The following is a 57,671-nucleotide window of genomic DNA, read 5'->3' on the forward strand; positions in this document are numbered from 1 at the left end:
ACATAAAAATAAATTTAGTATTGTAACTATTTCGATTAGATAAAAAAAAATGAATTTATTCAAATTGATTTGAATTATTTTTTGATTGGATTTACATTTATATTTAAAATTTACATCAATAAAATTATAATTTTCTTTTTTTATATAAATTTTAATGGGTGTTTTCACGCATTTAATTTAACTATTTGTTAAAAGTATAAGATTTAAAGTAGTTTTACATAAACTTTTCTAATTGCCTGCCAAAAAGGGAAGTTGTCAAACTTACTGCGGATGAATGCCCTGCCGTTTGGTTTATGGTAATTTGTATTTTCGGATGGATCATCAAGAGAATCTCTAAGGAAAGAAATGTAAGCCTTACCTTCAAATTGAGCAAGGTTCCACTTTTTCAGCTTGCGCATTCGGGGATTGTTATGCAGGTTTTAATCATCCGTCAGTTTTACAGGGTGGTAGAGTTTGTTTTTCAATGTTCCGGTCTCCGCAAAAACCGGTCTCCAACGCATGGTGCCGTCGGAGAGTATGCCTCTATTGTTGGGGCTGTTGTCCAGGTAGAACCGGTTTTCAAAGCCCTCGGGCACAAATTCTCCCTTGCCTCCAAAGTCATGGATAGAAAGTCCGCTTTCGTAAAGCAGGGTAGGGATCAGTACCTCGTGATGCCCACACCACTTGCTGAGGAGTGCTTTGTGGATTAATTCCAGGGCTTGCCGCGAAATGCGGTAAATGGGGTTAAAGGAGCGGATCCGTTGCTCTTGTGGGATAACAGTATAGGGATGGGCCAGGGCAGGCCACCAGGGCCATTCCGGCTCCTCCTTGTAGCGGCGGATATGACTGCTGATAAAATCAGTGTCCAGGGAGGAAAAAGCCTCAAAAAAGGCTCCCCAATCTCCGGAGAACGCCACATCGTCCTCAATGCACCAATAGTAATCGTATTGTGGATGAGATAGATAAAATTTCAGCAAGGGGAAATGGTTGCTGCCCGGAACCAGAGTAAAGGCAAGGGGGAAATAGTTCAGGGAGCTTAAGACCTCATCCGTAAATGTAAAAGCATTAAGCCCTGAAGCATTAACACCAGGCTTCCCTTTATCCAGATGGTAAAGCAATACCGTATCTCCTGTATCCCGGGTTGCTTCAAATATTTCCCGGTATTTTTGAATCAAAGGAAGGGAAGTTTTATTGGATAGTATTAAAAAGGATTGACTATTTTTCACCACCATACTATAATAATTTTAGTTTGAATTAAGAGTGTTTTATATGATTTGGACCTATATAGCCTTCAAATTAGTTTTTTCCACCAACTGTATCATTTAAATATTCCAGTAGAAGTATTCCTATACCGCCTAATCCTGCTGTCAATCCACAATTACGCACCATGTCTTGATTATAACCATTCTCCTCCCAATATTTCGATCTGCTTATTTTTTGGATTATTTTTTCCATAGGTAATAATAGCTCCGAAGTCCCGGTAAGGGCTGACAATTTTCTACTGATCCATGCCAGACCTGTGATACCACCTTGTGCCAGGATATTCAGGTTTTTGCATTCCTCATCGATAATCGTATCCATGGAAATGCTTTCCTTTAGCAGATCCGCATGATCTTGCAACGCAGTCAATGGTAACTCTTTTAATATGCTTTCCAATCCCAACAGAAGGTACATTCTATTGCTATGCAATCTTGGATAAAGCGAAGTGATGATTGGGGTAAGGTAATCCAGCATACGGTCAATTTTATTGGAATTGACCTGTAGTTGTTTTGCCTTGGCAAGGAGGATCAATAGTAGAGGAAGATCCCAATACAGGATAAACAATTCCGGTTCCCGGTGCTGAAATTTTTCCTCCTCTACCAGCTGTCCTATCCGATTAATGATTTCGGAGACGACCCGGGTATGGATATTTTGGTTTATGGACTTAGCATGACCCTGTGAAATTTCGAGCCTACTGGTATAGTAAGCCAAATATCCCAACAATCCCTGCCGGAGATCTACAGGCAATGTTTCTTTGTTTGCATTCCAATAGCTAATGATTTGGTGGTCGACATCAATTAAAATTTCATCGGGATCACCTTCTACATAATCATTTTTGATCAGATGGCAAAGGCCCCAGGCAATGCCGGAAAGCCCGTTTTGAAAATTTGCAGGTATGATAAAATTCCCTAAAGTATTATAAACATCCATTAGAATATGCTCTGCAATGGATAGAATTTCACCATTTCTGGTACTCCTTCCCAACATAAAGAAATAAATACTCAATCCGATTTTTCCGTTTAATATTCCTACCTCATTTTTTGCTGGTTCATTTTTATTTATGAAGTCATTAAGTTTCTCAAGAATAGATAAAATCTGTTTTAGATTTTTTGTTATTAGGGGCTTGCTTTCTTCTCTGACCTTCGGAATACAATTTATTTCTAACTTATTTAAATTTATTGTTGGTGAATTTGAGGGATAAAAAACTGTAATTGCGGGGACTTTTTTTTCTTTGTTAAGCCAAGATGACTTTTTTCTTTTTACAAAATCTTCAAAAGGAAATGGGCCCAATTCTTTTCAATCAATCGACAAGCCCAGAAAATCTATTAGCTTTACCCATCCTTCACCTTTTGTGATATCTAAAATCAATAATCTACTGTTAGATTCAAGAAAATATTTCCTGACCCTTTCATTGTGTTTATAGTATGTTTCTTCAAATAGTTTAGCATCAAATTTTGCAGTACCAAAAATTTCTACACGATAATCAAGGAACCATTTTTCTTTAATTCGCTCGGGAGGTCTCTTATCGATAAAAAACGTTCTGCATGAACTAAGCCAGTCATTAACATTTCTTGTTGTCAATATAAATTTGGAACCGGGGTAAATTCTATCAAGATCAATAAACCTGGAAGGTACAGGGGAATCACAAACAAAATCAAAATGATCTATTTTGTTCCACTGATTAGGAGAGAGGCAATGACCGGAAACAAAGCCCAACTTTCTCATCGCCTGAGTTAGTGATTGTGTTCCCGTCCTGGGTAGTCCTATGCCAAATATTTTTGATTTCATTATTACCCTATCTAAAAATCCCGTAATGAAAATAGCATTATCTCCAGCTTTTAATTTCTCTTTTCAATTCCTTTTTCGACATCACCAGGGACTTTTGCAATTCCGTCATTTTTTTGTCATTTTGATTGGAACTGTGGAAGGAGCTATTGAGCCCCCTTTCGTGGGAAAGATGAAATAAGGGGCCGGGTACATGTTGGTGCCGGTACCCCAATATCTTCCAGCGGTTTGCCCGGTCTCCATCTTCCCTGCCCCAGCCGTAGAATTTCTCGTTTTCCATCCCCGCATCTACATAGGCCTGCCTATGGGCAAAGAATACCCCACCCACCGGATTGGGGGTATACAGTGCTTTCATTTTGCCCTGCTGCTTTTCCAATAGACCAATGTCCCCTGATTGGATATAAAGATCCCGCAAAATGTCAGAAGTGTCCAAAAACCGGTCCTGAAATGGGGTCACAAAATCGGCCTTTTCCTCCCTTAGCCTTTTCATGGTTGCTTCTATTTGGCTTGAGGGAATGATGACATCCGTATCCCAGAGGCTTATATAGGTAGTTTCACAGGTAGCTGCCAGGGTATTGATGTATTTCGTCCGGTGAAAGACAGCATCAAGGTCTTCCACAAACCGGTAATCCACCTCCCTGGGTAGCAATTGTTGTAATATTCCGGTATTGCGCCGGGAGGCTTCCAGAATTTTTATCCTGGTATGAAAACTTCCCAGGAGGAAATCCAGGATGACAAGGGTATTTTCTAGCCGGTCTACCGTATCTATCCGTAAAGGGATGATAAAGGTGACATCTCTAAGATCTGATTTTTCCATATGCTGCAAAAATTTATTTTTCCATTTCACCAGGGCTATCTTTTAGAATTTCCAGTAAGAGCATTCCTATTCCGGACAGACCTGTGGCCCATCCTGTATTTTTCTTCATTTCCTGATAATGGCTCTCCTCCAGCCAATACACCGATTTACTTATTTTCCGGATTAACGCTTCCCTGGCAAATAGCAGCTCTGAAGTTCCGGTAGCGGCTGACAATTTTCTGCTGATAAATGCCAGACCCGTGATACCATCCTGTGCCAGGATATTCAGGCTTTTGCATTCTTCTTCAATGATCCTGGTCAGGGAGATACTTTTCCTCAGGAGATCTGCATGGTCTTGCAAAACAGTCAGGGGTAATTGTTTGATCATGCTTTCCAGTCCCAACAAAAGGAACACTCTATTGCTATGCAATCTTGGATACAGGGAGGTGATGATTGGGGTAAGGTAGTCCAGTATACGGTCAATTTTATTGGAACTGACCTGTAGTTGTTTCGACTTGGCCAGGAGGATCAATAGTAGAGGAAGATCCCAAAACAGGGTAAACAAATCCGGTTCCCTTTGCTGAAAATTCTCCTCCTCTACCAGTTGTCCGATCCGGTTGATGATTTCGGACACCACCCGGGTGTGGATATAACGGTTTACGGGATCATGTGATAGTTCCAGCCTACAGGTGTAGTAAACCCAATACCCCAGCAAACCCTGCCTGATATCTACGGGCAATGTTTCTTTGTTTGCATTCCAATAGCGGTAGATGCGGTCGTCCACATCCTCCAGAATTTCATCCGGATCAGCAGCTACAAAATCATTTTTGATCAAATGGCACAGACCCCAGGCAATGCCCGCAAGCCCGTTTTCAAAATCAGCAGCAATGGAAATGTTTCCTGCTGCTTCATAAACTTCCCCTATACATTTTTCAGCCATGGTTTGATGTGCCGGGTCATTGGTCTCCCGGGCCAACATAAAATAATAAATACCCAGGCCCATTTTTCCCTGAAAGAGTCCGGGGGCTTCATTGGAGGGGGCATATTCGGCCAAAAGTCGGTTGATTGCTATGAGTTTGGACGGTAACTGTATGCTACTTTCGGTTTGTTGGGTTTTCATTATCTTCCGGTTTAATTGGCCATGATTGATTTAAATTTAAAGAAAAGCCTTTCTGCCACACTCAGGTCCCGGGTAATGATCTCGGCGTTTCCCAAAAGTTCCTGCGTAAAGGGGATCCTGGTATTAAAAGAGGTTTGCGTACCTTCCGGAAGGGAGGCGTAAACCAGATAATTGAATTCATCATCCGGGGAGACAGCCACCCTGGTAACACGACCCGTCAGGGCACCATACTGCTGAAAAGGGAAATTGTCCAGCTTAATCAACACTTTGAGGCCCATAGCCACTTTTCCGGCATTCTGTGCCGGTATTTTCATGGCACCTACCAGTTCCTCCTTGTTTTCCGGAAGTACGGTAAACACCGGCTCGCCGGCATTTACCTGTTGATTGGCACTCCAGATTTTCTGAAAGCTGACCAGACCTCCGGTAGAAGATTTCATCAGGTACGTATATTCCCAATCCCGCAGGGCACGCTGCAGCCCATGGTAGGACTGGATCAGGCTTTTCAGGGCGCGGGTCTCCTCTTCCTTTTTATTGATTTCCGTGATGCGCAGCGTTTGGTTTCCCACGCTCAGGGCCTCCTGCATTTGGGAAATGGCTATGGCCATGCTGTTGACCTGCTCCTGTATCTGTAGGTATTCCATTTCCCTGGCTTCAAAATCCTTGTCGGCAATTACCCCATCTTCATGCAGTGCCTTGTTGCGATCGTAGTCGAGCTGGACCAGTTCCATTCTACGTTCCAATAGCTCCTTTTGGGCGATCTGCCTTTCGATCCGGTTATTGATTTCCACCAATGCGGTACGGCTTCCGTCCAACTGCCCGATATAGGGTTGAAGTTCCAGAAGCAGCCGGTATTCCATGTAATTTCGTTCAAATTCAAGAAAGGCAGGTTCCACTTCTCCCAGTACCAGGCTGGTAAGTGAATCCATGGGGAAGGCATACCCATTTTCCTTTCCAAAGACCGCCTTTTCCAATTGTGCTTTCAGGATCAGGATATCCTCCAGGTTTGCGGTGCTTTTGATCCCGGCAAGTGGCTGGCCGGAGGAGACAAGTTCTCCGTTTTCCACAAAGAGCTTTTCTATCTGACCTGAGGTACGGGCCAGCACCCGCTCCGTCGGCTCCCGGGTGGTCACCAGCACCTTTGCCTGCACAAAATCCGGGTACCTTATCAGAAAAGAGAGCGTGATGATCAGACAGGTCATAACAAATACCAGGGTGATGCCCCAGCGGATCAGCCAGGCCGGCGGCCGGGTGATGATCTCCTGTACTTCTTCGGACCGGAGATGAAGGTTATCGGTATGGGTGGGCTGATCCGGCATGGTCAGTTTGTATTTATTTTTTCCAGCTCCAATTGATTTTTTACCAAATCAAAATAGGCCCCCTGTGCATACAGCAGTTGGTCATGGGACCCCAGTTCCACTATTTTTCCCTGATCGATAACGATGATCTGGTCTGCATTTTTTACCGTACTCAGGCGATGGGCAATGACCACTACCGTCTTGCCTTTCATAAAATGCTGCAGGTTTTCCATCACGATGCGTTCGTTTCGGGCATCGAGTGCCGAGGTTGCCTCGTCAAAAAAGAGAATTTCAGGATCCTTATACACCGCCCGTGCGATAAAAAGCCGCTGCTTTTGTCCGGTGCTGATCCCGGCTCCCTCATTGCCGATTTTGGTATTGAAGCCTAGCGGCAGGGATTGGATGTAATCGTAGATATTGGCGATCCGGGCGGCTTTGATCAACAGCTCCTGGTCGATGCGGTCCTGACCCACAGCAATATTGGCCGCTATGGTATCGTTAAACACGTATCCTTCCTGCATCACCACCCCGCAATGATCCCTCCAGCTTCTGGCAGCAATGATACTAAGGTCATGGAGGCCATACAGGATCTCTCCTTTGGTGGGTTCATAAAACTTGAGTAGCAACTTCATCAAGGTGGTCTTTCCGCTGCCGCTGGCACCTACCACCGCCGTCACTTTCTGTGGAGGTATGATCAGGTTGAGCCCTTTCAGAACGGGCTCAACGGCTCCTATATACCGAAAGGACAGGTTTTTCAGGGTCAACTCCTTAGCTACCTTGATTTTCCGGATATACTGCTTATCCCTGCTTTCCTCCTCTTGCTTGTCGTGAATCTCGTTTAGCCGCTCCAGGCTGATGCTGGCATCCTGATAGGCCCGGATAAAACCAACTACCTGGGTGATGGGGCTGTTTAGTTGCCCGATGATGTACTGGAGCGAAAGCATCATGCCCAGGGTAAGATTGCCTTCTATAACCAGCACGGCTGAGGTAAACGTGATGAGAATATTCTTCAGCTCATTGATCATGGAGGAACCTACGCCCTGGGTTTGTTCCAGGGAAAGGGTCTGAATAGACACATTGAACAGGCTGGCCTGTACAAATTCCCACCGCCATCGATTTTGCTTTTCCGCATTGTGCATTTTGATTTCCTGCATGCCGTTGATCAGTTCGATCACCGTGCTCTGTTCCTGGCTCAACTGGGCAAAACGCTTGTAGTCCAGCTCCCGCCTTCGCTTCATGAAATACAGTACCCAGAGAATGTAGAAAATGCTTCCCGCCAGAAAAATTAAAAAAATCGTGATGCTGTAGTAAATAAGTACCGCTCCGAAAACGAAGAAATTAAAAAAGGAAAATAGTGTGCTAAGGGTGGTTCCTGTCAACAGGTTTTCTATCCGGCGGTGGTCGCCGATGCGCTGCATGATGTCCCCGGTCATCCGGGTATCGAAATAGGCAATGGGCAGGTTCATCAGCTTGATAAAAAAGTCGGATACCAGGGAGATATTGATCCGGGTACTCAGGTGAAGCAAAATCCAGCTCCGGAACACTTCTACACTGGTGCGGCCTACAAACAGCATTATCTGCGCCAATAGTACCAGGTAGATAAAACCGATATCCTGGTTTTGAATGCCCACATCGACGATGCTCTGGGTCAGAAAGGGAAAAATAAGCTGCAAGAGACTGCCTACCAGCAGCCCGATACAAAGCTGAACCAAGAGATTTTTGTAATTGAACAAATACCGGAACAGAAAGCGTAGTGAGCGCTTGTCTTCCTCCTCCCATTTCATCCTTTTGAAGTCCGGAGTGACTTCCAGTAACAGGGTGACGCCTTCTTTGGTAGCATCACCCGCACCGTTTCCGATCCACCGGTCGATAAATTCCGTTTTGGACAGGCGGATCAGTCCATAGGCGGGATCGGAAAGGTAAACCTGATCTTTTTTGATCCGGTACACCACTACAAAGTGCCTTTTGTCCCAATGGACGATCAGGGGAAGCTGTGCCTGTTTCAGCCGGTTAAAGTCCAGCCTGGCCCCTATGGTTTTAAATCCGATGGATTCCGCTGCCTCGCTTAGCTTGAGCAGGTTGCTTCCGGAGCGGGTGGTTTCCGAATATTCCCGTATTTCCTGCAGTGAGACCAATTTGCCGTAATGTTTGGCAATGATGCGTAGGCAGGTGGGGCCGCAGTCTTTGGCATCGGGTTGTTTGTAGAAAGGGAAAGTGGTTTTCAAAAATTTTTAAATAATAGGTTAAATTCAATTATTTTAAAGAGCGGGTTGCCCGATTCACCAATTTATTAATCTTCGATTTTCAGCCCCACCCGAAACAGCCGAAAATAATCCTTTTCCACTACATCATCTGGTTTTTCCTGCATCCATAGCTCATTATTTCTGAGCAACATACTTTCCGGAACCAATCCTTCTGGGACAAAATCTTTAATATTATTGCCTAGAGTGTCTATAATTGCAATTCTGTGAGTATATTTTTTCAGCATTCTTTCCCTGAATAGTAAATTTTCTTGCTGAGTTTTATTCTCGTTTTCCGCTTCCTTATCTGTATCAGAATAACCAGAAAAATAGGCGATAACAAAATATCCATCTATTTTCTTGATGTTTAACACACTGCCTGATGTAAATTTCAAGGTAGGATCAACCGAATTATCGATTGAACCGCTAAAATACCGGTAATCTTCTAGATCAATAGGAATAGGCGAAAGCAAAGAATAGGGTTTGTTTAAGCCGTAAACATAAATCATTGGTTCGGCCCCAAACACGACATACATCCGGTCATCCTTTATGGTGAATATTGGCTCCCAGGCATTCATGTAAAAGTATTTTCCGTTTCGAAATAAACTGCTTTCGGGAAGCTGGATAAAGGGTTCTCTGTTGCCGGATTTTGGGTTAAGCCAAATCATCAAAGAGATCTCATCATAAAACCTTATATCAGATGGAAAAATGTCATCCGGCTCCTCTTGGTTGCTATAAAGATAACGATTACCCGATGTTTCCATCCCAAAGCCCATAGTTTTCCTCGTAAAATTGGGTATTTTAAAATTTTTGAACTTTACTCTACTTAGGAGCCTGCCAGAAAAATCATAAGTCATAAAACCGTTGTATCCATAGGCCAGAAAAGTTTTGTCATCAATTATCCTTAAAGTTGACATCAGTTTTCCATAACCATCGGGGACATCTCCCAATTTGGAGAAGGAGTCGAGAATTTCTCCTTCAAAATTGGCAACCATGATTTCTTCCGTAGCTTGCCTATGCTCCATGAAAAGAATTGTACCTGATTTAGGGTCAATGTCATGGATTGTGGGGTTTCCAAGGTAGTCAATTTGAATACTATCAAGTTTTTCGAAAGAAAAAACTTTATTTGCCTGAAAAATTTCAGTTTTTTCTTGTGCATCATTCTTTGATGCACAAGAAAAAAAAATTACCGATAGAATGATTGTAGGACAATAAAATCTCATTGAGAATTCCATTTATTTTAATTAAATACGATTAAATATTTAGTAAATGATTTAAATTAAATAAAATGTAAAGGGTTGGATGCTGTAAAAATTTGGGGCATGTAGCCCCAAATTAATGTATATCAACAGTAACCTGCCTCCGAACCACAACTGTCACAACAGTAATTCCCCCCATACTTTGCAACAAAGCACTTTACTGATTCCAAAGAATAACCACACGCTTCATAACCTGATGGGTCTCTATACCCGCAGGTCCCAGGGGCACTTGGACATGAGCCTCCAGAACCCCCATAAATACCCGCCATTTGGCTTCTTTGCAGCACATCCTCTGCTGCCAGCTTTAATTTTTCTAAATTCAACTTTTTCATTTTTCTTTTTATTAATGAAGTTTATTGTTTCCCCGGACCAGCTAAGGACACCCGGGAATTGCGCCCATTCATCGCGATAGAATTTCTTTATATACCTACTTATAGACATTTATTTCCTTGAGGTCTGCAATTCGGTATTCCTTTGGTAATTGATGTCCATTGATAAAAATAGTAGGTGTATGGGTGATTCCTTCCTTTTCACACCAATTCTTCATGGCCAGTAGTTTTTCCTGCTGTTGGTTCAGCTCTCCATTCATTGGGTAGCGCACGGCAAAAGCCGCATAGTCCTTTTTTTCGGCAGCATACCACTGATCCAATGCTTCCTGCGTTACCTTGGGGTCCCCTTTGCTGTTTATGGCCAGCAAATGGCTGATGGTTTTTACATGGAGATCGTCCGTACTTTTATTGGGAAAGAATATGATCTGTAAGTCAATGATTCCCTCTTCCACCAAGCGCTCCAATTCCGGATGTGCCTCTGAACAGGGTCCACAGTAGGGATTACACACCTTGATGACCTGATACCTGGGGGATTCGTTTTTTAATAGTATGCCCAGGTCCCGGGTCGGGTTGTTTATCTTTTTTGACCGGGAAAGCAGGCTTTCAAAAATTACCGGATCGCTTTTTAATTTTTTCAGGTTCCTTTGGTAAGTATAAAGCTTGTCTTTCGCATCCAGGATAGGTTTCAGGTATATCCATCCTAAAAGAATGCCTATAAAAATAAAGGCAAAGGCAGCAACTGTCGGCAAATCAATCGCATGCTGATAGACCTGCAGGGCCCAGGCCAATGCTATCTCCAGCACCAAGATACCTATCAGGAACAGGCATAGCCGGCACCAACTCTTTATTTTGAATGCCTGGTAATAAAAGGATATAACTACCACCGGAAGCGTTGCCAGACTTAGCCATGCTAATGTGGGAAGTACACTAAGCGAAGATATTTGGGTTAACAGCAACAATGAGCCGGCAAAGAAGTAAGCAAAAGCCAGGGATCCGGGGCTAATGGCCCCATCCGCAAACTTGAAAGCTGTACTGTCCAGTACCGTGTTGCAGTCCGCCTTCGCTCCTCCGGAGCAGAATTTTTGAACCAATGGATTGTCTTTGTCAATTACCCGCCATAAAATCAATCCCGAAACGCCCAATCCGATCAGCTTCAGCAGCAGTAAGCCTGCTGAAGCAAGTCCGTGCACGGTTCCCATCTGCTCAGGCCATCCGAAACCTACTGCAATCAAAGCGAACAGGACCAGGCCTGCCATCAGGAAGGTCTGTATTTTTTCTTTTTGAAGACGTTCTTCAATTCCCGGTTCGGCTGCGTGCTCGCTTTTTTCTACTGCCAAAACCACCCCGGTCCATGAATTCAAAAATTCCTCCCGGCTTACTTTGAATGCTTTTCCCGTTTCATCATATCCGGAAAAACTATCTCCAGCAATATGGGAAAGGGTTTGGAAATATTCCTTTCCTTGTACCTTGACCTGCACGATACAGGGCATGGGGATCTGATCCAGCTTCTCTTTCCCGATTTTAAGGGGAAGCGTGCTGATATGGTACTTTTCCATCACATCCGAAAGGGTCAGCAAACTGGGGAATTGTGGATGGGAAAGGATTTCTTCTTTCAGGTAGTTTTTGGTAAATGGAATCTTCAGCAATTCAAGGATTTTACCGGAGCTGTGGAAACAATTATTCATGCGGTTCAAACAGTTTAATAGTATGTAGATTACCAGAAAAGTAGGAATCTATATATGCTTTTGCTTTTATTACTTCCCAATCTAATGGATAAAATCAAAAAATATAAGTGAATAATTGTATTTCCCGTGAACTGACCTGTTTTTCCCGTGAACAGGCAGTTTTATCCCGTGAAGGAAATGACAAATATTGGTAACAGCCTGAGGATTAAGGAGGAGATATGCCATTTGACCTGTGGCTTTGGGATTTTTTTTGGTTCTGAAAAAGAAAGGAAGGTAAAATAATGTTTTGATCAAACCGTTAAAAAATTCAGCCTTAGTATATGGTCATTTTTGAACGCTGTTTATGAAGAAAGTCTGAAAAGTCATGGATCATGTTCTTTTTCGTAGCCTGAAAATCCAACCGTTCCGGCTTCCAATCTACCCTGCTGAATAGCCCGTCTAACGCTTTTTTGTAGGCATCTGCTCCGGAGTTATTCTTTGGAATCTCATATATTTTTATTCCGAGTTCCCCGATGATTGAAACCCGGTAATCCAGTGGGTTTCCAAAGAAGATGACCGGTATGCCCATGGCCATGCAGGGAAGGGCACAGTGGAGTCTGCTTGTCACCACCAGATTTGCATAGCGCTTATACAGGTACAACAGTTTTTTTGCCTGAAGTCGCTTATGATACGGTGTATTGTTTGGATTTACGGTATGTGTCATCCGCAGACCGTTTTTTTCAATAAAATCCGGCAAAAGAAACGGAACATCTACAATCATGATTGCGCCATCTTCAGGTTTTTTAGTCCTTTCGGGCAGGGTAAGCGTCAAACAGCGGCTGTAGAAGGCCTCAATGCCGGCAGCCTTTAATTTCTCTGCAGTAAAGCTGTCCCGGCATCCTATGGGCTCATGCTTTTTGAAAAATGCCAAAATCTCTTCCGATAAAAAATGCCGCCAGGAGTCATTCCAGTCGCTGATATGGAATCCCCAAAAAACCGGCAAAATGCTATTACTGATGGGAAGGCAATGCTCAGGCTGGTGTGAAAACCACCCGTTCATGATCAATAAATGGTTAGGGTTACAATGGGCGCTTGCCAGTGTATCCCTGTTAAGCCTCATGTTAATTTCCGGCAAAAATCTTTCAGTGGCAATAGATTGGATCTGATCCCCCAGGTTGTTCAATCCCTGGTAGTCAAATCCTGCATAGCGTATTTTCATAATCTTGAAGGTTTTCCGATAATTAATTCCATATTGAAGTAACCTAAGATTATTAGCGGGTGGTTTCCGAATATTCCCGTATCCCCTGCAGTGAGATCAGTTTGCCGTAATGTTTGGCAATAATGCGCAGGCAGGTGGGGCCGCAGTCTTTGGCATCGGGTTGTTTGTAGAAAGGGAAAGTGGTTTTCAAGAAAAGGGGTGTTTAAATCTATTTATTTTTTTTCCATCTTCAAACGGACAAACCCCATCTCATCATTTATATTTTCGTAAATCCAAATTTCCCCATCCTTCGCAAAATGCCTCCCGGGTTTTTTGGTCAATTGAGGAACTAAAGTTTCTCCCAGTATATTTAAGTCCTTGTCTAGTGCTGTTAAATATACTTTTGATCGGATTTTTTCACCGCCGATATTTTCGATCTCCTGATAAGAAAATCGATAAAAACACGCCCCTTGCTCTTCCCAAATCGGGGGCATAAAATTAATTTCTTGCCTTAATTTTCTTTTTGCAACTTCAAATTCCTCAGGCGTTTCGTATTCTTTTTCAAACTCATTCTCTTTATGGTTGGCAGTAAGTTGGCTATTATATGATTTCATAAATAGAGAATCCATCTCAGTATCATACCACATTAACGTATTCGTTATTAAATTCGATAAAATCACTTTCGTCCCGACCTTTTCTAGACTTACCGGTGGGGATTCAAATATTCGTATACCACCCGAGTTGAAAATAATATTATAATTGGACAACTTCCCAAAGCTTTCCAGCATCAATCTGCTAACCTTAAACGTGTCCAAATGGAGTATTCCCAAAGTATAACTTTCATCAATATAACTATGGATTATTACATATAACCTGTTGGCATTCGTGTCTAGAACCCGATCTAATTTTAATCGCTCTCCACCTTTTGTTGCCTTCTTACCAATAAAAAAATCTTCAAAATTTAATGTCATCAGTTTTTTCCCATCCATGGAAAATAGTGCGGTTTGACCATATCCCGTCATGGTTATTTGGTTTTCATTGTGAACGCTCATTGCCCCACTTGGCCCAGTTCCGTTCGGTCCTTCTCTTTCAAAAGGAAGTTTTTCCTCCAGCCGTAGCTCATCCAGGTTAATTTTTTCAAGGGTATGGTCATCGCTATTAAAATTATAAAAGTACTTTCCATCCTTACCTATGTCCGCATTCAATAGTTGATGCTTCAAAAAGATAATTTCATCTCCTGGGTCAATGATAACTGTATCTATCGAAAGATTTAAGTTGGAAAAAAAGTCTAAGTAATTTTTGTTGCTTTTCCCCTGACAGGAAATCAACACTATAAGTGTCAAGTAGGATAAATGCCGCATACTAATTTTTGTTTTTAATTCTAAATCGGCCATACTTGAAAAAGGTATGGCCGATTAAAATGATTACATTATCTATTGAGCACTACAACTGCCTTCTCCACTTGCACACCAAGTTATAATAGCAGCACGCAATTCATTAAGGGAACAGTAAGTACCTTCCCAAGAGCCAATACTTCCTGAGCAATCGCAGTCATATCGTTGACACCCATCGCCGGATCCTCCATAAATGGTTCCCATTTGATTTCTCTGCAGCACATCCTCTGCTGCCAACTTTAATTTTTCCAAATTCAACTTTTTCATTTTTCCTTTGATTAATGAATTTTATTGTTTTCCCGGACCAGCTTAGGACACCAGGGAATTGCGCCCATTCATCGCGATAGAATTTCTTTATATACCTACTGGAAGGCATTTAATTCCTTGAGATCTGCAATTCGGTATTCGTTTGGTAAATGGAATTTTCAGCCATTCGACGATCTTACCGGAGCTGTGGAAACAATTATTCATGCGGTTCAAACAGTTTAATAGTAGGTAGATTACCAGAAAAGTAGGAATCTATATATGCTTTTGCTTTTTTTACTTCCCAATCTAATGGATAAAATCAAAAAATATAATTGAATAATTGTATTTCCCGTGAACTGGCCTGTTTTTCCCGTGAACGGGCGGTTTATTTTTTCTATATCGGATGCGGGGTTTGCCAAACATATTATACAGGGCTGTGGTTTCCGTTTCAGGTTTAGACACAGGGCTGCACCCTGTGTTTGGGTATTGCGCACCTTCAGTGCTGGGATTCGGTTCTGTTTTCATTCATCCAAGCGTTGAATGGGAGGGATACCTCAGCGATGGGTGTAGCCCATCGATTTGGGAATCCCGGATTGCTCTGAGCCCTGGAGGGACGGCATTTTTTTTCTATGGATTGGTGAGCGGTTTGGGAAACATATTTTTCAGGGCTGTGGTTTAGATTTCGGGTTTAGTCACAGGGCTGCATCCTGTGCTTTGGTATTAAGCACCTTCAGTGCTTGGGACTCCGTTCGGTTTTCATTCATCCAAGCCTTGAAATGGGGGGAAAAACCTCAACTTACATTAAAATAATTAGCGATATACTTCAAACAGGAGTGATTACATTCCATGTGATCGGGCGGTTTTTCCCGTCGGAGAAAGGGGAGCTATCTGTAACTTCCCGTCAATGAATGGATGGAAAATCCTTCCGGACTGTGGTGTTGGGAGATAGGTTTGTTTTGGATAACGTTAGCAAGGTAAAAAACAGGAATTTACCAGACTGGTAAAAATTTCAGTTTTTGTTAAAAGAAATAAAACACTAATTGCGAATAAATAATCTGTTGAGCGTCAATTTTTGACGATCTGGTAAATTTCATAACGAATGAAATCCTCCTCAACATCTGGATTTTCAATTTGAATCAATAGCCTGTTCCCGGGAAGAGAAATCATTAACTTCCCGTTCACTGGAAGTGACAAGTCTTCGGTTAGCTGTCGCGATTCATCAAAGACAATTAGTTGATGGTAGTCAGGATCTCTGAAGTGGTGGTATTGAGGGGCTCCTGCCAGGTTATTTTCATAAGCAGCTGGAGAAATTTCTCTAATGTATTCCAGCAGGATAAGACCTCCCTCTAATAAAAGTATCCTGTGGTTTTTGCCTGCCAGATTGATCCTGTTTTTAAAAGAAGGTAAACTTGCAGTAGAAATGGGATTGTTGTCCAGGGATTTAAACTTTTCATGAGATATTTCTATCCTGGATTTCAATAGCCCGGTAGACAGGTCATAGACTGTGATTTCCTTATCAAAGGAAGTAGTCAGGTATAGTTTGTTGGTTTTATCGGCAAGCGCAAACACCGGAAAATACATAACACCAACGGATTTATCCAGTTTATCGGATATTTCCCGCTCTGACACAGGGGCAATTTCATATAATCTTTCATTTTGAGGTTCGTAAATTTCAATCAAATGGCTGGATCTGAAATCCTTGCCCCCCAAATAGCGGCTTGTCCCGGTTGGAATTGTAAAAAAACTGAATTGCAAACTGTCCAATTGCGGATAGAAGTAGTTAAAAACTTCCATCCTCCCAAAAATTTGGGTATTGGTTCCAGATGGATATTTTGATCTCGCTTTTACGTTTAGTTTTTGGTCATATAAAACGATCTCAAACGGCGACTGTACCCAAATGTCTCCATCTTTAGAAAATGCCATACAATTAGCGGCAGTGGATACCTGGTCAGGCCCTTGCCCAACGAGTATTTTTTGTGCAATCATTTCACCATTATCGTTGACAATGGTAATCTTCAGGCCCTCCGGACTTTTAAAATATCCCAAATACTGTTTCTTCTCCGGGTAAAAATCAATGATTTCAACTGGGAAAAATGAGTTGATTTTAAAGGCCGCTTTTTTTTCAAAGGAATACTGGGTGAATCCGAGCAACGGATATGCTGACAATAAAGCGGACAGATATGTGAAAAGAACGAGTTTTCTGAGAGGTGTAACCAACATTTTACGGAGTTAAATTGGAATTTTATTGTAAAAAGGGAAAAAGTACGGTATTAAAAACCGTACTTTCCAAGAAAAATTAACTTTCAATTGCAATTACAAACGGATACAGGGTCTGTACTCCCGCAATAGAATTCCCTGGCCGACAGACTACAATCCGGAACTTCCATTGAACGTGTCCAATGATCACATGTCAAATAGCAAGTAGTACCACCAGATCCTCCATAAATAGTTCCCATTTGATTTCTTTGCAGCACATCCTCTGTTGCCAGCTTTAGTTTTTCTAAATTCAACTTTTTCATTTCTCTTTTGATTAAGAAAGTTTATTGTCTCCCGGACTTGCTAAGGACACCCGGGACTTGTGCCCATTCATCGCGATAGAATTCGTTTATATACCTACTGGTAGGTATTTATTTCCTTGAGGTCTGCACTGGATATACCGCTGGTATAGCGAATTTTCAGCCATTCGAGGAGCCTATCGGAGCTGTGGAAACAATTATTCATGCGGTTCAAACAGTTTAATAGTATGTAGATTACCAGAAAAGTAGGAATCTATATATTTTATTGCTCTTATTACTTCCCAATCTAATGGATAAAATCAAAAAACATAAGTAAATAATTGTATTTCCCGTGAACTGACCTATTTTTCCCGTGGACGTGACGTTTCTCCCTGTGAATGAAGGGGTACATACAACTAACTCCCAGATATTGGGGAAATAGATATACCTACTGGTCGGTGAATTTTGGATTTGAAAAAGTCAAGTAAGTAGAAAACTGGATTTGACCTTTTCTTCAAAAATTACAATCTATGTTTTTGCTAAATGTCAAAAGTCGTTCGGGGAAGTTAGTCACTTTCGTTGATATGGGTCTGAATAGCGACCATGTTTACCCGATTGATCCGAAATACTGGTTCCGTATATGACACTGTTTTAGTATTCTATTTTGTACGTGGGAATCCCAAGCCAGAGGCCAAACTATAATCCTCCAAGTACATGATCCAGGTCCAGCTCAAATCCAGGCAGGGCTTCAGAAATTACCCTGTCACCCAAGGTGAATAAACGGGAGGCGCGGTATTTCCGCTCATCCAGGGTATAAATAAGAAGCGTTCGCTCATCCGGATGGATGACCCAGTATTCTTTCACTCCCGAAGCCTCATACACTTCGTATTTTAACTTTAAGTCTTTTCGATTGTTGCCGGGAGAAAGTATTTCTATGATCAAGTCTGGTGCACCGAGACAGCCACGTTCGTCTATCTTCTCTGCACCACATACGACACATAGGTCCGGTTGGACCACCGTATCGATATCTTCATTCGCTTTGGAAGCCACCGGCAGTCGTACATCGAAAGGTGCTGAGAATACTTCACAAGGCTTACCCTTTAGAAAATCGTACAGCGAGTAGAAAATTTTTCCGGAAATCCGTTGGTGAATCACTCTTGGTGCGGCTGCCTGTCGAAACACCTTTCCACGGATCAGTTCTACGATTTCATCAATCTCCCAGGTAAGATAATCCGCATACGTGTAAGAGCCGTAAGCAAAGTCAGGTTCTTTGGCTATGTTTTTTTCAGGTTGCGTTTCCATGGGCATACAAAACACGTGAATGATTTATAAAAATAATAAAAACCAATCAATTCTGCGAGAAATACCTATCGGTAACGGAAATATGGACTGGATGCCTGGATTTCGATACAAAACCCCAAAAAGCTACCCGGGTACATTGCTGCCCAGGCCAATATCATCTGACGAAATCTATAAAACCCATTTCCGACCTGCCTGGATCCGAACAGGACGACTCCTGGAAGGGATTTCAAACCCTGAAACAGTTTATCTTGTAGAATCCGACGGATCATCTTTTTCATGTTTCCGGTTTTGATCCTAATTTTAAGTAGTAATCGACATAAAAAATTGGGGGATGATTTTTTCTAAGGCTCAAAGCCACTTCTTCCAGTAAGTCGACGGGTAGCATACAGGTGTTTTATGCTAACCTACAATATTATTGTTTAATAAACAACAATATTATAGGTTATTAAACAATAAAAAATATGCTAAAAAAATGTTTCCCCGTATACCTGTGGATAAAATTCAAGATTTTGGTTGGTTTGACGATTTGATCACTCGGATGTTGGCTATGCCGAATGCTAAAAGCAAAAGGCCAATGGCTAAACGAATCATAATTAAACAGTTTAATAATTAACCGATTATAAGAACTATTAATCACCAGCCTGCCTGCCGGAAACAAATCATAATACAAGAATCAGGTCTGAACAATCGAACGCGTTTCCGACCCTTTAGCCATGAGCGTATTGGATTCCATTGAAAATTACCTTGATATTTTTAAATAATCTCAAATCTTCGTTATTTTTAGTAATAAAAATGATGGGGTGCAGCCACTTAAAATGAAAACATACAAGGCCAAAAAAGGACACCTGATGCAGGGGATACTGCTTGTCCTGCTGGTATTACCATTGGCATATGGTCTCTTCGATACAAAACCGATGAAGGAGAAGTTGCGAAGGATTATCCCCCTCACTGCTCCGGCCCTATTTATTATCTGGCCCTATCTTGACACCCGGTATTGGATCCGGGGCCATTCCTTTTACTACAAGTCAGGATATATCAAAGGGGAAATTGATATAGCCGGTATCACCACCATCCTTAAAGGCAAAACCCGCTGGGTGGGAGTGAAGCCTGCCTTGGCTACCGGAGGCTTGATTGTCAAATACAACCGGTACGATGATGTATACATAGCCCCGGAAGACAGCGAAAGCCTGATCGCCGATCTCCTTACCATCAACCCCGCCATCCAGGTAATCCCACCCGGGAAAGATACCTAGGGGGCATTGAAACAAGCTGAGCAGATAAAAAACCAGATAGGTATCTGATATGCCCTTTGGTAGGGGAGAACAGCTGAATACGTTCCTCTGGAAGTATTCTTTTAGGCAACATTGAAGCAACCATACCTATTTGGACGCATTAACGATTGAGGAATAGAGAAAGCACAGCTAAGCTGACCTTCTTGCAAATCCGAACGAAGTCAATTCCCCCTTACAAGGGGGCAAGGGGGATTTTTTCCAAAACTGTATTGTCCAGGACAGGTTTTTAAGGTTATGTAATTCTCGTTAAAATCCCCCTGCGCCCCTTAAAAAGGGGGATTTAGTTACACTACCTGAAAGCACTCGCGGTCCACTATTGCATGTAAATCGAATAGACGTTTACCCAATTAAAGCTGAATAGGTTCCATTTAAACGGACTGAAAAAAAATACCCTGACAGCAGCAAGTAGGAAGCTTTACTTTGTTTTTTAAACCAATAGTTTTACTTTTAACCATGTCGAATCTTCGCCTAATCTTAATAACACTTCTAGCCATTTGCCTGCTTTCCTGTTCCCGCTCCCAAAAGGAAACTACAGATTCCCGCAGCTATGCACTGCAACTGGTGGACTCCCTGCGTGTCGATTATATGGGCAACCTGGAGTTAAAAGATTACGACCCGGAAACGGAGCAGTACCTAGCCTACAACCAACAGAAGAAGGAAGTCCTGATTTTTGATACTTCGGGCGATATCCAACATTCGTTTATCCTCCAAAGTGAGGGTCCGGAGGCCATCATTGGCTATGGGCCTAACCCTACCTTTGCGGGAAGTAAAATCTGTATTTTTGCCGATAAAATCTACACCCTGAGCCGGCAGGGTAAGGTGTTGAACCGGACGGAGATACCCTATTCCTATTTCTGGATCGTGGGAGGTGCACATATAGCAGCCTCTTCGCTGGGGGATAAATTGCTGTACTACAAACCGGAATCGGCGGAAGAAGGCCAGGACCGGCAGGCAGCCTATCAGGGCATGTTGGACGGAGGGCCCATGATGGAGGTGCTGGATACCCTCAGCGGTGAATATTATCCCACCATGCATTTTCCGGAAACGGATGCCTTTGAGGAAGGGCTCTTTTACGGGTACCCCACACCCCTTATCCAAAATGGCGGCTCCCAATGGTTCCTTTCAGTCAATAATGCCCTGGAGTTCCATGTTTATGTGGAAAAGGAACAGCGGCTGGATTATCAGCAGACGGTAAAAATCCCCGCTCAAAACGCCTATCTGGACCAGCCTGTTCCCCTGGAGCAAATGGATAGTTTTTTCGAAAAAAACGGGCTGGTTTACCGCATTCCCCAGATTCACCGGTTTTTACCACTGGAAGATCATTTTTTGGCCTTCTACAGCAAGGGGGTTTCTCCCGAAACCAAAGCCGCCTTTGATGTTTCGGATCCCGCTCAGCGGCGGGAATTGGTGTATTCCTTTCCCATGGAATTTGCGGTTTTTGATTCGGATCTTAAGAACCTGGCGGTGGACCTGCAAATCCCCAAATCCATGGATCCCTATGCTGCCCTGGTGGACAAGGATGGGCATATCCTGGCCCTAAAGGACCAGGAACAGGCAGGGGTAGAGGAAGATTTTCATACGGTTTATAAATTTAAACTGGTCCACGGAGGGGAGTAAATTTAATTATTGGTTGCGAGAAGATAGTCAATTCGTTAGAAACCTGAATTCGATTCTAGATGATGTTTCTGTGGCCAAGCGGTACCTTTTGATAATGAACACAGAAAATGCAAATAAGATAAATCCCTCCGCCGCGGCGGAGGGCAAGGGGGGATTTTTTCGACATGCTAAATATTAAAATCTTTCATTTATCTTCTAAAATTCTACCGATTAGTAAAATTTAACATTTTTTGGGTAGGGACATCAACTTTTTTCGGAGCGTTCACGATAAAAACCGTCGAGGTCTCAAAGACCTCAACGGTTATCGAGCCTGCAGACCTTTAGGGTTTTCCCGAACCCCGAAGGTCTTTTTCGGAGCCGATAGGATTAGATTCTCGAAGATCTGATCCAGAGCGTTGACCATAAAAACCGTCGAGGTCTCAAAGCCCTCAACGGTTATCGAGCCTGCAGACCTTTGGGGTTTTCCCAACCCCGACGGTCTTTTTCGGAGCCGAAGGATTAGATTCTCGAAGATCTGATCCAGAGCGTTGACCATAAAAACCGTCGAGGTCTCAAAGCCCTCAACGGTTATCGAGCCTGCAGACCTTTGGGGTTTCCCGAACCCCGAAGGTCTTTTTCGGAGTCGAAAGGATTAGATTCCCGAAGGTCTTTCGCAGAGCGTTCACGAAAAAAACCGTCGAGGTCCCAAAGACCTCAACGGTTTCAATGGCTTTTTTTTAATCCTCCGGGTTTTCGAAAAGGTCCGCAAGGTTTAATTTGAAACCTGAAATTACCTGGGAACCGATCGTATCTCCATGTGTAAGTAAGCGGCTGGGCTGATAGGTACCATTAATTAACCGGTAGACCAATAAAGTCTGTTCATCGGGATGAATGATCCAGTATTCTTTGACACCACTCTCTAGGTAAATGTCGTATTTTTGCCTGAGCTCTTTCTGGTTATTGCCTGGAGATAGGATTTCCACGACCAGGTCAGGTGCACCCAAACAGCCCCTTTCGTCCAACTTGCTGCTGTCGCAAACCACGCAGATATCCGGTTGCACCACCGTATCAATTTTTTCAGGCAAGTGGGAATCCTTTGGAAGACGAACATCAAATGGCGCAATAAATACCTTGCAGGGATGTTGATCCAGGTAGTCAGCAAATATCCTGGCCATTTCCAGCAAGAGTTCCTGATGGATCCTTCGGGGTGCAGCAGCTGCCCGGAAAACTTTGCCCTTGATCAATTCCACCATTTCATCCATCTGCCATTGGAGGTAGTCCAAATAGGTATAATGGCCATAAGAAGTGAATGGCTCTTCCGATTGGTCTGGTTTTTCTTGCAAATCCATAATAGTAATTTACAAATAATATTTCAGAATTACAGTTTGATAGGCAGGTGATTCCTGGAAAAATACACAGTTAAATTGATGTGATGATGATGTGATGATGTGATGATTTGGTGATATGATGATGTCAATATAAAAAACCAAAAAGCCATAGTGGAATTTTACTCCCAAAACCAACTTCTATGTCATCAGCTGCAGCGTAAATTGCCTTATTATCGGATGGATTACCTTTTTTGTCTTTCCCACCAATTTCAAAAAGGTATTTTTGATCGACCAGAAAATCCAAATCAATCTATTGTTCCACTGGATATAATGATAAAGACTTCGTGTGCAAGTATTTTTGACGCAGAAATTAACTTAACATGCAATTCAACGAGTGCTTCCGTATTGTTTGTTATAATAATCAAAAATGATATAAAATGGTTGTTGTAACAAACGAAAATGGAAGATTATAGTGGGTGTAACAAACAGATTTTGGCACAATGTCGAAGGGCGAAGAGCGAGGATGGACTGCGGCGATCAGCAGGGTCATGTTTTTACCCATTGGAATCCTCTCCAAAAACCGGAGGGAGGAGGTAAGATTTTAAAAGTGAAAATAGCCTCTATGATACGGTCTTAAAGAAGGTCTTGTAGTATTTTTTTAATGGAATTTCACAAGTTACCGTAAGATATTGGTATTCTATTCCTGCCATTGAACTGAAAAGGCCTCGAAATTCCGGCTTTCCTTCCATTTGGAAAAATTATCAGTACATCGACCTGTATATGACAAAATATTTGGTATTTTGGTCGGTGAAATTAAAATCCCGGACCCAAAACATCCATCCCTTTTGGACCAATCGGGTGGGCCATTTGAGAAAACCACCGATTGGGTGGCAGCAGATATTGCCATTGCCAGGCAGGAAAAGTAACGATAACGAAAAAAGAGAAATGAAGCCGCTCGTACTTTTATTGACCTTGCTCATCATCTTGCCAATCAGCCTGGTCGCCCAGGAGTCTGCTTATGTCACATTGAATGACTCCCTGGTATTAAAGCCTACTATGATATTTTCAGAGGAATTCAGCGACCTGGACGATTGGATTGCCGAGCAGCAACCCGGAGGAAAGGTCGTTCTAAATAGGGGTGGAATGGAAATCGAAGACACAGGAGGCTGTACCGTTTGGTTTGACAAAAAATTGGCTCAACCTGTGATGATCGAGTTTACCGCTACGGTGATCGATGAAGGTGGGCCGCAGGACCGGGTTTCGGACTTGAATTGCTTTTGGTTGGCTACGGATCCCTGGCACGGGGATTTTTTTGGGGACCAGCACCCACATAGAGCGGGTAAATTTAGTCAGTATGATAGCTTAAAACTCTATTATGTGGGGCTTGGCGGCCATAACAATACCAAGACGAGGTTTCGCAGGTATTCCGGGGATGGACAAAAGCCTTTACTCCCGGAGCACGATCTCTCAGATGAAACCTATCTGATTGTCCCGAATGTACCGAATCGAATACGCATTATCGTGTACAATAGTACGATCCAATACTGGAGAAATGAACAATTGATTTTCAATGTTTATGATGCTTCACCCTATTATTCGGGCTATTTTGGGTTTCGAACGGTGAATAATCACCTTGTCATTGATGATTTTTACGTGTATGAGCTTTCAAAAATGGACGATCATTAGCACCATAAAAAAGAAAACGAAGTTGAAAGTATTAACCATGTGGGAAAAGATCGAAAGCAACTATTTATATACTGCAAAAATGAAAACATACATCACTGGGGCCTTCCTACTATTTGGCGTTTTTCTTATTTCCTGTTCGGAAAGGCAACAAGAAACAGAAATAAGGAAACCCAATATCCTCTTTATCGCTGTGGATGATTTGCGGCCGGAGCTCAATTTTTATGGGGAAGGGCACATTCAGTCCCCCCACCTGGACCGGCTGGCCGGCCAAAGCCTGGTATTCGATCGTGCCTATTGCAATGTGCCGGTTTGCGGGGCATCCCGGGCCAGCTTGCTGACCGGAGCCAGGCCTACACGCAACAGATTTATTGACTACAAAACCTTAAAGGATGCAGACTACCCCGATGCAGAATCCCTGCCCATGCACTTTAAGAACAACGGCTACACCACCCTATCCAATGGGAAGGTATACCATCATGCTAAGGACGATTCCCTGGCCTGGGATGAAATATGGCATCCGGACGGAAAGTATACCTACGCTACCGAGGAATATAGGGAGATACGGGCAAATACCTTTCGCGGCATGCCCATGGAAAATGCCGATGTGCCGGATTCTGCGTACAGGGACGGTAAGTTGGCGCTAAAAGCCATACGTGATTTGAACAAACTCAGAGATGGAAATAAGCCCTTTTTTCTGGCACTGGGATTTTACAAGCCGCATCTGCCCTTTACCGCGCCCAAAAAATACTGGGACCAGTACCGACGGGAGGACATCGAGCTTCCCGAAAATTATCGGCAGCCCGAAACCACCCCCCGTAAGGCCTATCACAATTTTGGAGAACTTAGAAATTATGAAACCATACCCGAGGAAGGCCATTTGCCTGAAGAACTGGCAAAGGAGCTGATACACGGCTATTATGCCTGTGTCAGCTATACGGATGCACAGATCGGTATGGTATTGGACGAATTGGAGCGACTGGGCCTGGCCGAGAATACCATTGTAGTCCTCTGGGGGGATCATGGCTGGAATTTGGGAGACCACAAGCTCTGGTGCAAGCATGCCAATTTCAATTCATCCCTTCAAGTGCCGATGACCATCAAAGTTCCGGGAAAAACCAATGGCCGTCATACCGACTTTATCACAGAGACCATAGATCTTTATCCCAGCCTTTGTGAGCTGGCAGGCCTAGAAAAACCGGATCACCTGGAAGGAGACAGTTTTGTTTCGCTTATGGACACAGGGGAACGGGAAAAAGATTATGCCGTTTCAAAATTCCATGATGGCGTAACACTGGTGAAGGGATCATTTCAGTATACCGAATGGACCGATGACCAGGGTGAAGCCTATGAAAGGATGCTCTTCGATCATAAAACCGATCCCCTCGAATTGGATAACCTGGCTGAAAAGGAGGAATACCAAAGCAAAGTGGATGAATTATCCATGGAACTGAGGGAAAGATGGGGTGAAAGTTTTTTAACGAACTAAAGCGACACAGATGGGCAGCAAAAACACGTGTATCCTTTCACTTCTGGTATTTCTTAGTGGATGGCTTTCCGCCCAACAGCCTGAGCGTCCTTTAATCTGGGTACGTCCAGGTGAGCGATCGGCTATTCTGGAAAAAATCGAAAGGCAGGACTGGGCCCAAAAAATTTATTCTGATTTTATCAACCAACTGGACGGGGATATTAAGGGCCATCAAACCGATCCGGCACTTTTCCTTCAGGACTTGCCCTTTGATTGGGAAAAGAAGCAACCGGATCGATACCCGCCTTTCCACCTGACCTACCATACTGAAAATGGGGATCACAAAAACCTGGACAATGCCACCGATGAAGAAATGGCCCAGGCAAGGACTTTAATCCGGTACCTGCAATTGGGCATCGATTGTGGCATGGCCTATTACCTGACTGAAGAAGAAAAATACGCCCAATGCGCCACGGATATTCTATATTCATTTATAAAAGGCGTGCTCCGGTCGGAAGTCTCGGACTGGCAGGGAAGGGGAGGTTGGCTTTTCCCCGACGATGGTTTCCGTGAAGTTAGGGAAATTGGCTACAAGGTCCCGTTGATATATGATTTCATTGCAGCTTTTATTAAAAAGGGGGGAAGGCCATATGACCTGGTAAAAAAGGAAAAAACCGATTTCCCCATCAACGAGGCCCAGGCGGTTTTTCGTACTTATGCCGACATCACCATCAATTATGGGATGATTCGATCCAACCATCCCATTTTGGAGGCACCCAACCTGGTTTACAATGCACTGGCCATGGAGGATGGAAAGGAGCGTGAAAGATTACTTTCCTACTTTCTGACCAAAAATACAGCACACCAGGATGCCTTGAATGAAATGGCGGCCATGTATAAGGAAAAGGGAGACCTTTGGCCCGAAACCTCCCAATACCTGAATGCTGCTGCCTCCATATTGACCAGACTGATGTTGGTGGTTAATAAATACGACCCTGGGTTGAGGCTGGGGGATAAGTACGCAAACCTTTTATTCTCCTTGCCGGCATTGGATTACCTTGTCTACCCCAACAATCAGCTCATCCGTTGGGGAGATGGTAAACGCACCGGTACACCCCCCTATAGCAGTTATGAAGAGGCTTACCTGCTGGGAGAGATGGATAGTGCCAGGCGAATCACCGATGAATTCGGGCCACTGCTTACAAGGGCTATAAACCAGGGTAGGTATGAAAGGGACGGTATGTTGGCAGTGCTTTGGTATGATCGGGAGTTTAAAGGTAAGGAAGCCAAACTGCTGCTTCCCCGAACCGACAAGGTGGATCATGCAGGTATATTTCTTCAACGAAATTTAAGTGCCTCCCAAAATCCCAATGATGGTTTGATGTGTTTCGTAGGTGGTGCCCATATGGTTCATGGCCATGCCGAAGGAATGAATATAGAACTTTATGGCAAAGGGGAAGTGTTGGGTGTAGATAATGGGAGGGGGCGTTATCAACAAGACATACACGAAAATTATTCCCGTATCTTTGCGGCCCACAATACAGTAATCGTAAATGGCAATTCCAGAAGTGATGGTGGGTGGGTAAATTTGGGTATAAACAGCGTTCAACTGCTCGCCATGGAACCCATGCCAAAAGAACTAGCCCTTTCACCCTACCATTCTTTTTCTACAACCAGTTTTATCGATGACAAAGGGGAACAGGCAGAGGCTTACCAGGAGCGCACCCTGGCACTGATCAGAACCTCCGATACTACCGGATACTATGTGGATGTATTTCGCTCTAGATCCAAATTGCCCGATCAATACCATGATTATTTGTACCACAATATTGGGGACAGGTTGGAAATCCTGAACGGTGATGTTAGCTTGAAGCCAACCCCTGACAGGTACATGGCCAATGCCGGGTTGCCTTGGGTGCAGAACCAGGAATACCGCCATCCCGGCTGGCACTTTTTTGAGGATGTACATTCCACCGGTGAGTACAAAAAGAAGGTTCGGGCCAGGTTTATAGCCGAAAAATTTGAAAAACCGGTTTACATGGATTTGCATCTTCCGGCTGATGAAAGCCGGGAGTACACCCAGGTACTCGCTCCGCCTACCTTTGAAGCACCTGCACCTTACGAAGATAAACCAACCCCTACTTTGGTGATCCGTAAAACAGGCGAAGCCTGGACCCAGCCTTTTGTGGTGGTGTTTGAACCTTTTGAAGGAAACCCTGAAAACCATTCCATACAATCTGTTGAAAAACTGGAACAGGATGGGAAATTTAGAGGAATCCGCGTCCAAAGTTTCGCTGCTGGTAAAGGTTTGGTGCAATACATTATTACGCAGGTAAAGGGAGAGAGATATAACAACGATGACCTGGGTATTTCATTTATAGGATCATTTGCGGTTATCACTGAGACATCAGCAGGAAAGCTGCAGAACATCTATATTGGTGAAGGGGAGGAACTCAGGTATGGGTACATCAACGTTAAACCAGCATTTCCAGATAGATCATTGTACCGGGAATTTCGATGAGGACCGGAAATCTAAGAATTGGCAAAAAAGAATGGGGTACCAACAAATCAGTAGTTTTGAAGCCCAATATTATAGGTTCGTTGACCTTTTTGTTTAGGCTGAATTGGGTTTGACGATGATAAATTTAAGGTATTGGCTTCAAATAACATTCACAGTGAAAGGTAAAAGTATTTGTAACCCACTGCGAAAGGTTTTTGAATAGGGTAGCTATTATAGTTAAATTGAGGCTTTAAAGAAATTCTAAGTCATTTTATTTAAATAAACCGAAAAGAACATGAATATCAAGAATTATTTGACCATTTCGTTTTTGATTGCAGGGGTCTTGACTTTGCTGTCATGTTCGGAAAACAAACCTGAAGAAAGTGAGCAGGACCAGGACAGTCCAAAGGAAAAAAGCTGGGAAATCCTTGATTGTGAAGGTAGTCCAAATGCCAGACATGAAAATAGTTTTGTGGAGGTAAATGATAAATTTTACCTGCTTGGGGGCCGGGGCATCAAGCCCGTGAATATTTTTGATCCAGCATCCAATAGTTGGACATCCGGGGCTGAGCCACCGGTGGAAGTGCACCATTTTCAGGCGGTGGCCTATGCCGGTAAGATTTATATTATAGGGGCCATGACAGGACCTTATCCCCGTGAAAAACCCCTGGAAAATATCCTGATTTATGATCCGGCAAATGATGCCTGGGAAATGGGAGATACCATTCCGGAAGAAAGGCGCAGGGGCTCTGCAGGAGTGATCGTGACAGGTGACAAGGCCATCGTCCTGAGTGGTATCATCGATGGGCACTGGGAAGGGCATGTACCCTGGACAGATCAATATGATTTTAGTACCGGGGAATGGACAGTGCTGGCTGATGCTCCCCGACCAAGAGATCATTTCCATGCAGCCATGAATGAAGGAAAGATTTATTGCGCCGGGGGAAGGAATTCATCTGCCAAAACCGGTGATACCTTTGAGCTGACCATTCCTGAGGTGGATGTTTATGATATTGCTGATAATTCCTGGAGCTCCCTGCCGGAAGGGCAACATTTGCCTACTGAAAGGGCAGGTACTTCAAGTGCTTTTATCGGGCAGCAGCTGGTGATTATCGGAGGGGAGAGTGCCAGTCAGGAAGTGGCACATGCTGAGGTGGAGGCCTATCATACCGGCAACCAAACCTGGGAAAGGCTGGATCCATTGGTCCGGGGTCGACACGGTTCCCAGGCCATCGTGTACAAAGGGGCAATTTACATTGCCGCCGGAAGTGGCAACAGGGGAGGAAGCCCGGAGTTGGATACCATTGAAAGGTATGCTGAGGAATAATTATCTCTTAAAAAATCAGTATTGCTGATAATGGCTACCGGAAATGGGATTTTTAAGAAAAAGGAGTACTTTTAATATTCCTTTTTCACCATAGCAATTGAAATAACCTAACATATGCTTAAAACGATTTATACCCTTTTGGTATTGATGGCCACCACCCAACTGTTTTGCCAGGCCCAATCCCAAAATGATCCGGACAAAAAACCCAATATCATCTTTATACTGACCGATGACCAGCGCTGGGATGCGCTCGGACATGCCGGCAACGAATTGATCCATACTCCTGAAATGGACCGGCTTGCTGAAGAGGGAGCCTACTTTAAAAATGCGCTGGTGACCACCCCCATCTGTGCGGCCAGCCGGGCTACTATTTTTACAGGACTTTACGAAAGAACCCATGCCTATACCTTTCAGACCGGCCCCATCAAGGCCGAATACATGGAAACGTCCTATCCCAAACTGTTGAAAGAAGCTGGATACCGGCTGGGGTTTTACGGAAAATACGGAGTCAACTACAAGGACCTTGCCGGGCAATTTGACGAATACGAATCCTACGACAGGAACGGACAATTTAAGGACCGAAGAGGCTATTTTTACAAAACAATCGGCAGCGATACCGTCCACCTTACCCGCTATACCGGACAACAGGCCCTGGACTTTATCGAAAACGCCAATGCCGATGAACCCTTTTGCTTATCCTTGTCTTTCAGTGCCCCCCATGCCCACGATTCGGCGGAGGATCAGTATTTCTGGCAGGATGAGACGGATCCCCTCTTGCAGGGCATTACCATTCCCGATGCGGACCTTTCCGAAGACCGCTTTTTTGATGCCCAACCAGAGATCGTCAAGTCCGGCTTTAACCGGCTGCGCTGGACCTGGCGCTACGATACGCCGGAAAAATACCAGCACAGCGTCAAAGGTTATTACCGCATGCTTTCAGGCATAGACCTGGAAATTGCCAAAATCAGACAGCAACTTAGAGCCAAAGGTCTGGACCAGAATACAGTCATTATCCTTATGGGAGACAATGGCTATTTCCTGGGTGAAAGGCAATTGGCCGGCAAGTGGCTGATGTATGACAATTCAATTCGGGTGCCATTGATGGTTTACGATCCAAGACTTTCCAGCCATGTGGATTCAGAGGAAATGGCTGCCAATGTGGATGTGCCGGCCACCATTTTGGATTTGGCCGGCGTTCAGATACCCGATGCCTACCAGGGCAAAAGCCTGATGCCGGTGGTGAAGGGAGAGCGGCTCAACCGGGATACCGTCCTGATCGAACACCTTTGGGATTTTGAAAATATCCCGCCAAGTGAAGGCCTTCGCACGGCAGAATGGAAGTATTTCCGCTATGTCAATGACAAATCCATTGAAGAATTATATCATCTGGGAGAAGACCCAAAAGAAATCAATAACCTGGCTGCTGATCCTGCCCATGCAGCTACCCTGCAAGCATTCCGCAAAAAGTTGGACGCCATGGGGGAGGCCTTATCCGATGAAAGCACGGCCGCTCCGGTAAACCTTCATGTAGAAATGATCAGGAAACCTTCAGGACTAACCTTAAAAGATCACAACCCCGAGTTTGGCTGGCAGGTACCGGAAGGCCTGGTCTTTCAGTCGGCCTACCAGGTTTTGGTCAGCAGTTCAGAGGAAAAAATCTACCAAAATCTGGGCGATGTATGGGATAGCGGTAAAGTGCAGGGATCAAAATCCTTAAATATTGCCTATGAAGGTCCGGATCTGAAGGAAAACAAGGACTACTTTTGGAAGGTGAGGCTGTGGGATGGAGACAACCGCACGGGTCGTTATGCCCAAAGCCAGGCATTCCGTGTAGGGGGAGATGGTGGTTACCTGACCACTGCCAATGGTTTTATGCAGGAAGACATCCTGCCTCAATCGCTTGAAAAAGTAGGAGAAGATACCTGGCTGGCTGATTTTGGCAAGGCAGCTTTTGCCAATTTGGCCTTCTCTTATTCCACGGATAAGTCCGAAACCCTGACCATCCGTCTGGGAGAGCAACTGGAAAGAGGCAGGATCAACCGGGATCCTCAGGGTCATATCCGCTTTCAGGAAGTGGAGGTGCCCGTCAGTCCTGAAAAAGACCGATATGTTCTGCAATTACCAGCGGATAAAAGGAATACAGGCCCGGCAGCGGTGGCCCTTACGGATTCATTTCCGGTATTGCTGCCTTATCGGTATGCCGAAATTGTAGCCCAAAAACAGCCGGAAGCACTTACCCAGCAAGCCTATTTTGGTTATTTTGAAGAAGATCAAAGTCAGTTCAGCAGTTCGGATACCATACTGAATCAGGTATGGGACCTATGTAAGTATTCCATGAAAGCCACATCCTTTGCAGGTATTTATGTGGACGGGGACAGAGAGCGCATTCCCTATGAGGCAGATGCCTATATCAACCAGCTCAGCCACTATGCGGTGGATTGGGAATACCCCATTGCCCGCAGGAGTATCGAATACTTTATGGAAAATCCCACCTGGCCCACCGAATGGCAGTTGCATGTGGCCCTGATGTTTTATGAGGATTACCTGTACACAGGCAATACCGAGCTGATTGAACACTATTACGATGAACTCAAGCACAAAACCCTGATGGAGCTGGCCCGTGAAGACGGGCTGATAAGTTCTGCCAACGCAACGCCGGAGTTTATGAAAAAGCTTGGATTTAAAGATCCGGATGTGAAAATGAGAGACATTGTGGACTGGCCTCCGGCACAGAAGGATACCGGATGGGAGTTGGCCACCGAAGAAGGGGAGCGGGACGGATTTGTTTTCACCCCTATCAACACCGTAATCAACGCACTGTATTTCCGCAACCTGGAAATCATGGGGGAATTTGCCCGGCTGTTGGGCAGAACCCGGGAAGCGATGGAGTACGAGTTGATGGCGGCAAAGGTAAAGAAAGCAGTGACCGAAAAATTGATTGATCCGGAGAAAGGCATTTACCTGGATGGTGAGGGGGCCGGCCATTCTTCCCTGCATGCCAACATGATGCCGCTGGCCTTTAATATGGTGCCCGAAGAAAACATTCCGGCTGTGGTGGAATTTATCAAATCCAGGGGCATGGCCTGCAGCGTCTATGGATCCCAATACCTGATGGATGGGCTATACAACGCCGGGGAGGCCGACTATGCCCTGGAACTGATGACCGCCACCCATGACCGCAGCTGGTGGAACATGATCGCTATTGGTTCTACCATGACTCTGGAAGCCTGGGACATGAAATACAAGCCCAATGCAGATTGGAACCATGCCTGGGGAGCCGTTCCCGGGAATATCGTCGCCCGGAAAATGTGGGGCATTATCCCCAAGACGCCAGGGGGCAGCCTGCTGGAGATCCGGCCTCAGCTAAGCAGGTTGACGGAAACGGATATAGCTGTTCCCTTCCTTACAGGCAAGGTGAAGGCTTCCTACAAAAAGGTGAACAACCGCTTACAGCGCTATGCCTTTGAGCTGCCGGCCAATGTCTCGGCGGATTTGTTTTTGGAATTTGGACCCAATGATGCCGTCTCCCTCAATGGAGAAAAAGTCAATACCCAGTTTGGCTCCATCCGGCTTTCTCCGGGAAAGAGCGAAATTGAACTTCAGGTGAATTCTTTTTAAAGTAACCTTAGAAATTACTGGTGAAAAATGACATATTTTTTTTCATAGATACTACTGCAAGAGGCAGGATATTCACCCTGTTTGTCTGTTACAGCTGATTCTAATACATTAAACAAATTTTGCAAACAAATAATCCGGATTTTGTACTCCATTTTATTTAACCTTTTGTTCAAAACTACGTTTTGTTTATGTGATATTGATTTTCATTTTAAAACATTCGGCCATGAAAAATATATTTTTGCTTTTAACAGGATTCTTTTTTTGCTCAGGGGTCACTTTTGGGCAAAATATATTAGGGTTCAAGGCCTTTCCCAATAAACTGAATAAACTCAAGACGTTTCCATCTATTTCTGATCTGAGTATGCCAGGTTTTACATGGTTCCCAAATAATTCGGGGATTATTGAGGGGGAATTATCATTTCTGGAAAAACACCAACCAATGGCACTTGTCAATAAAAAAAAGCTGTCTGATAAGGGCAAGGCATTGGCGAGAACTTTTTCGGAACAAGACAATATGCCTATCATTGACCTTTCTAAAGGATTTTCTTCCAATTTGCACATTAAAATATTTCCAGAAGATTATCCCTCCAATATGCCTATAATACCTGGAAGAACCCAAATAATTCAGGAGGGTTTGAATGTGGGCGATGCCCCAATTATTATCCCTGATGCCAGGAATCCCTAGACCTTTTGCAGGACTTCATTTGGATCAAGATCACCTTTTCTTCATGTCTTGTTACTGCTGGTAACTAGGTTTCTGTATCCTGGGTAGACAGAATAAATTTTGTAATGGAATAAATCAATGGTTTGGATTTAATATTATTTTGTATCTGATTCTTTTTGGGGGATGCATGGGAAAGGGTCGTTGTTAGTTTATTGGTTCATTGTAGTCTGAATATTTTGTAATTATGATTTAATTCCGGATAAAACTTTTGGTATAACCCCTCATTTCAACAAATTATTTTGAACGGTTATCGTTTTTTTCAAACACATATTGAAAAAATCAATGATAATAATTAAATGATAGATATTATCTTTAGGCTTTGGATATAAATAAGCGACAAACAGACTAAAAGTATGAAGAAACCAATGGTATTTAGTTTGCTTCTGTTAATAGGAGCCCTATTTTCAGGATGCCAGAATAGTAAAGAACAAGATAATCAGGCGGATGGGTATTCCGGTGCTACCCAGAAAAGCAATTCCAATCGAATTGCTACCAGCAACAGTGATTGGTGGCCCAATCAGTTGAATCTGAGTATTCTTCGACATAATTCTTCACTATCCAACCCAATGGGAGAGGATTTTAATTATGTAGAAGAGTTTAACAGTCTGGATTATGAAGCCCTGAAAAAGGACATTGAAGCGGTGATGACTGAATCACAGGACTGGTGGCCGGCAGATTACGGTCATTATGGAGGTTTGTTTATCCGAATGGCCTGGCATAGCGCCGGCACATACAGGACCGGTGATGGTCGCGGTGGTTCCCGTTCCGGGCAACAGCGCTTTGCACCCCTTAATAGCTGGCCTGATAATGCCAATCTGGATAAAGCAAGACGCTTGCTGTGGCCTATAAAACAAAAATATGGGGACAAAATTTCCTGGGCAGATTTAATGATCCTTACGGGTAATGTCGCTCTGGAATCCATGGGGTTTAAAACTTTTGGCTTTGCCGGGGGTAGGGAAGACGTTTACGAACCGGAACTGGATGTGTATTGGGGGGCTGAGAACAAATGGCTGGGTGATGAAAAACGCTATTCAGGAGACAGGGAGTTGGAAAATCCACTAGCTGCTGTACAAATGGGCCTGATCTATGTCAATCCGGAAGGGCCCAATGGAAATCCGGATCCGGTACTTGCTGCACATGACATCCGTGAAACTTTCGGAAGGATGGGCATGAACGATGAAGAAACAGTCGCCTTGATCGCAGGTGGGCATACCCTCGGAAAAACCCACGGGGCAGGGGATGCATCCAATGTAGGACCTGAGCCTGAAGCGGAAAGTATTGAAGCACAGGGTTTGGGATGGAAAAGCACCTATAAATCGGGCAAAGGTCCTGATGCCATTACCTCCGGTTTGGAAGTAATCTGGACCTCCACTCCTGCAAAATGGAGTCATTTATTCTTTTTCAATTTGTTTGAAAACGAATGGGAGTTGACAAAAAGTCCGGCGGGAGCACATCAGTGGGTGGCCAAAGATCCAAAAATGATGGTTCCTGATGCCTTTGATCCGGAAAAAGAACATAAACCAACCATGTTGACCACCGATTTGTCGCTGCGGTTTGATCCGGTATATGAAAAGATCTCCAGGAGCTTTTATGAAAATCCGGAAAAATTTAACGATGCCTTTGCCCGTGCCTGGTTTAAACTTACTCATAGAGATATGGGACCAAAGACCAGCTATTTAGGCCCTGAGGCACCCACAGAAGATTTAATCTGGCAGGATCCCATTCCGGCCGTAAACCATACACTTATCAATGAGCAGGACATTGCGGCTTTGAAAACCAGCCTTTTGAATTCCGGTTTGTCGATAAGTGAGATGGTGAGCACGGCCTGGGCATCCGCCTCTACCTACCGGGGTTCGGACAGAAGGGGAGGAGCCAATGGTGCCCGTATTCGTCTGGCTCCTCAAAGAGACTGGGAAGTAAACAATCCGGAACAATTGCAGAAGGTGTTGGGTGTGCTTGAAGAAATTCAGGGTGAATTCAATGAAAAATCGACAAATAAAAAAGTTTCCCTGGCAGATTTGATTGTCCTTGCAGGCAATGCAGCTGTGGAAAAAGCAGCGGCCAATGCAGGTTATTCCGTGAATGTGCCTTTTATTCCTGGTCGCATGGATGCTACACAGGAACAAACCGATGTGGAATCTTTTGCCTTACTTGAGCCCATGGCGGATGGTTTTCGGAATTATTTAAAAACCCAATACACCATTTCTACAGAAGAGTTGCTGTTAGACAAGGCACAGCTACTGACCCTTACAGCTCCCGAAATGACAGTGCTGGTGGGAGGGATGCGTGCGCTAAATGCCAATTTTGACGGATCCGGACATGGGATTTTTTCAGATAAAAAAGAGACGCTTTCCAACGAATTTTTTGTGCATCTGCTAGACATGAGTACCGAATGGAAAGCCAATTCGGATACCAAAGAAACCTTTGAGGGCAGGGATAGAAAGACAGGTGAAGTGAAGTGGACAGCTACCCGAGCGGATCTGATATTTGGTTCCAATTCTGAATTGAGGGCTTTGGCAGAAGTATATGCAAGCGAAACGTCCAAAGAAAAATTTGTCACAGACTTCGTTTCGGCCTGGGACAAGGTGATGAAGCTTGATCGATTTGACCTGATCTACCAATGAGGTGTTTCTACTTAAGTCTTAAATAATTGGGTTATAAATCAACTTTATAGAAAGCCAGATCCTAGGGTCTGGCTTTTTTATTCTTTGCCTGGTGTCTTTGTCAAACCTTGAGTGAGGGGGATTGGGTTTTGAGATAGGTCGATGCACAAAATACCATCATTGCAGTGGTTCTGTGAGGCTTTTTGTATCGATAAGATAACTCAACAGACGAACCAGATTAGCCATAGGTGAAGGCTTGATTTGACACTCTTGAATAATTCTCAATGGTACTGCAATTCGGTACTGTCTAGTTATTGCGCCCAGACTTATTCAAATTTTTATGATGACCTATTTGCAATTCCTAGTTAAAAATTCAATGCTTCACACTTTCAAAAATAATTATTGAATAAAGAAATCAAGTATCTACGGGATTGAATTTAATATTCTTTTTTTGAACTAAATAACATTGTAACTTTACAATAAATACTTGAATATGGAACCAACTTTTGATGCCGTTGTTGTTGGATCAGGACCTAATGGACTATCAGCCGCAATTGTTTTACAAAAGCATGGATTAAATGTACTTCTAATTGAGGGTAAAGAAACAATTGGCGGAGGTATGCGAACGATGGAGCTTACGCTTCCCGGTTTTAAACATGACGTTTGTTCAGCAATCCATCCCATGGCCGCTGCAGGACCATTTTTTAAGACATTACCGCTTGCTCAATATGGACTTGAATTTATCCACCCCAAAACGCTGGCAGGACATCCGTTACCGGATGGGACAGTAGTTTCCTTACATCGTTCCCTGTTCGAAACCGCTGATCAATTGGGCAGGGACGGGAATGCCTATATTGATTTATTAAAACCCCTTGTGGATCATTGGGATGCTTTGTCTCCCGATATTTTATCACCGTTAAAAATTCCAAATAATCCAATAAAGCTTGGCTTATTTGGAATTAATGCACTTAAATCCTCAACCTTGCTTGCGCAAAGGTTCAAAGAAACAAGGACACGGGCACTTTGGGCTGGGATGGCAGCTCATGGTATACAACCACTCACCAATATCGCTACATCAGCTATAGGTATGGTATTGATGGCAGCTGGCCACCATAGTGGTTGGCCAATGATAAAAGGAGGCTCCCAATCCCTGGCCGATGCTTTAGCTGGTTATTTTGTAGCTATTGGAGGAAAAATTGAGAAAGGGAAAATGGTAACGCACTTTGGCCAAATTCCTGATTCAAAATTGGTCATGTTTGACCTGAGCCCAAAAAACTTATTAAAAATAGCCGGAGATAAGTTTTCCAAATTGTATTGCTGGCAACTAAAGAGGTTTAGGTATGGAATGGGTGTTTTTAAAATGGATTTTGCACTTTCCGAGCCCATACCCTGGGAGTCCGAAATGCTTAGGCACGCAGGAACAGTTCATTTGGGAGGGACGTTGGAAGATATAAAAAAATCAGAGAAACTGATCTGGGAGGGCAAATATAGCCAAAATCCCTATGTGCTTTTATCCCAACAAAGCCTGTTCGATAAAACCCGTTCACCAGATGGGTATCATACGGCATGGGCCTATTGCCATGTGCCTGCAGGATCTGAGGTCGACATGTCAAGCAGTATTTTGAGCCAAATTGAAAAATATGCACCTGGCTTTAAAGATTCCATAATTGGGAAACATACTTTCAACAGCAGGGAGATTGAAAATTATAACCCCAATTATATAGGTGGAGATATCAATGCAGGGGTTCAGGACTGGTCTCAGATATTTACCAGACCAGCTCTGAGGATTTCTCCCTATAGAACCTCCTTCAAAAACTTTTACATTTGCTCTGCATCCACTCCACCAGGAGGTGGGGTGCATGGAATGGGTGGTTATTACGCGGCAAAGAGAGCCATTAAAGATTTATTTTAAATTTTCGGAAAAGGCGAACGATATGAAAAGCTTCATAAAGAAATATAAAATTACTTTGGTCTTCTATGGATCTGTTATTTTTCTTTTAGTATCGATGGTATTTGCAAGGTTGGTAAGAGAGCCATATCCAAGTTTAAACATGCCTGCCTTTACGAGAAGTGGAATAAATGATGGGCTTTTACCAGCCAGTTATTTTGAGATTATTTATTTGAACAACGACGAAGAGGTGTGGAAAGGGAATTTACAGGAACTTTTCAATCCAAAAAATTTAGTTAGATACAGAAATAACATGCATTTTATTTTTTTCAATCAGGCAGGAACAAACCTGGAAGAGTCAAAAAAACAAAAGCGAAGAATAATATCATTGATTCCAGGTGGAGTAAAAGTCCATGCAACACTAAAAAAATGGACAACCAATAACGTAATTGGAGGAGCAGAAAAAGAAATACCTAAACTCATGTTTAAAAGGAGACCATTTAAATCGGACAAGGTTACTGGCTTTATTGTCAACGAGTACAAAGAATATTATCACCTGGTGGATGGGTTTCAGTATAGGGAAATTGTTAGACAAAAAGCATTTTCATTTGATGACCGTAAAACTAATTAACGAGAAAATTACCAATTGGCTTAAAAATACATGGAAGCCTACCTTTTTTCAGCTAGGCCTAACCAGAATTTTATTTTGTCTTGGTTTTTTTATTTTTGACCTTCCGCAATTTATTGAAATATCAAGTTTTGAATTGGTGTTTTTTGACCCACCTGTAGGGCTCTCTTTATTGATAGGGCCAATTACATCAAGTGATTTTTGGTGGACGTTTGATTTGATGTTAAGAATCGTTTTTGCCTCTTTATTAGTCGGATTTCGAACGAAGGAATCATCAATAATTTTTGGATTACTTTTACTTTTTGGTTTTACTTATGTCTACAGTTACGGGAAAATTAATCATAACATTTTCCCCGTAATTTTCCCCGTAATTATGGCCTTTACCAATTGGGGAGGGGCACTTTCAGTCGATTCGATAATGAATAGGACAACAAAAATCGAACCCAGGGGATGGCCATTAACCTTTCTTTCATTTTTGTTGGGGTGGGGTTATTTTACTGCAGGATTGCCAAAACTAATTGGAGGATGGTTGGATCTTTCCTACTCAACCACAGCTGGTTTTATGTTAAGAAGGTATTATTCAGGTGCAGATCCCTTGTACTTAAATGAAATGTTTGTAAAAATAAACAATTTATTTATTTATAAAGTGTTAGACTACAGTACTTTATTATTCGAATTGGGTTTTATATTTACAATATTTTGGTCTCCCGTGTTTTTGAGAGCCGTTGGAATGGCAGCTATGTTTCATCTAGGGGTATTATTAACTGTAAATATTCCTTTTTCACTACACGTACTGGTTTTCTTGCCATATTTAATTTATTTTTATTTCGACAACACAAACCAACTTTCAGAAAATTTCCAACTTTTTTTTAGCCGGAATAAAAAAGTATTTTTACCCATCTTTTTTATTTTAGCAGTAGTGATTATCACCGACTATTATCCCAAACTATTTCAATTCCACCAACATTTTATATTATTTCTAATTTGTATTCCCTCTGTATTTATGGTTTCTCCAAATTTTGTCCGTATGTTTTTTAATAAAATGACAAGTCGATTAGAGAAAAATTTAAACAAATAAGGTGAATTAAATTGATCCTCCGGTACTTTCCTCCTTCTTGAATTTAGGGCCTGCTTAGAAATTATTCAAGCCTCAATTTAGACGTTTTGGGCTATGATTCTCAGAAATAAGCTTGGCTAGTTGAAAGGAACTATACGAAAAAGGGAAAAAGTATTACGTTTTCCATCCCTGGCCGAATCTTTTCAAAACGGGATAACAAGGTATTATCCCCGAATTTCCCAATTTCTGATATTTTCCTATCTCAAATTTTTCACGATTTTCCCAGTATTTCCAACTACTAAAGAAAGGCAAGTGGTAAAATCAGTTATTATACCTTGAGAAAACAGTTTTCCACATAAAAATGAGTAGATTTATTCTTGTAAATTAAATCTAAACAGATAAGCTGGTAACCAAGGTTATGGGAATATTCAATTCAATATTAGGGAATGCAGGTGCAGTCAATAAAGAAACCCTCCAAAGGGATTATGGAAGAATACTGACTGCAGAAGAGCAAATAGAAACGGGGTTTAAGCTTTTCAGAGATACGTTCATTTTTACCAATAAGAGACTGGTCCTTGTGGACAAGCAAGGAATTACGGGAAGAAAATCCGAATACCTTTCCTTGCCTTATAAGAGCATTTCCCGCTTTAGTATAGAGACGGCCGGGACTTTTGATTTGGATGCAGAATTAAAAATATGGATTTCCAGTGATCCGCAGCCTGCGGTAAGTAAGAAGTTTAATAAATCCGTGGATGTCTATGAAGTACAAAAATTACTGGCGGGTTTTGTACTTGGGTAATCGACACGGTCTATTACCTCAAGCCTGCTTTTTATAGCTTCATATATCCCTTTAACCTGGCAAACCAAAATAACTTACGATGGAGTAAATTTCTTTTGTTTAACGATAATTTTCCGGAATTATATACTACTGCCCATGAAAAACCTGATATTAACCTTTCTATCCATTTTCATTATTTTGCTTTCCTTTTCAGCAATGGCACAACAACGGCCAAATATCGTGCTGATTATGGCTGATGACCTTGGCGGCAGAGACCTGCCGGCCTATGGGAATCGATTCAACGAGACGCCCAATATTGACAAATTGGTCAGTCAGGGTATGCTGTTTCACAACGCTTATGCGGCTCCGGTTTGTTCTCCAACCCGGGCCAGTATACAAGCTGGTCAATATCCTGCCAGAGTAGGCATATTTGACTTTATTCCCGGTCATTGGCGTCCTTACGAAGAGGTTACCGTTCCCCACCATCAGGTTCAGCACCTGCCAGATAAGATTGTTACTATCGGGAATGCCATGCAATCGGCAGGCTATACCACCGGTTATTTTGGCAAATGGCATTTGGGAAATAACCCTGAACACTTGCCCCAAAACAGGGGGTATGATAAAGCGTATATGTATGCAGGTGGTGGTTTCTACCAGCCCCGATTTGTTCCGGAGTATACGTCTGCTGAAGGGGCCCGATTGAGTGAAACCCTCACCAGCATGGGGGTTGATTTCATTGCTGAGAATAAAGAAAATCCATTTTTTCTCTTTATCTCTCATTACGATGTGCACGTGCAGTTGGACGCAGACAAGGACCTGGTTGAAAAATTTCTCAACAAACCGAAAGATCCGGATTATGCAAGCAATGCCGTGTATGCGGCGATGATTTCCCATGTGGACCAAAGTGTAGGTGCTGTCATGAAAGCCGTTGATGAAATGGGCCTGGCGGAGAATACCCTATTTATTTTCTATTCCGATAATGGAGGAGTGGATAACCGGTTTGACAATGTCCCACTCCTGGGAGGGGATAGCAAAGACGTTTATCCGGAAGGTCATCCCCTTCGCTATATTGCCACAAACAATGCGCCGCTGCGGGCAGGGAAGGGAACGCTTTATGAAGGAGGGGTCCGTGTTCCGTTGATCGTTCGCTGGCCGGAAAAGGTAGAAGCTGGGAGTACTTCTGAGGCAATTGTTTCCAGCGTAGACTTTTACCCTACATTTTTGGACCTGGGAAAGGGTGAGCGACCGCCAGATCAGGTGCTTGACGGATATTCTATGGTACCTCCTCTGACAGAAAACAGGTTTGACCCGGAGCGGGAAGTGTTCACCCATTATCCCGTGTACCATCACGAGCAGCCCATGTCGGCTTTGAGAAAAGGCTCCTGGAAAATCATAGAAAACCTGGTTTCCGGAGAGTTTGACTTGTATAACCTGCGGTACGATGTCAACGAAATGACTGACCTTAAATTTAGTTATCTTGAAAAGTTGGCTGAAATGAAGTCAGCATTAAAAAAATGGCAAACAGAAACCAACGCCCAAAACCCGGTTCCTAATCCTGATTTTGACTTAGGCAAAAGGTACGAATGGGGTACCAACCCATTCAGGTAAATGAAGTAAAAACACATCAAAAGTAAAATAAACATACTATGGGAAAGAAAAAGTGGTTATTCATAGCCTTACCGGTACTCTTGCTGGGTATGGCCAGCATGGTAAAAAGCCCTGTTCGCGAACTGTCGCTGAAAAAGAGCGACTGGCACATGGGCGTAGCCTTGTATTCCTTTAACAGATTTCCTTTTTCCAGTTCGTTAGAAAAAGCGAAAGCTGCCGGAGTAACTTACGTAGAAGGCTTTGATTTTCATAAAATGGGTAACGATTTTGGCGACAAAGCCATGACCGATCTTAGCCCCTCAGAGGCAAAAACAGTAAAAATGCTATTGCGGGATAAGGGATTAAAAATGAAATCCATGTACGTAGGAACAGCACAGACTGAAGCCGATTGGCGCAAAGCCTTTGAACTGGCCAAATCCTTGAAGGTCCAATACCTGGTCACAGAACCGAAAAGAGCCCACTGGGATCTGGTGGATGAGCTTGCTGGAGAGTTCAGAATTAAAGTTGCGCTTCACCAGCATTCCAAAGAGGCCGGAAGTATTTACTGGCATCCGGATTCGGTATTGTCAGCGATCAAAAACCACTCCAATTTCGGTGCTTGTGGAGATTTGGGGCATTGGGTCAGAAGCGGACTTAATCCCGTGGAAAGTTTAAAAAAGCTCGACGGTCACCTGATGAGTATTCATCTCAAAGACCTGGATGCTTATGGGCAATCTGCCAAAGACAGGATGGTGGGCGAGGGGATCATTGATTTCGAAGCGGTGGTTGCCGAACTCGGTAGGCAGGGATTTGATGGGGAGGTCTATGTGGAGTGTGAGCATAATATGGAGGATAACCTGAAGGATGTAAGGCATGCGGTAACCTATTTTGACAGTCTAAGTCCTTGAGGCAAGGTCCCTGCTTTCTTTTCAATAAACGTAAACCCAATTTGTCATGTATGCAAAAGTAACTCTTACTGCAGTCATTTACCTGCTTGTGGCTGTTTATTCCGGACCTTTGTCCCTGGCTCAGGATTTGAATTTGGTGGAGAAAGGAAATAGCGGATACCAAATCGTGCTTCCCGAGGATGCAGCTGTTCAGGAAATTCAGGCGGGCATGGTTTTGCAGGATTATTTGCAACGCATTTCGGATGCTATTATTCCGGTAAATCACGATGATGAAGGTGTTTCCGACTTAGAAATCCTCATTGGAAATGTAAACAGACCAGAGGTAAAAGGTATATCCCTTGAAGCACTTGGTCCGGAAGGTCATTATATTGGGACCCGGGGCAAGAAACTAATCATCCTTGGCGGGCCGGAGAAAGGGGTTATCTATGGGGTTTATGCCTTTTTGGAAAATTATTTGGGCTGTAGGAAGTATACCTCCAAAGTGGATCATATTCCACGGCAATCTACCATCCACCTGGAACAGATAAATGAGCTGGAGGTTCCGGTGTTTTCTTTCAGGGAGGTGTTTTATCAGGATGTTTATGATCCTGAATTCATGGATTGGCACAGACTGCATTCCTTTTCCGGCAAAGGGTCCTCTCCCACAGCCTGGGGATATTGGGTGCATACCTTTCACCAACTTCTGGATCCAAAAGATTATGGGGAGTCCCACCCGGAATATTTCAGCTATTATGAGGGCAAACGACACTCCGGTCTGGTTCCTTCCTGGGATGGAAAGAGTGTACAGCCTGAGGCACAGCTTTGTCTTACCAATCCTGAGGTATTGGAAATCGTCTGTAAAAACCTGCAAAAGGCAATTGAACAGAATCCCGGTGCAAAATACTGGTCGGTAAGCCAAAACGACAATGTCAATTACTGCCGCTGTGAACATTGTGCTGCTTTGGATGCCCAACATGCTGCTTTCGCACCGGAGGAAAAGCTTTACGAAACACATGGAAGTGAATATCCTGCCCTGGGAATGGGCTCCATGCTTACCTTTGTCAATAAAGTGGCAGAGCGGTTTCCGGATAAAATTATTTCTACCCTGGCCTACCAATATACCCGGGTACCTCCTAAGGATTTGGTGCCTGCAAAAAATGTAAATATCATGCTTTGCAGCATAGAAAGTACGCGTAATGAACCTCTAGAAACGGGAGACAGGGCTTTCAGCGATGACTTGAAGGGCTGGGGTAAGTTGACAGATAATATTCTGGTCTGGGATTACACCATTCAGTTTTCAAACCTGCTTTCCCCCTTTCCAAACCTGCGCACCCTGCAGCCCAATATCAGGTTTCTCAAGGAAAACCGGGTAAGTGCAGTATTTGAGCAAGGGAATATCCAATCCGGTGGGGAATTTGCTGCGTTAAGAGCCTATTTACTTACTAGATTGGTCAATGATCCGGAAATAGACCTGGAGAAAGAAATGACGGAATTCTTACTGGCCTATTACGGGCAGGCTGCCGGGCATATCAAGGCCTATATCAATTTGATGCATGAGCACAATCAGGGATTCACTGGCCGAAAGCTTTCTATCTTCGGCGGTCCTTTGCAGGAGAGGGATTCCTACTTGACACCGGACCTTATTATAGCCTATAATGGTATTTTTGATAAGGCTGAAAGAGCGGTGAGGGATTATCCGGATCAGCTGGACCGCGTCAGATCTGCACGGTTACCGGTAAGCTTTGCCATGTTGGAGATAGAGAAAGAAAATGCGGCTGAGCAGTGGGGGATTTTGGAGTCAGGGGAAAAAAGAAAGGTGCCAAATGAAATAAGCGAACTGCTTTACGACTTCGTTTACCACTGTATCCGGACCAATGTCAGCAGGCTTTCCGAGTGGCATACGCCCCCGAAGGAATACCTGGAAAAGTATTCAATGGTCAGTTCAAAAGACTGAGTCAATCTTTACCATTTACCGGGTATGGAAGAGGGAGGCTGTTTTTCCGGAGCTCCGAAAACCGTTTACGAATGGTGGGATATAAAAGAAAGGCCCTAGGCCAATGGCCTCTTTGGCTACCTGCCCAATCCCGAACAACACAAACTGGGGCCTACGAAACTTGATTTTTCACCTGTAGGGTACAAGAGGCATTCTCCGACAAAATCGTTGCTCAATTACTGGAATTATTTGGGTATTTGAAATAGAAAACACAAAAATTTCTTTGTTAAATAATATACAGGCTTATTTTAATTGCAATCATTGGATTTGGTTCTCCCGGTTTTGGCTGGAAACATAGGCGATGAATACCTGTTGTCTAATTAAATTTTGATAAATGCCTGCACGCAATAATAGCGGTCTCATGTTGCAGGAATAGGTGGCGGAAATTGTATGCTGAACGCTAAGGTCCGATACGGATTTTCGGCCCATTTTTTACATGAACGATAATTCAAAAACGCTTTACCTCCGACTTTGTAAACTGGCATACAGGATGGTACTTACAGCAAGACACTACCTGAAGTAAAATGGCATAAAAAGTTGTTGGGGTAATAGAATAACACGGAATACCCAAAAATGGATTGCCACACCAGGTACCGAGGCCTGAGGCAGAACGCTTTCCCTGTTCGACAATTCCTTTTGATCAACTACAATTTAAGGAAGGTTATTAACATCGTTCAGACCAGCCCCTAGCCTTTTAACCAATGAAAAATTGCAACACGTCAACTTAAAACTAAAAAACAGAACGTAAAGATTATCAATTAGGTATAAGCAATTAGCTGCAATTTGGACTAGTAAGAGGAAGGAATGTTCGGTCTGTATTCCAATAAGTTTTTCCATATTTGAATCTTCACGGCCCGTCTTGGAATACCATGGTAGGTCGAAAGGAAAGATTCTTCGTGAATTAGTTGTTGAAAGATGGCTCTCCCCTCCATTGAGTCAAAATTCCAGCTTACAAAGATTCCGGTATTCTGTTGTCCGATAAATTTTTCCATTCCATTCCACAGATCAAATTGGTTTTTACGAGACCCCATATTCAACACATAGGTTTGCGGATGTCCCGAAAGGTAAAACGAAAGCTCTGAAGCTGTATGGTAGGAATCTGAAAAAATAAATTCTTCCCGAATAGCGAGACTATCTTTAAGATAATCGATTCTTTCTGCCAAATTTCGATGGCCAAGTAATCTAACGATCACCTTTTGTTCCTTTATTCGGAAATGCTTATTTGACTTCATTTTCGCGAAATCCGGAAGTAAGAATATAACAGGTAAACCAATACTAAGGAAAATACCCCATTTGCTGATTACATTCCAGCTCTTGGTTTGCAGTTCCATCCATTTCCCCAGAGCGATTGCAAATCCACAATAGGCAAATGCTGGCCAGTTAATATTTACTTTGTCAATTAAGCTCAGGCATGCAAACAACAAAAATGCTGATATACCAGGTGCAACGAGAAATGCCAAAACAGCATTCTTTTTTCTTAAAATAAAATATATCATTCCCAGCCAGGACGGTAGTAATAATAAAGATATAATAGCTAATTGCTCGTTCGAATAGATGATAAATCGATTTACAGCATCAGTTATTTCAAAGTGTTTAAGGTCGATACCATCAGCCCCGGCTAATGCTGCTAAATGTTTGAAAGTATCGAAATGGTTTTGCCAGTTCCAGATTACTAAAGGGACCAAGCCCAAACTGCTTATCGAAAAAAAAATAAGAAAATTTACTTGTTGAGAATTCCATTTTTTATTGTAAAACAAAAACAAAAAAAGCGCTGGGTATATCAGTGCCATCACCAATTTTGCCATTAACCCCGCAGCAGTAGCAATACCAGCAGCAACCCACCATCCCTTTTTTTCTTCCTTAATTGCTCTATAAGAAAAATAGATAGTCAAAATCCAAAAAAAGGTAAGGGATGAATCCGTCACATGAAATGTGGAGGCCAGCCACCAGAATGGCATGCCCTGAATGACTGCTGCAGACCAGAAGCCAACTTTCTTTGAATAAAGGTAAGATCCAAAAAGAAACGTAATCCATGCGACTCCTATACCACTTAGAATCGCATTGAGACGAACAGCAATCTCCGTATGACCCATAAGAGAGGTACTAAGTAAATTTAGAACCGCTACTAAAGGGGGTTTCGAATAATAATGCCATGCCATTTTACGCGACCATAACCAATAGTGCGCTTCTTCGGTAAATAAGTTTATTTCCGGTCGAAGGGTAAACAGGATTTTGGTTACAGCCAGACCTAACGTCAATAACCAAAAGTTCAAGGAATATTTTGCTTGGTCTGTAGCCATTGAATATTGACTCAATAAAGGAGGCAAAACTTATCTTGGATTATATAGGTGAACTACAGAATCTTTAAGATTAAGTTAGTTCAATAATGTGACTTTTCAAATGTTTTCAAATCAGGGTTTAATCTTTTGTTTTTTTAATTTGTTATTCTAGCGTCATATGAAGTATAAACTAGAATTAAAGGGATGGTTTACCGACAGTGGCAACTATTATTGCTGATCTAAAAATAATATTATGTTTCGAATAGGTCCCTAAATATCCAACAGGCCTTCTTCTTTCCGAATATGCTTAGTTTGTTGATCCTCCTTCATATGCCTAAATTGATATGCTTTGGAATGTGGGCTGAGTGGCAGAGAAGGCTCCCCTTCAAAATATACCCTTTGTTTCCTTCTACTGAACTAGACGGTCGTTTAATTATTAATTCAACTACCGAATGCTGAGTTTATCCTTACTTATTCTTTCGGCTGGATTTAAAGGCACAGGACATTACAGTCGATGATTTACTGGCTCACTATTTTGAAAACACAGGAGGTATCGAAAACTGGAGGAAGCTTACTACGATGCGGATGAAAGGTTTGATGCACATGCAGGGAATGGAATTTTTGGGAGTAAATACCCAGGCCAGACCCAATAAACAGCGAGCGAAGGTAGACATTCAGGGTCAGTCCATGATTCAGGCATATGATGGAGAAGACGCCTGGTGGTTGTTTCCCCTGCAAACCGGCCCTGATCCATAGTCCATGCCATACGAAATGGCGGAAAGTATGGTAAAAAGCAATTTTGAAGGCGATTTCATCGACTATGCAAAAAAAGGGCATATCGTTGAATTTTTAGGCAGCAGTGAAGTAGATGGTGTACCCCACCTATGAGATCAGACTGAAAAAAGAAAATGGGGAAGTAGTCTATTACTACTTTGACAAAGAATATTTCGTGCCTGTCAAGCCGAGGTCAGAAGCGGCGACAGGCCTGATGAAGGGGCAATTCATCGAAACTTTTCTGAGCGATTATCAGGAAGGGAATGGCATAATGATTCCTCATTTTACAGTAGTGAGCGTGAGTGGTCAAACTGTCCAAAGTCTCACCTAGCAAGAGGTTGAACTGAATCCTGAAGTCGACGAACTGATTTTCTCCCGTCCAAAATAAGAGTAAATCTTTTAGCGCCGAATCTTTCCTGATTCAGACATAATTCGTAATTAACCCTGCTTCGATTAGATGAGCCCTGATTTAGGAAAATCTCGTGAATTTGTTTTAATTCGATATTGCTTTGGCCATTTCAGTTGAAGTATCTATGTGTTTAATCAGGCAGGTATTCCCATGAAACCAATAATCGCTTTTTATCTATTTATCGCTATTTTCTTTTCGTATGGCATCCACTGTGCGGGCCAAAACGTCATTGAAAGAGACTCGAAACAGGCACTTCAATATGGCGTGTACGAATTGAGTTTCCACACTTCCGAAAAAGGGAAAGATCCCTTCAATGAATTGGATCTGAAACTTATTTTTAAATTACCTGGAGGTAGCATCGTTACGGTAGACGGGTTTAATGATGGTGGATCATTGTTTAAGGCGAGAGCCTATTGCAGGGAAACAGGAACCTGGACATGGGAGTCCGAGTCCAATGACCCGGCCATGGATGGCTTGTCCGGATCATTTGAAGTACTGCCCTCTAAGCTGAAAGGGAAGTTGATAGTTCATCCCGGGGATCCGTATCAATTCGCTTATCATAACGGAGATTGGTTTCTGCATATCGGGGATACCGGCTACAGATTTGTCGTAGCTTCAGAACCGCTTTGGAAGGAATACATCGACCAGGCAAGTGAAATGGGCGCAACGAAAATCCGAACCTGGTTTGCTATGGAACGGTCTGCAGTAAGTGATCTTTTTGAGGGAGATGGCAAAACCATCGCCCTCAATTATTGGCGGGAAATAGAACGCCGGATAATATACACCCTGGAAAATCACCCCCATATGGTATTGCAATTGATTCCCTATGCCGAAGATGCCGATCTTATCAACAGCTATGCATCGGGAAATCCAGCCGCCCTCAAAGTCGCCCAGTATGCCCAGGCCCGTTGGTCCTCCTTTCCCAACATCCAATGGACCATGTCAAACGACATGGTCATCGTAACTAAGGATAGTTTATCCGGAAGAGAGGTTCATTTTGAAACCATTAATTTAATTGGCAGAGACATGGCTGCCAGAGAACCCTGGGGAACCTTGCTTACCAATCACCAGTCACGGTTTAAAGGCTATGATTTTGCACAGGAGCCCTGGTCTGATTTTGTAACGCTGGAGGATCTGGATCAGGTAGCTGGATTAAAAATTCTGGAGTACCGTGAAAAAATTAGGCAACCCATTGTTAATGATGAGGACCGGTACGAACTGTATCGTCCTGCTGCTCACAGGCGTTATTTTTTCAGAAGACTGATGTGGGCTTCCCTTCTTTCAGGAGGGCATGCGACCTATGGGGGATTGAGGACCTATGAGGCCTATGGTGGACACAATATTGGGCCCCGTGGCCAGATGAGTAACGATTACATTCCATTTGAAGGGATGGAAAAGGGTGTTTCCGGATATTTTGATGCCAATAAAAGGGGTATTCTTTTCCAGGGCGGGCATGATTTCCGGCATATCCATCGATTCTTTTCTACTGCAGGCATCGATCTGGCAGGGATGCAGCCTGATGATGCCCTGGTGGGCAATGTGCCTTTTAAATACAAAGTTATTCGGGACAAGGAGAATATGATTATTTATTTGGCAAATCCATCGGGAGAAAACCCGGGGACGGATTTCCCTGCTGCAGAGGTTCCTGAGGTTGAATTTTTACTGGAGAATGGTACTTATCAAATACTTTGGTTTGATCCGGATACTGGTTCCTGGGTACGAAGTGGCCGGATAACTGGCGGCCAGCAAAAATTTGTAGCTCCTTCCATTGAAGACTGGGTCCTTTTAATAAAGAAAGTGGACTAGCATTTTAATAAGTTGGTCATTTTAGTGCGTTTCAGAATGTCTTTTTCTGGTTCTATTTTAAATTACCAATGAGATATTTATTTTCCCATATAGCTAATTTTAAATCCTGATACAACGAACATCCCTAAATTCCTACATATTCCAAAAACCTCTTCGTCATCCCGATTTCTGCGTTTTTTAAAATATTAGGTCTCGGAATGGCAGAACTAAGAAACACTACCATATGGCTGGGTAAAAAACAAACCAAAGCCAGGGAGAACGTTTCTTAATAATTAACTGCAAGATTCATTTTTCAAAATGTTTACAAAGAAGTTGGTTTAACAGATCAGTTAGCTTTTTTCAACGTCATTGAATTTCTGGCTTTGATTTGAGCCATTTCAGAATCATGCCGGTGTTGGTCGTAGGTTTTCAGGTTAAATTCTTTCAGGATATCGGCAATTAAGATTTCCGGGGATAAACTTTCAATTATTGACCATTCTTCTTCGTGAAAGTTAGTAATGCGAATATTCCGCCCATATTTCTCCCTGATTTTATCAAAATGCTGAACAAAAGGCCAGGTATGTAAAAATGCTTTTTCCAGGTTAACAGGGGCACAATACCAATTTTTTTCCCAGGACCCGGTTTGAGCCAACTCCCCGCCCGTAATATCCCAGAGTTTGGAACTCCCTTTTCGGGTGCTGGTGGCAAGTACATACCGATGGAGTAAGGCTTTCGCCTGCAGGCTTTGGCCACCTCCATAGGCAGACGGCCAGAAAACGATTTCAGCACCCTTATCCTTCAGCTTTTTCCATCCATCATCCCACATCACATCAAAGCAGATCTGTATGCCAACTTTCCCGAAATCAGTCTGGAATACCGGCGGATCGAGCGGGCCGGGTGTAAGTCCGTTGTTTATTTCATTTTCGGTCAGGTGGATCTTCCGGTATTCACCAACACGAGACCCATTTCTATCTAATAGGACGGCCGAATTAAATATATTGCCGTTTTCCTCCGTGTTTACCGCAACCACCAGGTAACAACGGTTAGCTTTAGCAAAAGCCGCCATGCGGGGCAAAACGTTATTGGAAAGGACTAATTTCTCTGGAAGGCTGTATTTTTTGGCCACGTTAGAGGTATGAAAAACTTCGGGTAAGCAAATTATGTCAGGTTGGTTCACCAGTACTTTTTCCATTATGGCAAAAATCCTTTCAAACATTTCTTCGGCCGTATCCACATAAATATCTGTTTGCGAAATACCTGCCACCCATACTTCCCGTGGAAGCTTTTCCCGAACTTCTGGGTGCTGCATTGACTGGCCTTTAACAGACAGTATACCCATCGATGAGATACCGGCAGTAAGGGCCGCTGTCTTCAAGAATTTTCTACGGTGATTGGGTTTCTTATCCATTGGGTGTCAATTTAATGCTGTCTTATGTAAATCTTGTAAATGAAATGGTCACTGAATTGGTAATTTACCGAACCTTTTCCATTGGTTATAGAAAAGATTTAAGTTTTTGGCTTCCTATCCGGCTATAGGCGAAAAAAGGGATCTTTTTTATGGTAATATCCGCAAAGGGGATCCTCTTGCAAGGAATATAGGCCCTGGGATAAATCCACTTCTTCGGTTTATGTGGACCTAAAGTGAAAGACCCTTGCCTGATTAAAAGCCTGCTCAAGGAGAAATGGCATTTAAGAACCTATAGGTAATTTCAGGTTGTTTTATCATTTTAATTCATGAAAGGGCTTCCGGCCGTTTTTGGCGGATGTAGGTAAAATTTTAAAATATTTCTTAAGGGTTGAAATAGTATATGTTTTGAATTTACATTTACCAGGTAGTTTCAAAAACAATATGGCTACCGCTCCCGGTATGTTTTTTTGGTTCAGCATAGGGTTTATATCATTTTGATTTAATTTTGGGACTTTAATGGGAAAAAAGCTATTGGTGAGCCTGGAATAATCATGCGCGCTCCGGGGCGAAGGGAAACCCGCTAAACAATTGAAAAAATCAGAAATAAATGAAGCCAAAATTCGTCAAGATCAGCGATTGGGTAATTGAGAAGATTCGGTCCGGGGAATTGTTGCCCGGAGATAAAGTCCCATCTGAAAATGAATTGATCCATACTTTTGCTGTCAGCAATACCACTGCCCGGAAAAGCCTTCAATTGATCGAGACAAAAGGCTATGCCCAACGCATAAAGGGGAAGGGGACTTTTGTGTTAAACAAAACGGAAGACCATCATTTGCTAAGGGTTTTAGGTTCCATAGATGCCACCAGGAGAGGGTTTGATGAAGGACTGAAGGTGGAAGGCTTCCAACCAAAGACGGTTGTGTTGGAAAAGACCATTCTGGATCATGGGATTTCGACGGAGATTAGCGGAAAACACTACATTATGGAAGGACCGGTATTGAAGGTACATCAATTAAGGTATGCCGATGATTTATTGCTGAAAGATGAAACCAAATATATATCCATAAAGCTTTGCCCTCGGATCAACATGCTTTCAACGGACCTTTCTTATTTTAAGGTGTACGAAGACAAGTACAATCATAAAATTTCGGATATCAAACAAAACCTAAGTACCATTATCCTTCCCCCGGATGATCAGGCCAATAATTTTGAAGTCAGGGAAGCTTTGCCGGTTTTCGTCTTGGATAGTGTGGTTTTGTGCCAACCCGGGACTGTCCTGGAATTGGAGAAATCAATGTACCGGGGCGATAAATATAAATTTGCCATTATTGCCCATCCTGAATACAATGAGATCGTTCATTCTGGCACAAAAAAGGTTTGATCCGTCAATTGAGCCATTTTTATTCTCACTAATTTTTCCTCTGGGGTTTTTGCATGATCATTTTTTGATTTTCTAGCTACTAAACCTGATCCAGGGGTATTTATTTTCCTGCTTACCAAAACCCTATTAAGTTTTTAACTCATTTAATTTAACATAGTGCGTTAGGATGTATTTTGAGAAGATGTTTACAATAGATTAATATTAGGTTTATCACTGCATTTTCACAATAAAATTGTTAAAATACCATTTGCTCTTGTTTTTTTAAATCAAAGATCATATAATTGTTTTTATAACTTAGAGCGTTAAGTAAATGAACCCAAAAATCCGCTGGTACATATTGATCCTGGTGTTTATAGCCACAGGCTTGAATTTTCTTGACAGGCAGGTATTGTCTATGACGATCATTAAAATTCAGGAGGAGTTGCAAATTTCTGATGTCGAATATGGCTGGGTCAATACCGGGTTTTTGATCAGTTATGCCTTAATGTTTACGGTAGGTGGGCGCTTGATTGATAAGGTTGGTGGCAAGTTAGGATTGGGTTTGTCTGTAGGACTGTGGTCACTTGCCAGTGCGCTTCACGGCATCATGAGCAATTTTTACCATTTACTGGGATTTCGGTTTTTACTGGGTATGGGAGAAGGAGGATGTTTTCCCGGAGCAGCCAAAACCGTATACGAATGGTTTGATAAAAAAGAACGGGCACTTGCCAATGGAGTTGCCATTGGAGGAGCGGCTATAGGAGCGGTCGTAGCTCCACCCCTGACCATAGTGATATCCGGACAATATGGATGGCGCTGGGCTTTTATCATTCCGGGAATCATAGGGGTGGTTTGGGTAATTGCCTGGTTTACGCCTTCCTGGAAGAAAAGCCTGTATGCCGTTTCACGGCGGGAACGGAAACAAGTAGGAAGCCCCATTCAGGTGCCGCTACTTCATTTACTTAAAAACCGGACAGTACAAGCATTTATACTGATCCGTTTTTTATTGGACCCGGTGTTTTATTTTTTGATGTTCTGGGTACCCAAATACCTCAATCAGGAACGGGACCTTTCCTTTGAGAGGATAGGTGAACTCTTTTGGATTCCTTTCCTGGCTCTTGGACTTTCTAATATCATGGGGGGATGGTGTTCGGACAAGTTGGTTTCCAGGAACTTGTCAATTAATGCTGCCAGGAAATGGGTCATGGGTTTTGCTGCCGCCCTCACGCTGGTGGCCCCATTTATCTCCACCGTATCTTCGGTAGAAGTGGCCATTTTGCTCATGTCCCTGATGATGCTTGCCCATGGTTTCTGGATCACCAACTACATAACAGCTATAACAGACATTTTCGGTAAATATGCCACTTCCACGGTGGTGGGACTTTCTGGAACTGCGGGAGCGGTTGCCGGGATGATCCTCAATCCAGTTATCGGTTGGGTGGCGCAAAACTACTCCTATGGGCCTTTATGGCTGGTTTCGGGGATCATGTATCCCCTGGCATTTATCATATTGCTGGTCTTTATTCCAAGGATTGCTACCATGGAATTTGGGAAAGAAGGGCAAATGGGTAAGATCATAAACGAATAACGGACAAAAATTGAAATTTTTAAACATAGAAAAATGAAAAATCCAATGGAAGATGTTAACCAGGTAGCCGGTGGGTACCAGCTCGAACGACGCATGGAATCCAAACCCAGAATAGGCGTATTTGGCGTAGGGTACTTTAAATATTGGGCTCAGTTTGAAGGCCTACTGGAAGATCTTTTGGAAAAACAACGGGTATTCCTGGAAAAATTGGAAATGAATCAGGTAGAAACCGTTGATTTTGGACTGGTAGACAATGCCCAATCTGCCTATGCTTTGGTGCCTAAACTTAAAGCTGCTAATCTTGATTTGATTTTTTGTGACATGCTCACCTATGCTACTTCCAGCACTTTTGGGACAATTATCAAAAATATGGAGGTCCCCATTGTTCTGGTTGCCCTGCAGCCGGACAAAGCCATGGACTATTCCCGTGCCTCAACCTACATGCAATTGTATAATGACGATATCTGTTCCCTTCCGGAATTTGCCGGAGTGGCAGTAAGGTTTGGGAAACAGGTGCCGGAGGTCATCATAGGTACACTTCATGATGATCCGGAGGCAGAGGCTTTGATTGGAGAATATTGCCGGATTGCGAAAGTTTTGCATGGGCTTAAAACAGCCAGGATAGGCCATATAGGGCATCCCATAGAAGCCATGTTGGACATGCATACGGATGCTACCATGCTTACTGCTCATTTTGGTGTACATGTGGTGCAGTGTGAGGCCAATCAAATCGTTCACCAGTATGTCAACAAGGTGAGCGATGCGGAAGTAACCCAGGAAGAAAAACGCATCCTTTCATTCTTCGACACGCCGGACCCCGTGTCTGACCCCATTTCCGAAAAGTTAAAGCCAACCGACTTAAGTGTGGCTGCAAAGGCATCTCTGGCCCTGAAAAAATTCATTGCCGCAGAAGAGCTGGATGGTTTAGCCTACTATTATAACGGGGAAGACAACAGCCCTACCCAATTGGTCATGTCCAACCTGATCGTAGGCAATTCCCTGCTAACCAGTTCGGGTTTTCCGATGTGTGGGGAATCTGACTTAAAGACCTGCCTGGCCATGTTTATCATGGACCGCCTGGGAATAGGAGGAAGTTTTGCAGAGTTTCATCCCGTAGATTTTAAAGAAAACTTTGTACTGGTAGGGCATGATGGTCCGCACAATATCTCCATCGCTCAGGGGAAGCCAGTCTTGCGGAGTTTAAAGAAATACCACGGTAAGCCTGGCTTTGGTGCAGGGGTAGAATTCAAGATCAAGGAGGGGCCCATTACCATGCTGAGCATCAGTTCAACTTACCAGGGGAAATTCAAATTTGTATTGGCCGAAGGAGAATCGGTGGAAGGTCCCATTCCTCCGACAGGGAATACCAATACCAGGGGATTCTTTAAACCCGATGTACGGACCTTTCTTACCAAATGGGTCAAAGAAGGACCCACCCACCATTTCGCATTGGGTATTGGACATCATGCCAGTAGCATTCAGAAAATCGCTAATTACCTGCAGATCGAATCGGTGATTGTGTCATAAACCAAGTAAATAACCAAAACCAAAATACCATGAAAACAGCTTTCAAAATTTCGGTGGTTCTAATGATCCTGGGGATCTTTCCCGGCCATTATAACCTGTTTGCGCAAGTCTCTGATCGGCTGAACATCAGCGGAACAGTGACTGCCGCAGAAGACGGTAGCACTATTCCGGGAGTAACCGTACTGGAGAAAGGTACCTCCAACGGCACTGTGACGGACATTGATGGGGAATTTCAGATCGACGTAAGCAGTACCAATTCCGTTTTGATCTTCTCTTACGTAGGGTACATTACTGAGGAAGTTCCGGTTGGAAGCCAGAATATTGTGAATATTCGATTGCGGACTGATCAAAAACAACTGGATGAAGTAGTGGTAGTAGGCTATGGTACCCAACGAAGAAAGGATTTGAGTGGGTCCATTTCCCGAATCACATCAGAGGAGTTTTTACAGCCCTCCTCAGTTAGTTTTGACCAAATGTTGCAGGGAAAGGTTCCCGGAGTACAGATCAACCAAACAACAGGTGCTCCAGGTGGAAATGTGAATATTCTGGTAAGGGGCGTAAGTTCCATTACGGGAGGGAACCAACCACTATATGTAATTGACGGGTACCCGGTCGATGGTGGAGGCAATACGGATATGAGTGGTTATGGCGGATCCAGCTTTTCTTCGGAAAACATGGCGTCCAACACTTCCAACAGGATAAACCCTCTCACCTCCATCAATCCATCGGATATTGAGTCCATCGAAATATTAAAGGATGCTTCTGCTACGGCAATTTATGGTTCAAGGGGCTCCAATGGAGTGGTCATTATTACCACCAAAAGAGGATCTTATGAAAAGGCACAAATAAACCTGGATATATCACATGGTTACCAGGAAGTGGCTAACAAATTGGATATGATGAATGCGCAGCAGTATGCAGAATTTGTAGCAGATGGCAGAGACAACGCCTGGGTATTTGCAGGAGGAAACATTGATGACCCCAATGAGGTCAGAAGTGTGGCAACACGGGTAAGGCCGGAGTTCAGAAACCCCTCATCCATTACCACGGATACCGACTGGCAGGATGTCATTTTCAGGACAGCTCCTGTCAGTAATATTCAGCTTTCTTCCAGAGGGGGGACAGACAATACCAACTTTTTTATATCGGCAGGCTATTTTTCTCAGGAAGGAATTGTAGTTAATTCTGATTACAACCGATTTAACATGAGGGTGAATTTTGA

At 43.2% G+C, this 57,671-nt stretch carries 45 protein-coding genes (1 of these 45 running past the window's edge); 25 read left to right on the forward strand and 20 right to left on the reverse strand.

Features of this window, described 5'->3' with window-relative positions:
- Positions 1 to 203 precede the first annotated feature (203 nt).
- The 17 genes from HUJ21_RS10545 to HUJ21_RS10625 form a co-directional block, all read right to left on the reverse strand.
- The gene (locus HUJ21_RS10545; protein ID WP_291369546.1) at positions 204 to 398 is read right to left on the reverse strand and encodes a hypothetical protein; all 195 of its coding nucleotides are present in this window, start codon (positions 396 to 398) and stop codon (positions 204 to 206) included.
- Positions 399 to 419: 21 nt separating this feature from the next.
- Complete coding sequence (locus HUJ21_RS10550; protein ID WP_291369548.1) at positions 420 to 1,211, reverse strand: DUF3405 domain-containing protein; 792 nt, start codon at positions 1,209 to 1,211, stop codon at positions 420 to 422.
- 64 nt (positions 1,212 to 1,275) lie between these two features.
- Positions 1,276 to 2,244: a hypothetical protein gene (locus tag HUJ21_RS10555; RefSeq protein ID WP_291369550.1), complete on the reverse strand. Its 969-nt coding sequence runs from the start codon at positions 2,242 to 2,244 to the stop codon at positions 1,276 to 1,278.
- 291 nt (positions 2,245 to 2,535) lie between these two features.
- Positions 2,536 to 3,027, reverse strand: a complete 492-nt coding sequence (locus HUJ21_RS10560) for a sulfotransferase (RefSeq protein ID WP_291369552.1) — start codon at positions 3,025 to 3,027, stop codon at positions 2,536 to 2,538.
- A gap of 37 nt (positions 3,028 to 3,064) precedes the next feature.
- Entirely contained in the window at positions 3,065 to 3,841 is a 777-nt protein-coding gene (locus HUJ21_RS10565; protein ID WP_291369554.1) for a galactosyltransferase-related protein, read from the reverse strand.
- A 13-nt stretch (positions 3,842 to 3,854) separates the two neighbouring features.
- On the reverse strand, positions 3,855 to 4,940 hold the full coding sequence (locus tag HUJ21_RS10570) for a hypothetical protein (protein ID WP_291369556.1): 1,086 nt from the start codon (positions 4,938 to 4,940) through the stop codon (positions 3,855 to 3,857).
- A gap of 11 nt (positions 4,941 to 4,951) precedes the next feature.
- Entirely contained in the window at positions 4,952 to 6,256 is a 1,305-nt protein-coding gene (locus HUJ21_RS10575; RefSeq protein WP_291369558.1) for an HlyD family efflux transporter periplasmic adaptor subunit, read from the reverse strand.
- Between the two features lie 2 nt (positions 6,257 to 6,258).
- Complete coding sequence (locus HUJ21_RS10580) at positions 6,259 to 8,460, reverse strand: peptidase domain-containing ABC transporter (RefSeq protein ID WP_291369560.1); 2,202 nt, start codon at positions 8,458 to 8,460, stop codon at positions 6,259 to 6,261.
- A gap of 65 nt (positions 8,461 to 8,525) precedes the next feature.
- Positions 8,526 to 9,500: a hypothetical protein gene (locus tag HUJ21_RS10585; protein WP_291369562.1), complete on the reverse strand. Its 975-nt coding sequence runs from the start codon at positions 9,498 to 9,500 to the stop codon at positions 8,526 to 8,528.
- 391 nt (positions 9,501 to 9,891) lie between these two features.
- Complete coding sequence (locus HUJ21_RS10590; RefSeq protein ID WP_291369563.1) at positions 9,892 to 10,023, reverse strand: hypothetical protein; 132 nt, start codon at positions 10,021 to 10,023, stop codon at positions 9,892 to 9,894.
- A gap of 138 nt (positions 10,024 to 10,161) precedes the next feature.
- On the reverse strand, positions 10,162 to 11,748 hold the full coding sequence (locus HUJ21_RS10595) for a cysteine peptidase family C39 domain-containing protein (protein ID WP_291369565.1): 1,587 nt from the start codon (positions 11,746 to 11,748) through the stop codon (positions 10,162 to 10,164).
- 313 nt (positions 11,749 to 12,061) lie between these two features.
- A complete protein-coding gene (locus HUJ21_RS10600; protein WP_291369567.1) occupies positions 12,062 to 12,946 on the reverse strand; it encodes a polysaccharide pyruvyl transferase family protein in 885 nt (294 codons plus the stop codon).
- A 52-nt stretch (positions 12,947 to 12,998) separates the two neighbouring features.
- Positions 12,999 to 13,136, reverse strand: coding sequence for a cysteine peptidase family C39 domain-containing protein (locus tag HUJ21_RS10605; protein WP_291369569.1), 138 nt, complete (start codon positions 13,134 to 13,136; stop codon positions 12,999 to 13,001).
- A gap of 22 nt (positions 13,137 to 13,158) precedes the next feature.
- Complete coding sequence (locus HUJ21_RS10610; RefSeq protein ID WP_291369571.1) at positions 13,159 to 14,319, reverse strand: DUF4221 family protein; 1,161 nt, start codon at positions 14,317 to 14,319, stop codon at positions 13,159 to 13,161.
- Positions 14,320 to 14,399: 80 nt separating this feature from the next.
- Complete coding sequence (locus HUJ21_RS10615) at positions 14,400 to 14,543, reverse strand: hypothetical protein (protein WP_291369573.1); 144 nt, start codon at positions 14,541 to 14,543, stop codon at positions 14,400 to 14,402.
- 1,087 nt (positions 14,544 to 15,630) lie between these two features.
- Entirely contained in the window at positions 15,631 to 16,785 is a 1,155-nt protein-coding gene (locus HUJ21_RS10620) for a hypothetical protein (protein ID WP_291369575.1), read from the reverse strand.
- A 971-nt stretch (positions 16,786 to 17,756) separates the two neighbouring features.
- Positions 17,757 to 18,362: a Uma2 family endonuclease gene (locus HUJ21_RS10625; RefSeq protein ID WP_291369577.1), complete on the reverse strand. Its 606-nt coding sequence runs from the start codon at positions 18,360 to 18,362 to the stop codon at positions 17,757 to 17,759.
- 815 nt (positions 18,363 to 19,177) lie between these two features.
- Between HUJ21_RS10625 and HUJ21_RS10630 the strand changes: the two genes are divergently transcribed.
- Both HUJ21_RS10630 and HUJ21_RS10635 read left to right on the forward strand, forming a co-directional pair.
- Positions 19,178 to 19,615, forward strand: a complete 438-nt coding sequence (locus tag HUJ21_RS10630) for a PH domain-containing protein (protein ID WP_291369579.1) — start codon at positions 19,178 to 19,180, stop codon at positions 19,613 to 19,615.
- 492 nt (positions 19,616 to 20,107) lie between these two features.
- On the forward strand, positions 20,108 to 21,271 hold the full coding sequence (locus HUJ21_RS10635) for a hypothetical protein (protein ID WP_291369580.1): 1,164 nt from the start codon (positions 20,108 to 20,110) through the stop codon (positions 21,269 to 21,271).
- A gap of 716 nt (positions 21,272 to 21,987) precedes the next feature.
- Here the strand turns inward: HUJ21_RS10635 and HUJ21_RS10640 are convergent.
- A complete protein-coding gene (locus HUJ21_RS10640; protein ID WP_291369582.1) occupies positions 21,988 to 22,599 on the reverse strand; it encodes a Uma2 family endonuclease in 612 nt (203 codons plus the stop codon).
- A gap of 728 nt (positions 22,600 to 23,327) precedes the next feature.
- Between HUJ21_RS10640 and HUJ21_RS10645 the strand changes: the two genes are divergently transcribed.
- The 15 genes from HUJ21_RS10645 (at position 23,328) to HUJ21_RS10715 (ending at position 45,280) form a co-directional block, all read left to right on the forward strand.
- Positions 23,328 to 23,504, forward strand: a complete 177-nt coding sequence (locus HUJ21_RS10645; protein ID WP_291369584.1) for a hypothetical protein — start codon at positions 23,328 to 23,330, stop codon at positions 23,502 to 23,504.
- A gap of 19 nt (positions 23,505 to 23,523) precedes the next feature.
- Positions 23,524 to 24,264, forward strand: a complete 741-nt coding sequence (locus tag HUJ21_RS10650) for a DUF6250 domain-containing protein (protein WP_291369586.1) — start codon at positions 23,524 to 23,526, stop codon at positions 24,262 to 24,264.
- A gap of 37 nt (positions 24,265 to 24,301) precedes the next feature.
- Complete coding sequence (locus HUJ21_RS10655; protein WP_291369587.1) at positions 24,302 to 25,750, forward strand: sulfatase; 1,449 nt, start codon at positions 24,302 to 24,304, stop codon at positions 25,748 to 25,750.
- Positions 25,751 to 25,760: 10 nt separating this feature from the next.
- A complete protein-coding gene (locus HUJ21_RS10660; protein WP_291369589.1) occupies positions 25,761 to 28,250 on the forward strand; it encodes a heparinase II/III family protein in 2,490 nt (829 codons plus the stop codon).
- Positions 28,251 to 28,524: 274 nt separating this feature from the next.
- Entirely contained in the window at positions 28,525 to 29,556 is a 1,032-nt protein-coding gene (locus HUJ21_RS10665; RefSeq protein ID WP_291369591.1) for a galactose oxidase, read from the forward strand.
- Positions 29,557 to 29,670: 114 nt separating this feature from the next.
- Positions 29,671 to 33,174: a sulfatase-like hydrolase/transferase gene (locus HUJ21_RS10670; protein WP_291369593.1), complete on the forward strand. Its 3,504-nt coding sequence runs from the start codon at positions 29,671 to 29,673 to the stop codon at positions 33,172 to 33,174.
- A gap of 223 nt (positions 33,175 to 33,397) precedes the next feature.
- Positions 33,398 to 33,859: a hypothetical protein gene (locus tag HUJ21_RS10675; protein WP_291369595.1), complete on the forward strand. Its 462-nt coding sequence runs from the start codon at positions 33,398 to 33,400 to the stop codon at positions 33,857 to 33,859.
- A gap of 392 nt (positions 33,860 to 34,251) precedes the next feature.
- On the forward strand, positions 34,252 to 36,522 hold the full coding sequence (gene katG / locus HUJ21_RS10680; protein ID WP_291369597.1) for a catalase/peroxidase HPI: 2,271 nt from the start codon (positions 34,252 to 34,254) through the stop codon (positions 36,520 to 36,522).
- A 472-nt stretch (positions 36,523 to 36,994) separates the two neighbouring features.
- Positions 36,995 to 38,413, forward strand: coding sequence for an NAD(P)/FAD-dependent oxidoreductase (locus HUJ21_RS10685; RefSeq protein WP_291369599.1), 1,419 nt, complete (start codon positions 36,995 to 36,997; stop codon positions 38,411 to 38,413).
- Between the two features lie 22 nt (positions 38,414 to 38,435).
- Positions 38,436 to 39,020, forward strand: coding sequence for a hypothetical protein (locus HUJ21_RS10690; RefSeq protein ID WP_291369601.1), 585 nt, complete (start codon positions 38,436 to 38,438; stop codon positions 39,018 to 39,020).
- A complete protein-coding gene (locus HUJ21_RS10695) occupies positions 39,001 to 40,095 on the forward strand; it encodes a restriction endonuclease subunit S (protein WP_291369603.1) in 1,095 nt (364 codons plus the stop codon). Before HUJ21_RS10690 ends, HUJ21_RS10695 begins: the two co-directional genes overlap by 20 nt.
- A gap of 397 nt (positions 40,096 to 40,492) precedes the next feature.
- Entirely contained in the window at positions 40,493 to 40,873 is a 381-nt protein-coding gene (locus tag HUJ21_RS10700) for a PH domain-containing protein (protein ID WP_291369605.1), read from the forward strand.
- A 135-nt stretch (positions 40,874 to 41,008) separates the two neighbouring features.
- Positions 41,009 to 42,460 (forward strand): sulfatase, encoded by a 1,452-nt coding sequence (locus tag HUJ21_RS10705; RefSeq protein WP_291369606.1) that lies wholly within the window; start codon positions 41,009 to 41,011, stop codon positions 42,458 to 42,460.
- 38 nt (positions 42,461 to 42,498) lie between these two features.
- On the forward strand, positions 42,499 to 43,347 hold the full coding sequence (locus HUJ21_RS10710; RefSeq protein WP_291369608.1) for a sugar phosphate isomerase/epimerase: 849 nt from the start codon (positions 42,499 to 42,501) through the stop codon (positions 43,345 to 43,347).
- Between the two features lie 46 nt (positions 43,348 to 43,393).
- Entirely contained in the window at positions 43,394 to 45,280 is a 1,887-nt protein-coding gene (locus HUJ21_RS10715) for a DUF4838 domain-containing protein (protein WP_291369610.1), read from the forward strand.
- An 827-nt stretch (positions 45,281 to 46,107) separates the two neighbouring features.
- Here the strand turns inward: HUJ21_RS10715 and HUJ21_RS10720 are convergent.
- Positions 46,108 to 47,619 carry a glycosyltransferase family 39 protein gene (locus HUJ21_RS10720; RefSeq protein ID WP_291369612.1) on the reverse strand — a complete coding sequence of 504 codons (1,512 nt, stop codon included), beginning with the start codon at positions 47,617 to 47,619 and terminating at the stop codon, positions 46,108 to 46,110.
- A gap of 564 nt (positions 47,620 to 48,183) precedes the next feature.
- On the opposite strand from HUJ21_RS10720, the gene HUJ21_RS10725 reads away from it, so the two are divergent.
- The 4 genes from HUJ21_RS10725 to HUJ21_RS10740 all read left to right on the forward strand — a co-directional run bounded on the left by HUJ21_RS10725 (position 48,184) and on the right by HUJ21_RS10740 (position 50,587).
- Positions 48,184 to 48,354 (forward strand): hypothetical protein, encoded by a 171-nt coding sequence (locus tag HUJ21_RS10725; RefSeq protein ID WP_291369614.1) that lies wholly within the window; start codon positions 48,184 to 48,186, stop codon positions 48,352 to 48,354.
- 3 nt (positions 48,355 to 48,357) lie between these two features.
- Positions 48,358 to 48,486, forward strand: coding sequence for a hypothetical protein (locus tag HUJ21_RS10730; protein WP_291369616.1), 129 nt, complete (start codon positions 48,358 to 48,360; stop codon positions 48,484 to 48,486).
- A complete protein-coding gene (locus HUJ21_RS10735) occupies positions 48,467 to 48,703 on the forward strand; it encodes a hypothetical protein (protein ID WP_291369618.1) in 237 nt (78 codons plus the stop codon). Before HUJ21_RS10730 ends, HUJ21_RS10735 begins: the two co-directional genes overlap by 20 nt.
- 228 nt (positions 48,704 to 48,931) lie before the next feature.
- Positions 48,932 to 50,587: a DUF5060 domain-containing protein gene (locus HUJ21_RS10740; protein WP_291369620.1), complete on the forward strand. Its 1,656-nt coding sequence runs from the start codon at positions 48,932 to 48,934 to the stop codon at positions 50,585 to 50,587.
- Positions 50,588 to 50,912: 325 nt separating this feature from the next.
- On the opposite strand, the gene HUJ21_RS10745 is transcribed toward HUJ21_RS10740, so the two are convergent.
- Positions 50,913 to 51,974 carry a carbon-nitrogen hydrolase family protein gene (locus HUJ21_RS10745; protein WP_291369622.1) on the reverse strand — a complete coding sequence of 354 codons (1,062 nt, stop codon included), beginning with the start codon at positions 51,972 to 51,974 and terminating at the stop codon, positions 50,913 to 50,915.
- Between the two features lie 607 nt (positions 51,975 to 52,581).
- On the opposite strand from HUJ21_RS10745, the gene HUJ21_RS10750 reads away from it, so the two are divergent.
- The 4 genes from HUJ21_RS10750 to HUJ21_RS10765 form a co-directional block, all read left to right on the forward strand.
- The gene (locus HUJ21_RS10750) at positions 52,582 to 53,355 is read left to right on the forward strand and encodes a GntR family transcriptional regulator (RefSeq protein WP_291369624.1); all 774 of its coding nucleotides are present in this window, start codon (positions 52,582 to 52,584) and stop codon (positions 53,353 to 53,355) included.
- A 310-nt stretch (positions 53,356 to 53,665) separates the two neighbouring features.
- Positions 53,666 to 54,922, forward strand: a complete 1,257-nt coding sequence (locus tag HUJ21_RS10755; protein ID WP_291369626.1) for an MFS transporter — start codon at positions 53,666 to 53,668, stop codon at positions 54,920 to 54,922.
- A gap of 33 nt (positions 54,923 to 54,955) precedes the next feature.
- A complete protein-coding gene (locus tag HUJ21_RS10760) occupies positions 54,956 to 56,449 on the forward strand; it encodes an L-fucose/L-arabinose isomerase family protein (RefSeq protein WP_291369628.1) in 1,494 nt (497 codons plus the stop codon).
- 29 nt (positions 56,450 to 56,478) lie between these two features.
- On the forward strand, positions 56,479 to 57,671 hold the 5' end (the start) of the coding sequence (locus HUJ21_RS10765) for a TonB-dependent receptor (protein WP_291369630.1). 1,987 nt of this gene lie beyond the right edge of the window; 1,193 of the gene's 3,180 nt are visible here — the first part of the coding sequence; the start codon lies at positions 56,479 to 56,481; the stop codon falls past the right edge of the window.

Source organism: Cyclobacterium sp., from assembly GCF_014762705.1.
In the GTDB taxonomy this organism is placed as follows: Bacteria; Bacteroidota; Bacteroidia; order Cytophagales; family Cyclobacteriaceae; genus Cyclobacterium.

Coding starts and splice junctions, on each gene's coding strand:
- HUJ21_RS10635 (WP_291369580.1), top strand. CDS start 20,108: ATGTCGAATCTTCGCCTAATCTTAATAACACTTCTAGCCATTTGCCTG.
- HUJ21_RS10685 (WP_291369599.1), top strand. CDS start 36,995: ATGGAACCAACTTTTGATGCCGTTGTTGTTGGATCAGGACCTAATGGA.
- HUJ21_RS10740 (WP_291369620.1), top strand. CDS start 48,932: ATGAAACCAATAATCGCTTTTTATCTATTTATCGCTATTTTCTTTTCG.
- HUJ21_RS10725 (WP_291369614.1), top strand. CDS start 48,184: ATGAAAGGTTTGATGCACATGCAGGGAATGGAATTTTTGGGAGTAAAT.
- HUJ21_RS10695 (WP_291369603.1), top strand. CDS start 39,001: ATGACCGTAAAACTAATTAACGAGAAAATTACCAATTGGCTTAAAAAT.
- HUJ21_RS10550 (WP_291369548.1), bottom strand. CDS start 1,211: ATGGTGGTGAAAAATAGTCAATCCTTTTTAATACTATCCAATAAAACT.
- HUJ21_RS10665 (WP_291369591.1), top strand. CDS start 28,525: ATGAATATCAAGAATTATTTGACCATTTCGTTTTTGATTGCAGGGGTC.
- HUJ21_RS10615 (WP_291369573.1), bottom strand. CDS start 14,543: ATGTGCTGCAGAGAAATCAAATGGGAACCATTTATGGAGGATCCGGCG.
- HUJ21_RS10745 (WP_291369622.1), bottom strand. CDS start 51,974: ATGGATAAGAAACCCAATCACCGTAGAAAATTCTTGAAGACAGCGGCC.
- HUJ21_RS10565 (WP_291369554.1), bottom strand. CDS start 3,841: ATGGAAAAATCAGATCTTAGAGATGTCACCTTTATCATCCCTTTACGG.
- HUJ21_RS10710 (WP_291369608.1), top strand. CDS start 42,499: ATGGGAAAGAAAAAGTGGTTATTCATAGCCTTACCGGTACTCTTGCTG.
- HUJ21_RS10755 (WP_291369626.1), top strand. CDS start 53,666: ATGAACCCAAAAATCCGCTGGTACATATTGATCCTGGTGTTTATAGCC.
- HUJ21_RS10650 (WP_291369586.1), top strand. CDS start 23,524: ATGAAGCCGCTCGTACTTTTATTGACCTTGCTCATCATCTTGCCAATC.
- HUJ21_RS10630 (WP_291369579.1), top strand. CDS start 19,178: ATGAAAACATACAAGGCCAAAAAAGGACACCTGATGCAGGGGATACTG.
- HUJ21_RS10670 (WP_291369593.1), top strand. CDS start 29,671: ATGCTTAAAACGATTTATACCCTTTTGGTATTGATGGCCACCACCCAA.
- HUJ21_RS10545 (WP_291369546.1), bottom strand. CDS start 398: ATGCGCAAGCTGAAAAAGTGGAACCTTGCTCAATTTGAAGGTAAGGCT.
- HUJ21_RS10700 (WP_291369605.1), top strand. CDS start 40,493: ATGGGAATATTCAATTCAATATTAGGGAATGCAGGTGCAGTCAATAAA.
- HUJ21_RS10600 (WP_291369567.1), bottom strand. CDS start 12,946: ATGAAAATACGCTATGCAGGATTTGACTACCAGGGATTGAACAACCTG.
- HUJ21_RS10735 (WP_291369618.1), top strand. CDS start 48,467: ATGGTGTACCCCACCTATGAGATCAGACTGAAAAAAGAAAATGGGGAA.
- HUJ21_RS10560 (WP_291369552.1), bottom strand. CDS start 3,027: ATGAAATCAAAAATATTTGGCATAGGACTACCCAGGACGGGAACACAA.
- katG (WP_291369597.1), top strand. CDS start 34,252: ATGAAGAAACCAATGGTATTTAGTTTGCTTCTGTTAATAGGAGCCCTA.
- HUJ21_RS10675 (WP_291369595.1), top strand. CDS start 33,398: ATGAAAAATATATTTTTGCTTTTAACAGGATTCTTTTTTTGCTCAGGG.
- HUJ21_RS10730 (WP_291369616.1), top strand. CDS start 48,358: ATGCCATACGAAATGGCGGAAAGTATGGTAAAAAGCAATTTTGAAGGC.
- HUJ21_RS10750 (WP_291369624.1), top strand. CDS start 52,582: ATGAAGCCAAAATTCGTCAAGATCAGCGATTGGGTAATTGAGAAGATT.
- HUJ21_RS10715 (WP_291369610.1), top strand. CDS start 43,394: ATGTATGCAAAAGTAACTCTTACTGCAGTCATTTACCTGCTTGTGGCT.
- HUJ21_RS10620 (WP_291369575.1), bottom strand. CDS start 16,785: ATGTTGGTTACACCTCTCAGAAAACTCGTTCTTTTCACATATCTGTCC.
- HUJ21_RS10570 (WP_291369556.1), bottom strand. CDS start 4,940: ATGAAAACCCAACAAACCGAAAGTAGCATACAGTTACCGTCCAAACTC.
- HUJ21_RS10610 (WP_291369571.1), bottom strand. CDS start 14,319: ATGGCCGATTTAGAATTAAAAACAAAAATTAGTATGCGGCATTTATCC.
- HUJ21_RS10690 (WP_291369601.1), top strand. CDS start 38,436: ATGAAAAGCTTCATAAAGAAATATAAAATTACTTTGGTCTTCTATGGA.
- HUJ21_RS10705 (WP_291369606.1), top strand. CDS start 41,009: ATGAAAAACCTGATATTAACCTTTCTATCCATTTTCATTATTTTGCTT.
- HUJ21_RS10585 (WP_291369562.1), bottom strand. CDS start 9,500: ATGGAGCATAGGCAAGCTACGGAAGAAATCATGGTTGCCAATTTTGAA.
- HUJ21_RS10595 (WP_291369565.1), bottom strand. CDS start 11,748: ATGAATAATTGTTTCCACAGCTCCGGTAAAATCCTTGAATTGCTGAAG.
- HUJ21_RS10760 (WP_291369628.1), top strand. CDS start 54,956: ATGAAAAATCCAATGGAAGATGTTAACCAGGTAGCCGGTGGGTACCAG.
- HUJ21_RS10640 (WP_291369582.1), bottom strand. CDS start 22,599: ATGGATTTGCAAGAAAAACCAGACCAATCGGAAGAGCCATTCACTTCT.
- HUJ21_RS10625 (WP_291369577.1), bottom strand. CDS start 18,362: ATGGAAACGCAACCTGAAAAAAACATAGCCAAAGAACCTGACTTTGCT.
- HUJ21_RS10575 (WP_291369558.1), bottom strand. CDS start 6,256: ATGCCGGATCAGCCCACCCATACCGATAACCTTCATCTCCGGTCCGAA.
- HUJ21_RS10660 (WP_291369589.1), top strand. CDS start 25,761: ATGGGCAGCAAAAACACGTGTATCCTTTCACTTCTGGTATTTCTTAGT.
- HUJ21_RS10655 (WP_291369587.1), top strand. CDS start 24,302: ATGTGGGAAAAGATCGAAAGCAACTATTTATATACTGCAAAAATGAAA.
- HUJ21_RS10590 (WP_291369563.1), bottom strand. CDS start 10,023: ATGTGCTGCAAAGAAGCCAAATGGCGGGTATTTATGGGGGTTCTGGAG.
- HUJ21_RS10720 (WP_291369612.1), bottom strand. CDS start 47,619: ATGGCTACAGACCAAGCAAAATATTCCTTGAACTTTTGGTTATTGACG.